46 protein-coding genes, 4 tRNA genes and 1 pseudogene (2 of these 51 only partly in view) are annotated in these 57,671 nt (G+C 52.9%); 47 read left to right on the forward strand and 4 right to left on the reverse strand.

The window, feature by feature from the left end; translation table 11 throughout:
* The 8 genes from hflX to D7Z26_RS19225 all read left to right on the forward strand — a co-directional run.
* Window positions 1-784 carry the 3' portion of a GTPase HflX gene (gene hflX, locus D7Z26_RS19185; protein ID WP_120978633.1) on the forward strand. Its footprint begins 494 nt before the window's first position, so 784 of the gene's 1,278 nt are visible here — the last part of the coding sequence; the start codon falls outside the window, past its left edge; its stop codon occupies window positions 782-784.
* Window positions 785-983: 199 nt separating this feature from the next.
* A complete protein-coding gene (locus D7Z26_RS19190; protein WP_120978634.1) occupies window positions 984-2,219 on the forward strand; it encodes an aminopeptidase in 1,236 nt (411 codons plus the stop codon).
* Between the two features lie 16 nt (window positions 2,220-2,235).
* The gene (locus D7Z26_RS19195) at window positions 2,236-2,751 is read left to right on the forward strand and encodes a GNAT family N-acetyltransferase (RefSeq protein ID WP_120978635.1); all 516 of its coding nucleotides are present in this window, start codon (window positions 2,236-2,238) and stop codon (window positions 2,749-2,751) included.
* 14 nt (window positions 2,752-2,765) lie between these two features.
* Complete coding sequence (locus tag D7Z26_RS19200) at window positions 2,766-3,386, forward strand: TetR/AcrR family transcriptional regulator (protein ID WP_120978636.1); 621 nt, start codon at window positions 2,766-2,768, stop codon at window positions 3,384-3,386.
* Window positions 3,383-4,273, forward strand: a complete 891-nt coding sequence (locus tag D7Z26_RS19205; protein ID WP_120978637.1) for a GNAT family N-acetyltransferase — start codon at window positions 3,383-3,385, stop codon at window positions 4,271-4,273. Before D7Z26_RS19200 ends, D7Z26_RS19205 begins: the two co-directional genes overlap by 4 nt.
* A gap of 572 nt (window positions 4,274-4,845) precedes the next feature.
* Window positions 4,846-6,678 carry a sensor histidine kinase gene (locus tag D7Z26_RS19215; protein WP_158602375.1) on the forward strand — a complete coding sequence of 611 codons (1,833 nt, stop codon included), beginning with the start codon at window positions 4,846-4,848 and terminating at the stop codon, window positions 6,676-6,678.
* On the forward strand, window positions 6,659-7,813 hold the full coding sequence (locus tag D7Z26_RS19220; protein ID WP_120978640.1) for a response regulator: 1,155 nt from the start codon (window positions 6,659-6,661) through the stop codon (window positions 7,811-7,813). Before D7Z26_RS19215 ends, D7Z26_RS19220 begins: the two co-directional genes overlap by 20 nt.
* Before the next feature lie 23 nt (window positions 7,814-7,836).
* Window positions 7,837-8,571, forward strand: coding sequence for a suppressor of fused domain protein (locus tag D7Z26_RS19225; protein WP_120978641.1), 735 nt, complete (start codon window positions 7,837-7,839; stop codon window positions 8,569-8,571).
* 1 nt (window position 8,572) lies between these two features.
* Here the strand turns inward: D7Z26_RS19225 and D7Z26_RS19230 are convergent, their stop codons facing one another.
* Window positions 8,573-9,376 (reverse strand): WYL domain-containing protein, encoded by an 804-nt coding sequence (locus D7Z26_RS19230; RefSeq protein ID WP_120978642.1) that lies wholly within the window; start codon window positions 9,374-9,376, stop codon window positions 8,573-8,575.
* Window positions 9,351-10,676 carry a helix-turn-helix transcriptional regulator gene (locus D7Z26_RS19235; RefSeq protein ID WP_120978643.1) on the reverse strand — a complete coding sequence of 442 codons (1,326 nt, stop codon included), beginning with the start codon at window positions 10,674-10,676 and terminating at the stop codon, window positions 9,351-9,353. The genes D7Z26_RS19230 and D7Z26_RS19235 overlap by 26 nt, the downstream gene beginning before the upstream one ends.
* Before the next feature lie 840 nt (window positions 10,677-11,516).
* Between D7Z26_RS19235 and D7Z26_RS19240 the strand changes: the two genes are divergently transcribed.
* The 20 genes and pseudogenes from D7Z26_RS19240 to D7Z26_RS19335 all read left to right on the forward strand — a co-directional run bounded on the left by D7Z26_RS19240 (window position 11,517) and on the right by D7Z26_RS19335 (window position 32,920).
* Window positions 11,517-11,591 (forward strand) — tRNA-His (locus D7Z26_RS19240).
* Between the two features lie 90 nt (window positions 11,592-11,681).
* A tRNA-Pro gene (locus D7Z26_RS19245) sits at window positions 11,682-11,759 on the forward strand.
* A gap of 3 nt (window positions 11,760-11,762) precedes the next feature.
* Window positions 11,763-11,839, forward strand: a tRNA-Glu gene (locus D7Z26_RS19250).
* A 3-nt stretch (window positions 11,840-11,842) separates the two neighbouring features.
* Window positions 11,843-11,918, forward strand: a tRNA-Ile gene (locus D7Z26_RS19255).
* 515 nt (window positions 11,919-12,433) lie between these two features.
* Complete coding sequence (locus D7Z26_RS19260; RefSeq protein ID WP_120978644.1) at window positions 12,434-13,939, forward strand: TROVE domain-containing protein; 1,506 nt, start codon at window positions 12,434-12,436, stop codon at window positions 13,937-13,939.
* A gap of 65 nt (window positions 13,940-14,004) precedes the next feature.
* Complete coding sequence (locus tag D7Z26_RS19265; protein ID WP_120978645.1) at window positions 14,005-14,790, forward strand: nucleotidyltransferase domain-containing protein; 786 nt, start codon at window positions 14,005-14,007, stop codon at window positions 14,788-14,790.
* 35 nt (window positions 14,791-14,825) lie between these two features.
* Window positions 14,826-16,091, forward strand: a pseudogene (locus D7Z26_RS19270) (methyltransferase domain-containing protein).
* 2 nt (window positions 16,092-16,093) lie between these two features.
* Complete coding sequence (locus D7Z26_RS19275; protein ID WP_120978646.1) at window positions 16,094-18,679, forward strand: metallophosphoesterase; 2,586 nt, start codon at window positions 16,094-16,096, stop codon at window positions 18,677-18,679.
* 24 nt (window positions 18,680-18,703) lie between these two features.
* On the forward strand, window positions 18,704-19,930 hold the full coding sequence (locus D7Z26_RS19280) for an RtcB family protein (protein ID WP_120978647.1): 1,227 nt from the start codon (window positions 18,704-18,706) through the stop codon (window positions 19,928-19,930).
* Between the two features lie 232 nt (window positions 19,931-20,162).
* Window positions 20,163-21,605 (forward strand): SWIM zinc finger family protein, encoded by a 1,443-nt coding sequence (locus tag D7Z26_RS19285; protein WP_120978648.1) that lies wholly within the window; start codon window positions 20,163-20,165, stop codon window positions 21,603-21,605.
* A 23-nt stretch (window positions 21,606-21,628) separates the two neighbouring features.
* Window positions 21,629-23,422 carry a HEAT repeat domain-containing protein gene (locus D7Z26_RS19290; RefSeq protein ID WP_120978649.1) on the forward strand — a complete coding sequence of 598 codons (1,794 nt, stop codon included), beginning with the start codon at window positions 21,629-21,631 and terminating at the stop codon, window positions 23,420-23,422.
* Complete coding sequence (locus D7Z26_RS19295) at window positions 23,398-24,489, forward strand: ATP-binding protein (protein WP_120978650.1); 1,092 nt, start codon at window positions 23,398-23,400, stop codon at window positions 24,487-24,489. Before D7Z26_RS19290 ends, D7Z26_RS19295 begins: the two co-directional genes overlap by 25 nt.
* Window positions 24,447-26,801, forward strand: coding sequence for a DUF5682 family protein (locus D7Z26_RS19300; protein ID WP_120978651.1), 2,355 nt, complete (start codon window positions 24,447-24,449; stop codon window positions 26,799-26,801). The genes D7Z26_RS19295 and D7Z26_RS19300 overlap by 43 nt, the downstream gene beginning before the upstream one ends.
* Before the next feature lie 3 nt (window positions 26,802-26,804).
* The gene (locus D7Z26_RS19305) at window positions 26,805-27,998 is read left to right on the forward strand and encodes a VWA domain-containing protein (RefSeq protein ID WP_120978652.1); all 1,194 of its coding nucleotides are present in this window, start codon (window positions 26,805-26,807) and stop codon (window positions 27,996-27,998) included.
* Window positions 27,999-28,180: 182 nt separating this feature from the next.
* Window positions 28,181-29,002, forward strand: coding sequence for a ribose-phosphate diphosphokinase (locus tag D7Z26_RS19310; protein ID WP_120978653.1), 822 nt, complete (start codon window positions 28,181-28,183; stop codon window positions 29,000-29,002).
* Window positions 28,992-30,479, forward strand: a complete 1,488-nt coding sequence (locus D7Z26_RS19315) for a nicotinate phosphoribosyltransferase (RefSeq protein ID WP_120978654.1) — start codon at window positions 28,992-28,994, stop codon at window positions 30,477-30,479. The genes D7Z26_RS19310 and D7Z26_RS19315 overlap by 11 nt, the downstream gene beginning before the upstream one ends.
* A 25-nt stretch (window positions 30,480-30,504) precedes the next feature.
* Complete coding sequence (locus D7Z26_RS19320; protein ID WP_120978655.1) at window positions 30,505-31,278, forward strand: NUDIX domain-containing protein; 774 nt, start codon at window positions 30,505-30,507, stop codon at window positions 31,276-31,278.
* Between the two features lie 19 nt (window positions 31,279-31,297).
* A complete protein-coding gene (locus D7Z26_RS19325; protein ID WP_199731740.1) occupies window positions 31,298-32,179 on the forward strand; it encodes an ADP-ribosylglycohydrolase family protein in 882 nt (293 codons plus the stop codon).
* 236 nt (window positions 32,180-32,415) lie between these two features.
* The gene (locus tag D7Z26_RS19330; protein WP_120978656.1) at window positions 32,416-32,616 is read left to right on the forward strand and encodes a cold-shock protein; all 201 of its coding nucleotides are present in this window, start codon (window positions 32,416-32,418) and stop codon (window positions 32,614-32,616) included.
* 91 nt (window positions 32,617-32,707) lie between these two features.
* A complete protein-coding gene (locus D7Z26_RS19335) occupies window positions 32,708-32,920 on the forward strand; it encodes a cold-shock protein (protein ID WP_120978657.1) in 213 nt (70 codons plus the stop codon).
* Between the two features lie 379 nt (window positions 32,921-33,299).
* Here the strand turns inward: D7Z26_RS19335 and D7Z26_RS19340 are convergent, their stop codons facing one another.
* A complete protein-coding gene (locus D7Z26_RS19340; RefSeq protein ID WP_120978844.1) occupies window positions 33,300-34,391 on the reverse strand; it encodes a M24 family metallopeptidase in 1,092 nt (363 codons plus the stop codon).
* Window positions 34,392-34,603: 212 nt separating this feature from the next.
* Between D7Z26_RS19340 and D7Z26_RS19345 the strand changes: the two genes are divergently transcribed.
* From D7Z26_RS19345 to D7Z26_RS19400, 11 genes are all read left to right on the forward strand, one after another.
* Window positions 34,604-35,923, forward strand: coding sequence for a family 43 glycosylhydrolase (locus D7Z26_RS19345; protein WP_120978658.1), 1,320 nt, complete (start codon window positions 34,604-34,606; stop codon window positions 35,921-35,923).
* A 167-nt stretch (window positions 35,924-36,090) separates the two neighbouring features.
* Complete coding sequence (locus D7Z26_RS19350; RefSeq protein ID WP_120978659.1) at window positions 36,091-36,804, forward strand: GntR family transcriptional regulator; 714 nt, start codon at window positions 36,091-36,093, stop codon at window positions 36,802-36,804.
* A gap of 172 nt (window positions 36,805-36,976) precedes the next feature.
* Window positions 36,977-38,101, forward strand: coding sequence for an ABC transporter substrate-binding protein (locus D7Z26_RS19355; RefSeq protein ID WP_158602376.1), 1,125 nt, complete (start codon window positions 36,977-36,979; stop codon window positions 38,099-38,101).
* A 117-nt stretch (window positions 38,102-38,218) separates the two neighbouring features.
* Window positions 38,219-39,829: an ABC transporter permease gene (locus D7Z26_RS19360; RefSeq protein WP_120978661.1), complete on the forward strand. Its 1,611-nt coding sequence runs from the start codon at window positions 38,219-38,221 to the stop codon at window positions 39,827-39,829.
* 30 nt (window positions 39,830-39,859) lie between these two features.
* Complete coding sequence (locus D7Z26_RS19365) at window positions 39,860-40,957, forward strand: ABC transporter ATP-binding protein (protein ID WP_158602377.1); 1,098 nt, start codon at window positions 39,860-39,862, stop codon at window positions 40,955-40,957.
* Complete coding sequence (locus D7Z26_RS19370; RefSeq protein ID WP_120978663.1) at window positions 40,954-41,892, forward strand: ComEC/Rec2 family competence protein; 939 nt, start codon at window positions 40,954-40,956, stop codon at window positions 41,890-41,892. The genes D7Z26_RS19365 and D7Z26_RS19370 overlap by 4 nt, the downstream gene beginning before the upstream one ends.
* A 2-nt stretch (window positions 41,893-41,894) precedes the next feature.
* Window positions 41,895-42,335 (forward strand): DMT family transporter, encoded by a 441-nt coding sequence (locus D7Z26_RS19375; protein ID WP_120978664.1) that lies wholly within the window; start codon window positions 41,895-41,897, stop codon window positions 42,333-42,335.
* A 10-nt stretch (window positions 42,336-42,345) separates the two neighbouring features.
* Entirely contained in the window at window positions 42,346-43,167 is an 822-nt protein-coding gene (locus tag D7Z26_RS19380) for an inositol monophosphatase family protein (protein ID WP_120978665.1), read from the forward strand.
* Window positions 43,168-43,292: 125 nt separating this feature from the next.
* A complete protein-coding gene (locus tag D7Z26_RS19385; protein ID WP_120978666.1) occupies window positions 43,293-44,207 on the forward strand; it encodes an aldo/keto reductase in 915 nt (304 codons plus the stop codon).
* Window positions 44,208-44,283: 76 nt separating this feature from the next.
* Window positions 44,284-45,135 carry a patatin-like phospholipase family protein gene (locus tag D7Z26_RS19390; RefSeq protein ID WP_120978667.1) on the forward strand — a complete coding sequence of 284 codons (852 nt, stop codon included), beginning with the start codon at window positions 44,284-44,286 and terminating at the stop codon, window positions 45,133-45,135.
* A 718-nt stretch (window positions 45,136-45,853) separates the two neighbouring features.
* Window positions 45,854-46,039, forward strand: coding sequence for a hypothetical protein (locus D7Z26_RS19400; RefSeq protein WP_120978669.1), 186 nt, complete (start codon window positions 45,854-45,856; stop codon window positions 46,037-46,039).
* A gap of 63 nt (window positions 46,040-46,102) precedes the next feature.
* Here the strand turns inward: D7Z26_RS19400 and udk are convergent, their stop codons facing one another.
* The gene (gene udk / locus D7Z26_RS19405; protein ID WP_120978670.1) at window positions 46,103-46,726 is read right to left on the reverse strand and encodes a uridine kinase; all 624 of its coding nucleotides are present in this window, start codon (window positions 46,724-46,726) and stop codon (window positions 46,103-46,105) included.
* Window positions 46,727-47,238: 512 nt separating this feature from the next.
* Here udk and D7Z26_RS19410 point away from each other — a divergent pair.
* The 8 genes from D7Z26_RS19410 to D7Z26_RS19445 form a co-directional block, all read left to right on the forward strand.
* Window positions 47,239-47,478, forward strand: a complete 240-nt coding sequence (locus D7Z26_RS19410) for a hypothetical protein (protein ID WP_233567056.1) — start codon at window positions 47,239-47,241, stop codon at window positions 47,476-47,478.
* Window positions 47,479-47,490: 12 nt separating this feature from the next.
* Window positions 47,491-48,006 (forward strand): TraR/DksA C4-type zinc finger protein, encoded by a 516-nt coding sequence (locus D7Z26_RS19415; RefSeq protein WP_120978671.1) that lies wholly within the window; start codon window positions 47,491-47,493, stop codon window positions 48,004-48,006.
* A gap of 175 nt (window positions 48,007-48,181) precedes the next feature.
* On the forward strand, window positions 48,182-51,040 hold the full coding sequence (locus tag D7Z26_RS19420; RefSeq protein ID WP_120978672.1) for a glycosyl hydrolase family 28-related protein: 2,859 nt from the start codon (window positions 48,182-48,184) through the stop codon (window positions 51,038-51,040).
* A 533-nt stretch (window positions 51,041-51,573) separates the two neighbouring features.
* On the forward strand, window positions 51,574-53,358 hold the full coding sequence (locus D7Z26_RS19425) for a sensor histidine kinase (RefSeq protein ID WP_120978673.1): 1,785 nt from the start codon (window positions 51,574-51,576) through the stop codon (window positions 53,356-53,358).
* The gene (locus D7Z26_RS19430; protein WP_120978674.1) at window positions 53,348-54,478 is read left to right on the forward strand and encodes a response regulator transcription factor; all 1,131 of its coding nucleotides are present in this window, start codon (window positions 53,348-53,350) and stop codon (window positions 54,476-54,478) included. The genes D7Z26_RS19425 and D7Z26_RS19430 overlap by 11 nt, the downstream gene beginning before the upstream one ends.
* A gap of 128 nt (window positions 54,479-54,606) precedes the next feature.
* Entirely contained in the window at window positions 54,607-55,953 is a 1,347-nt protein-coding gene (locus D7Z26_RS19435; RefSeq protein ID WP_120978675.1) for an ABC transporter substrate-binding protein, read from the forward strand.
* Between the two features lie 33 nt (window positions 55,954-55,986).
* Window positions 55,987-56,874: a carbohydrate ABC transporter permease gene (locus D7Z26_RS19440; RefSeq protein ID WP_120978676.1), complete on the forward strand. Its 888-nt coding sequence runs from the start codon at window positions 55,987-55,989 to the stop codon at window positions 56,872-56,874.
* Window positions 56,871-57,671, forward strand: the 5' portion of a protein-coding gene (locus D7Z26_RS19445) for a carbohydrate ABC transporter permease (protein ID WP_120978677.1). The gene runs 39 nt beyond the window's last position; the window shows 801 of its 840 coding nt (coding positions 1-801); it begins with the start codon at window positions 56,871-56,873; its stop codon lies off the right edge, out of view. Before D7Z26_RS19440 ends, D7Z26_RS19445 begins: the two co-directional genes overlap by 4 nt.

Below are 57,671 nucleotides of genomic sequence, written 5' to 3' on the forward strand. Positions count from 1 at the left end.
ACGCATCGAAGAGAAAATCACGGTCCTTCAGCACGAACTCGAGAAGCTGGTCGCCCAGCGACAAGTGCAGCGCAAGCAACGCCTGAAGACGGGCGTGCCGGTCGTCTGTCTCGTCGGATACACCAATGCCGGCAAATCCAGCGTCATGAACGCGCTGTTGAATCGCTACATGCCGGATTCGAACAAACAAGTGCTGGCCAAGGATATGCTCTTCGCCACGCTCGAGACGTCGGTCCGCAGCATCGAACTGCCCGATAACAAGTCGTTCCTGCTCACGGATACCGTCGGTTTCGTCAGCCAGCTTCCGCATTATTTGGTTAAGGCGTTCCGCTCGACTCTCGAAGAGGTCGCCGAAGCCGATCTGCTCGTTCAGGTCGTAGACTACTCCAATCCGGAGTACAAACGGCTCATCGAAGTAACCAACTCCACGCTCAAGGATCTCGGAGCCGATCATATTCCGATGGTCTATGCGTATAACAAGACCGATCTGACCGACGAGCGGTATCCGCAGGTCGATGAAGAAAAGGTATACCTCTCCGTCAAGCAAGCTGCGGGACTGGAAGAGCTGATGACGCTCGTCAAGGAACGGATTTTCCAAGACTATATTCAGTGCGAAGTCATCATCCCGTTCGAAGAAGGCCGTCTGGTCGCTTATTTCAACGCCAACGCGCATATTCAGGCAACCGACTACGAGCCGAACGGTACACGCCTCACGATGGAGTGCAGGAAAGCGGACTACGAGAAATTCAAGCATTTGTTCGCGGAGCCGATCGCAGTGGAATAAATAATCGACAAGTTAGGACACCAGTGCTCGACGCCTGCAAGCAAATCCACGATCTTAGGGTCGTGGATTTTTTTTTGATGCGGAGCAACTTCTTTGGAAAATTCTTGACAGCCAGCGCTCCATCCGCTACTTTTTAAATAAAACGACCGGTCAGTCATTTTTATTCGATCATCGTCGATCCGAGGAGGAGGATTTCAAAATGCATTCGTTCCAAGACAAGTTAAACCAATATGCATCCCTCGCAATTGAAGTCGGAATTAACTTACAGCCAGGGCAATCGCTAGTCATAACGGCTCCCCTGATCTCGGCGGAATTCGTGCGCGGGGCGGTCAAGCGAGCCTATGAAGTCGGCGCCAAGCATGTCTATGTGGAATGGTTCGACGATGAGGTTAACCGGCTGAGATACGAGTTGGCTCCTGCCGAAGCCTTGAACGAATACCCCATGTGGAGGGCTAGAGGTTATGAGGAATTAGCGGACGATAATGCTGCTTTCCTATATGTCGTGGCTAGCAATCCGGATCTGATGAACGGGATCGATCCGAACCGGATCCAGATCGCGAGCAAAGCGGCCAATGCCGCGTTGCGGAAATTGACTTCCGCACGGCTATCGCAAAAAGTCAGTTGGTCGATTGTCGCTGTGCCTTCTCCCGCCTGGGCGGATAAGGTGTTTCCGTCGCTCTCTGAAGAAAAGAGAGTCGACGCCCTATGGAACGCCATCTTCGAAGCCACGAGGGTCGGCCGGGATCGCCCGATCGAAGCTTGGAGGGAGCATTCCGCCGCGCTGGGGACGAGAGCCGACATGCTTAATCAACGGCAATACAAGGCGCTGCATTATCGTTCCAAAGCCGGAACGGATATTACGGTAGAACTCCCGCATAACCATATCTGGGTCTCGGCCGGCAGCGTCAACAAAGAAGGCGACGTATTCATCTCGAACATGCCGACCGAGGAGGTATTCACTTCACCCGTGAGAACAGGGGTCCACGGAACCGTGAGGAGCACCAAACCCCTCAGTTACCAGGGCAATCTTATCGAGAACTTCTCTCTCGATTTCCAAGAGGGAAGGATCACGGATTTCCACGCGGAGAAAGGTTATGAATCCCTGAAGAGTCTGATCGAGATCGACGAAGGCTCCCGGTACTTAGGAGAGGTTGCATTGGTGCCGTATCATTCGCCGATTTCCGATACGGGTCTTATTTTCTATAACACCCTCTTCGATGAGAATGCTTCCTGCCATTTTGCGATCGGAAGAGCTTTCCCTTTCTGCTTGCAAGGCGGTACGGAGATGACCCAACGGGAACTGCAGGACCATGGGTTAAACGATAGCTTGACGCACGTCGACTTCATGATGGGCTCGGAAGATATGGACATCGACGGGATAAGGGAGAACGGGGAAAAGGAACCCGTGTTCCGCAACGGAAATTGGGCGTTCTGACTAGGAGGTAGGTGGCATGAATGTGACTGATCTTGTTCGTCATGCTAGGCTCGTTCAGGTGACTCGGGAGACTTTACCCGAAGTCCATGCGATGTGGCTCGAGGCCGCGGACTGGATGAAATCCCAAGGAATAAACCAGTGGATTGCTTCTCAGCTCACGTTGGAAGCCGTCGACTACTGTTATTCGATTGGCTACATGTTTATTGCGAAGAGCGACGGAGAATCGATCGGGACGTTCTTTCTCGTGAAGGCCGAACCTGATCTATGGGGAGACGAAGGGAATCAAGCCGATTGCGCTTATTTGCATCGCTTGGTCGTAAAGCGGGCTTATGCCGGTCTTGGACTGGGATATAGGCTTCTAGATTTGGCAGCGGAGCGATTGAGAGAGCAGAACCTGCAAGTGTTCCGGCTCGATTGCATGGCGGATAGCCCCAAACTGAACGAATTGTACCGGAAGGCCGGATTTACTTTTCGACGCAGAGTAGACGGAGACGGATGGAGCGCGAATCTTTACGAGAAGCCTTTGAACTAAGAGGAGAATGAGAAATGTCACCCAAAGTATCGCAAGCGTATAAGGAAGGCAAAAGGGCGGCCATTCTCGAAGGGGCGTTGCATTGTTTTACGGAAAAAGGATTCCAGGCAACGACCGTCGACGATATCGTACGTCATCTGGGAATCAGCAAAGGGGCCATTTACAGCTACTTCTCCAGCAAAGAAGAGATGTATATCGAGATGGCCGAAGACAAGATGGGCGCCATGGTCGATAGTTTAAGCGAGCAATTCAAGAGCATGCCGAGCGCTAAGGAACGAATTCTTTATCTGTTTGGCCGATTTCGCGGGCAGTCGCTTGGGGAATTGCGTCAATGGCTTTCGTTTCATCTAGAGTTCATGCTGTACGCCGCGCGCCAACCGAGGCTGACCGAGCGATGGACGCAGTATGCCGGCAAAGCAATAGCGTTCGTGCAACGAATTATAGAGACGGGCATGCAGACGGGAGAGCTCCGCGCCGATCTGGACGCCGCTCAAGCATCGCGACTGTTCTGGTCCGTCAGGGACGGATTGGCTCTGCAATATTTGCTTGCCGGAGCGGATACCGAATACGGACAAGCGATCGACGAATCGGAAAAAATGGTATTCCGCTATATCCTCGGAGGTGACGGTTCATGATTTTCTACAAACGATTAAGCGAGTTGACGATGGAAGAAACGGTGGCGCTATGGAATAAGGGATTCGAAGGTTACTTCGTCAATATCGAATTGAGTATGGAGAAGTTCTTGGCCAGGTCCGTGGGCGAAGGTCTTTCCCTGGAACATTCCTTGGCGGCGTATGAGGAAGGGCATCCGCACCCGGTCGGAATCGTGATGAACGGCTTCCGTGTTCTCGAAGGAAAGAAAGTGGCCTGGAACGGCGGGACCGGCATTGCTCCCGATTATAGAGGCAAAGGAATCGGCAAGCTGCTCATGGAAAGGAACCTGCAGCTCTATCGCGAACAGGGAGTGGACATCGCGTTGCTGGAAGCGATCCTCCAGAATGAGCGCGCGATTAAGCTGTATCAGAGCATCGGTTATCGCGTAACGGAAAATCTCGTAGGCATGCAACATACGGGGATACTGGATGCAGGCCAATTGCAGCCGACCTTCCCTCACCGTTACGCGATGACAAGGGGGTTGCCGCCGGAGGTCAGAAACCTGCCTTTCTATCGGTATTTTTCAGCTTGGCAGACGCAGTGGGCCAGCATGAAGGACGGGGAGAGCCTCATCATATCCGATGGTAATGAAGCGGTGGGTTATGCGTTGTTCAAACGGGTCTTCGGAGAAGACGGGGGGCTGGCAACGATCGCGCTCTATCAATGCGAAGCGATGCCGGGACGAACGGATACGGCGGAAATCCTCAAAGCGGCCTTGCGCGAAGTCTATGCGCCATCCGCGCTTTCCATAAAGCGGTTAGCAGTCAATATTAGGGCCTCCAATAAGGAACTCATCGATTTGTTATCGGGTTTGGGATTTGCCTCGTACGTGGAGCAGGTTCATATGGAGCTGGTTGTTCAAATTTAAGGATAATCGGAATAAAGGCAGTCATGGACGAGAAACAAATGTTCTAGACTGCCTTTGATGTTTATTGAAAACTTAGTCCACGTCCTGTTTCTCGCACAATCTTATAGAAGACTCCGCTCTTTTATTTTCAAACTACTATCGTCGGCTTCATTTCACCTTAACTACCCACTCCGAATGGATGTAAATGTGCAGGCTTCGTCGCCCGGGTCAGGCGTGGTCTTGGAAAAGCCTGCAAGTATGCAGGTGCTGACCGAAGAAATCGCGATCTCCCTTAAGTTCGGGCTAGAAAGCTGCGCATTTGCAGGTATTTTGATCATACGGAATAGAAGGGGCGACAATTCCTGCTCATTAGCAGGAATTAATGAAATCGAGCGTACCGACTTCCGCAACTAAGCATTGTACGAACCCTTTTATCGAATCGTCATAACCGCTCTAACCCCCGTGCTTGTTGCGATAGCAACCAAACCGACTCTCCGCCCTACCGCTGAGAGTCTTTTCTTTGTTTTCCAAAGGAACTTTGGCGCTTCCTGTCGAACATGTTACGGATCGGATTCAAAAAGGAGGCGGCGGTCGTGGACATCAGAAACTCGATGTCGTTGTTGCTCTTTCTCGCGACGGCGCTGATGGGGTTCGTGTCTTACTTGTCATACCGGAAGCGTCACTTACGCGTTTCCCGGACGATGATCTTCGTGATGCTGGCGGCAGCATTTTACTCTTTCGGATACGCGTTCGAAATTCTGAGCACTACATTGCGGGGTACGAGAATCGCCCTCCAGATCGAATATATCGGCATTCCGTTCGTAACGGCGTTCTGGCTGCTGTTAGTCATTCAATTTACCGGCGGAGCGGCGGCTCGGCTCCGAAAAAGGTACCTGATCTTGCTTTTCGTCATACCGGTCATCACCTTTCTCTCCCACCTCACCAATGAGTGGCATCATCTCTTCTATAGAGAGTACGTGTTGAGCGAGAGCGACGGGGATCCGATCTATATGACGATTAAAGGTCCGCTGTACCGGTTGCACGGATTTTACAACTATCTCGTTCTGATCTTCGGCACCGTATTGTTCGTCCCCATGTACTTGCGTTCGTTGCCCGTGGTGCGCAAACAGATCCTCATCCTCATTCTGGGCGCGATGGCTCCCTTGCTCTTTAATTTTGCGTATCTGTTCGATCGGACCATCGATTATACGCCATTCGGCTTCGCGGTGTCGGGCCTCGCGTATGTATGGGGAATTTTCCGGTTCGACCTGCTCCGCTTGACGCCGCTTGCATTTGCCAAAGTATTCGAAACGATCGGAGACGGCGTCGTCCTGCTCGATTACGAAGGCAGGATCGTAAGCTACAACGGGGCTGCGGAGAAGGTGTTTCCAGAGCTTTCCTCGGCTCCGAGCCCCGCATACGGCAAGGATGTTCTGTCGGGTCACCCGGATTTGCTAAGACGGATCGATGTGTCGAACACTCGGGATGAACGCTTCCCGTTCAGTCGTTCACATGCCGACCGGGACAGGCATTACATTTGCAGTTTATCCTTTATTTACGAGAACGGAGGAATAACGCCTGTCGGTAAAATAATGATGTTCAACGAGATCACGGAGCTAAAGGAGAACGAGGAACGGTTACGCGAGAACGCCCGTCAACTATCCCAACTGAACGCGTTCAAGGATAAGCTGTTCACTGTCATGGCTCATGACATACGCGATCCGATCGCGCTCCTGGTCAGCTTGACCGAGCTGCTGGAAGAAGAGCCGACGGATACCGACATCGCGCAGGCTGAAGTGTTTCACGAAATCAAACGGCAAGTGAGCGGCACGTTCCATCTCGTCGACAATCTGCTGGACTGGTATCGCAGCCAGAACGGTAAAATCGCTTTTCGGCCATCGGCGTGGAATGTACAACAGGTCGTCAGGCAAGCTCTGTCCCTTGCGGGCGCCAGAGCGGGAATGAAGCAAATCCGCATGACGGAGCATATTGACGAGACGCTGGCGGTGAACGCGGACAAGGAGATGTTGGATCTTATTCTCCGCAACTTGCTTTCGAACGCCATTAAATATACGGACGTGGGAGGAATAATCGAGATCGGAGCATCCCGGGAAGGGAGTCTGGTCAAAGTATCCGTGAGAGACAACGGGAGAGGGATCGACGAGGAGACGGCCAAGGCACTGCGGCAAGAAGAAATGTTCTTCAAGGAGCCGCGCTTCGAGAATGGGGGGGACGGCGGCGAGATGAGGTTCGGACTGGTGCTGACCCGCGAGTTCCTCCGTATTCACGGGGGCGGTCTTCAATTCGAGAGCGAACCCGGACAGGGGACGACATTCTTATTCACGTTACCCGGCGCGCTAGGCGGCGGGGGAACGAACGAAAGCGAACGAACGGCGGTGAAAGTATATGAAAGTCATATTGGTTGACGATGAGCCGGTCATGCACTTGATCATGCGTAAAATGCTCGTCAAATATCCCGAACTGCAGATAGTGGGTACTTTCCCGGATACGCATGCCGCGGCGACGTTCCTGAGCGACAATGCCGACGTCGAGCTGGCGTTCGTGGACATCTCCATGCCGGGAGACAGCGGGCTGACGTTCGCGGCCAAGCTGGACAATGCGGGTAGCAAGACTCAGATCGTGTTCGTCACCTCTCACAAGGATTTCGCCTTGGAAGCGTACGAGCTGTCGGTGCTCGACTACTTGGTGAAGCCGGTGACGCAGGAACGACTGGAACGGACGATCCAACGCGCGTTGGCGAACCGCAAATCCGAGCGTTCGGCGCATGCGGAGAACTCGACTGCTCGGGAGACGAATGGCGGAATAAGCATTGCCACGTTAGGCGACTTTTTCGTGCGAAACGGCACGGGGCGCGTGAAATGGATCTCAAGCAAAAGCGCGGAGTTATTCGCCTATTTGCTCATAAATCGAGGCAGATGGATATCCCGTTCGCGACTTATCGCGGATATATTCGCGGGGATGATCGACATAAACGCGGACAAATACTTGAACACGACCGTCTATCAACTGCGCAAATCGTTGGAGCCTCTAGGGCTGCGGGAGTCGGTTCGCTCGGAGAACGACGGTTACGCGTTGGAACTGGACGGAGCCGTTATCGATTACGAGGAATTCGAGCTGCGATCTGGGAAACTAGGGAGCATCGAAGCCGACGACGTCGAAGAAGCGCTGGAAGTAGAAAGGCTGTATACCGGAGATTTGTTCGGCAGCAAGGCATACGTATGGGCCATCCATGAGACGGAACGCCTGGTCGAGCGGTATGTTTCTTTCGTCAAAAGATTAGCAGAGACCCTCCTGGCCCTTCGGAACGGACCCGCAGCGTCGAAGCTTCTGCTGAAGCTGCATGCCCGTTACCCACTCGACGAATCGGTCGTCGGCTTGCTCATGAAGCTGCGCGCGCAGGACGGCGACAAGAAAGGTTTAACTGCCCAGTATACAGACTATGTCAAACTCTTGAGCAGAGAACTTGGCATTCGTCCGTCTAAGGGGCTGCTTCTGCTCTATGATTCGCTAGTTAGCAGTCTTTCCGAAGAGGTTAAGTAACTTTTTATTGGAGATGAGCGAATATGACGAAAGAATACACCAAAGCGGGGGATCCCGTATATCGATACGACGCCAAGGATTCCGAGTGGACACCGCCGACTTATGGAGAAGAAGGCTGGAGCGAGAAAATCGAAGAGCATTTCGAGAAGCATTACGGAACCGTGGAGACCGTTCTTCATGAAATCATGTCGGACTTGATTCATGTCGATGTCCATCATATTAAACCGACGGAACGTCATCCCTACCATGTCTTGTTCACGACGGGGATGAGTTACCTGCCCATGAATGCGCCAGAGGGGAGGGAGGATTACAGATTTGCGGAGTTGATGGTATGTTTGCCATCGGATTGGCCGATATCGGATGCTGCTTTCGAGAATCCCGATCATTATTGGCCTGTCTATTGGTTGAAAATGCTGGCCAGACTTCCTCACGAACATGATACGTGGCTAGGGCAGGGACATACGATTCCTAACGGAGATCCAGCGGAACCCCTCTCCGGCGCAACGAATCTGAACGGAATCATTCTACTTCCTCCTATTCGTGTCAGCCAAGAATTCCATACGTTACAAATAGACGAAGAGCGTTGCGTTCATTTTTACTGCCTTGTTCCCCTTTTCGGCGAGGAAATGCAATTCAAGCTAGACGAAGGCTCCGACGCGCTTTTGGATAAGTTCGATAAATATCAATTGAATGAAGTAGTGGACTTGAAAAGAAAGAATACTTGCAAGCGCTCGTTCTTTTCGAGGTGGAGGAGTTAGTTTAATCCCCAACCCCATACCGACCAAGAGCCTTCGCCGCTGACTCCCGCATGCGACGCTTAAGATGCTCGCCTTCCACGATCTTCACCCGCAGCCCGAGAAACCGGACTTTGGACAATAAAAACTCGCTTTCGTCCGACTGGCAGGTCACATGGATTCGGTACAGGTTCGACTCTTCGTCGTAGCTTACGGTTTTCTCGAAGCAGGAGAAGGAGTACAGAATCCGCGACAGCTCGGCATTGTACGTCCGGTTAACCTCGATGACGGCCTGCTCCTTGCGCTTATCCAGCAAGTCCACAATTTCGTCCTTAATGACATTAGCTCGATCGGCGGCTATTTCTAACTCTTCAACAGCCACGACATTTTGCAGCTTCGTGGACATGAGCGCATGCTGTCGAGTGTTGTACCAGAGCAGGTACCATTCCCGCTTCACCATCGAGTATTCCAGCTTGTAGGGGAGGCCGGATTGGTTCGTCTTCACGCCGCCATGCTTGATGCGATAAGTTAGACGAATGCCTTCGCGGCGCATGATGATTCGGCGGAGCACGCGAAGAAGCGGATGGTACACTTGCCTTTCCCGGCTCTTGGCTTTCTCTACGATGATCTCGCGGATGTCGGTCGAAGCTTCGTCAACCAGCAATTGACGGAGCCTGTTCAGCGTCCCCGAATCAAAGGCTTCAGCCGAAGCCGAATGCTCGAGCATCGTTCTGAGCCACGATCGTTCCTGCGAAGTCAAAGCGAAGGATCCCGTTTCATCGAGGCGGGAGATGACTTGGTAGTTAAATATTTTCTCGAATGGATTCATAGTAACCCTGAATCTCCTTCCACTCCGCGATGAACTCCTTGCGAAGCCAAGCAGGCTCCAATACCTCGCAGCTAGAGCCGAAGCTTCGCAGCCACGGTTTGATTTCGTATATCCCGTTAACCGTGATCTCGAATAAGAAAGTCGTATCCGATTCCTCCGTGATCGTTCCCCATTGTCCCTGAGCCTCGACCCTCTCACGAACGAAATTCGCTCCGGATCGGTCCGGGTTATAGAAGCGAACGGCTACCTTCAAAGGCCTGAGCGTGTCCGTGACCCAGCTGTATTTCATCTGCTCTTCGATTTTATCGAGCTTCTGAACGAATTCTTCTTCCGGAACGGACTCTCCCTCTTCGATCTGAGTAAGGCCCTCCATGCGGAATTTCATCGTTCCTTGCCTCGCGTTATGCCCGACAAGATACCATCTCCCGTACTGATGGTCATACACGACGCGAAGAGGAAGCAGCGTCTCCGTAATGCCTTCCGTTTCCCGCTCGAACAAGGGATTCGTATTCTGCGAGGCATAGCTCTTGGCCCTCTTAGGGGACAAGTAGAGGAAGCGAAGCTTTTTCCGCTGGCGAATCGCCCTGAAAATCGTGTACAAATGCGCTTCGTCCAAAATGCGCGAATGGTAGTGGTACTTGTAGAGATGGGTGTCGGCGACATCCGGGTTATAGTCCCGTTTCCGCAACGCTTTCTTAAGCGTATCCCGGAGCAGATAACCCTGAACGGAAGGGACTTGCGTATTGGCCATAACGTCGACGTAGTCGTAGAGATCCATCAGCTCTTCGTCGGACAGTTGATCGATCAGATCGTTCGCGGCTTTGTACCGATAGGGACGTCCCCCGGCGCAACGGATAATTACGCCGACTTCTTCCAAGTACTTGAGGTCGCCGCGAACGGTTTTCTCGTCGGGACACGGATAATCCACTGGCATCGTCTCGTTGCACCTATCCAACGTTTCTTTCGCGGTTAACTCTTCACCTTGCAAGGCGCCCAATATGATGGATAGTCGCACGCTCTCGGACTCTTTAAGCGATTTCGCCCGGAAAAGGAAAAGCAACAACGGATCGGCCGACTCGTAGTGATTGTAACGAAGGCCTTCCGAAAGCTCGACGCCCTGTTCCAAGGGGAGGCGCTGCTGGTGGGTGCTCATCATTTCTTTAAGATATCGCAATGTTTTATCGTAAGTATGAACGGAGATTCCTAAGCGCGCGGCGAACTGTTGCCTGCTGTATGCTCCGCCGGCAAGCGATAGCAAACGCAGGAATTGAATTTCCTTATCAAAGCTTTCCCGAGCCACGCTTGTTCCCCCAACTCTGTCGCGAACTAGTATGCCTTCTATTGTAACAAGCTTGGATGTTGGAGAAAATGGTAATATTTTTAACCGTCGCCATACTTTCACCCTGTTCGCAAGCCGCATATTCGGCGAAAATCAGGTTGTGAAGATCACCGTTATTTATGGAAGTTAATGGTTGACGTTGTTGAGTAAACGGTGTTAGGATAAGCAACAATACATTCCAATGAAAAGAGGTGCAGGAGCATGCTAGAGATGAATCGAATCGAGAGAACGAGCAAACCGGCTCATGAAGAACATCCGATTAGCATTCAGCGTTTAGAGAAGCACGACTCCTGTATCCAATCTCATACCGGCATTCTTTGCAGACGCAGGTACCCTTCGGTCCGTCGGTTGTGTCATACAACTTGACCCGGCGATAGGTTCCAATAGAAGCGTACTCGCAAAGACTGCTGATGCTCAGCGGTCTTTTTCTATGGCTGATTAGCCGTGGGGAAGGACATGGGCAGAGGGAGTCTTTTTTGATCCCTTCCAAAGTACATATTGCAATATCCGTTTCAAGAATATAACCGAGAGAGGTGATTAGGATGACAAAAAATAAGCAGCGGCATATTCGGATGGCTCCGCGGGAGAAACATCGGGAGACGATTGTTCAGGATAGCCGATTCGCGAAAGAGAGGTTTGGTCTGCCGGAATACCGGAATGGACGTCCTTTACCACCCGATGGGTGAAGAGGAGTCGCCTCCTTACGTGAATCGAGCTATCCGGAGTCCGGAAATTTCCTTCCCTGCAATCGAGCAGGGGGAGACGCCGGCTGACGGATAGCTTTTATTATTTAATGGCATGGAGATCATGGCGAAAAGGCGAACGCGGCGGACTGTGAATCCGCAAGTACCAGTTCGAGTCTGGTTGGTCTCCCCAATACTTCTAACCATGGATGGGCGTTATCAAATAGGTTGCCTGAACGGGCGGCCGACAGATCGGCGGGACATTCCTGCTCCTATCCTCCATCGGGACGTAGCTCAGCTTGGCTAGAGCGCTTGCCTTGGAAGCAAGAGGCCGCAGGTTCGAATCCTGCCGTTCCGACCACCTGGCGTGGTGGTGAAACTGGAGAACACACGGGCCTTTCACGTCCGGATTTGCGGGTTCGAGCCCCGTCCACGTCGCCAAACAGGGACATAGTTCAGCAGGTAGAACACTCGACTGATATTCGAGAGGCGGCCGGTTCGATTCCGGCTGTCCCTACCAAAATTTGTTGAAATAATTGTCGCTCGTCATACTTCCGCCATGTTCGGAAGGCCGGGATTAAGCGAAGATAAGAGCAAGAAGCCGATGCCGCAAGGCAGGGCGCAAGATAACGAAATCGTTGAGGCGTATGGAAGGGTTACTTCGACTTCTAATCGGCTTGTCGTTGGTTCGAGTCCAACTCCCGACGTAATGCGGGATAGCTCAGTTGGTAGAGCAGCATGTACCTTTCCGACCTTTTCCTCAACGATTTATGTAATACCTTATTACAAGAGCGAGGCGAATGAGAGGGCTACTTCGCGGGGCGGCATATCCCGTTCGTCGGGGCGCCGGATGAACGCCTTTTCAAGATTGCTTTCCTCGCTCCATCGTTATAACGATTCGACCGGCGAGGCGCCGGGGAAGGTTACTTCGCTGACAAAGCTCCCGAGTTACCCTGGGCATTACGGCAGGTTCGAGTCCTGTAGATGACCTTCTCCACTCATTCTTCGCCGGTTCCATTAAAGGAGGCTATAAACATGAGTTTCGCGAAAAAATTATTTTCGGCCATTAGGCCGACCGCTATGAACAAAGACGGCTATCCCGCATATATCCGCTCTGCTGAGGAGCAGTATGCGCAGACGCTTTTAACCAATACATTCGGCAACACCTTCTACGCGGATCAGCATGAGCTTCTGACGGAAGCGGAACAGTTGCATCGCGAGATGGCGCAAAGCAATGCGCTGTTTATGGCTAAAGCCTTGGTGTATGCGAGGAACGAAGGGTATATGCGGCTTCAGCCCTTGTTCGGCTTGGCGATTTTGTCGGCCTATCGGCCGGACTTGTTCGCGAAGGTTTTCCATAAGGTCGTAAAGATTCCTTCCGACTTGACAGATTTTCTGACGATCCTGAAAGGAATGGGGCGCGGAGAAGGCGGCCGTGCGGTCAAACGGCAAGTGAACCGGTTTTTGGCGGGCGTGTCCGAGTACTGGGCGATCAAGTACAACGGCCGGGGCCGCGGATACAGTCTGGGCGACGCCATCGCCACGGCTCACCCGAAACCCGCGGATATGAAGCAGCAAGCGCTGTTCCGATATTTGCGCGGTCAAGAGGCGAATTTGTCCCTGTTGCCGCAAGTGGAGGCGCTGGAGCAATTGAAGCGCGCATCCACGGAAGACGAGAAACTGCATTGGATCGAGACGGGTAAGCTGCCGCATGAGGTCGTTACCGGAGCGGTTAAACCGTCCAAAGCGATCTGGGGAGCCTTGATCGACCAGATGCCGACGTTTGCGTTGCTTCGCCACTTGAGCACTCTCGAGAAATCGGGAGTTCTGGAGGATCGTTACAACCTGGACACAGTAATCGCCCGATTGACGGATACTCGTGCTCTACAGAAGGCGAAGATTTTGCCTTTTCGGTTCGCGAAAGCATTCCGTCAAGTCCAACATCCGGCGTTGCGCGACGCGCTTCGGGATGCGGTGGAATATACGTTCTCGAATCTGCCGGACTTGGAAGATCGCACGGCTATCTTCTTGGATATCTCGGGTTCGATGAACGGCGAATATTTGCAGATCGGTTCGGTGTTCGCGCTGGCTCTGTATAAGAAAACGGAAGGCAACTCCTTGTTCTGGTTGTTCGATACCGATGTGGAAGATGCCAGGCCGTCTCGTCGGGACAGCATCCTGTCGCAAGCCGAACGAATCGTTGCCCGCGGAGGTACGGACACGGGCGCGCCGGTAAGGAAATTGCTGGCCGAGCGGCGCAAGGTCGATCAAATCGTCATCATCACGGACGAACAGCAAAACAGCGGAAGTCCGTTCTACGAGGCGCTGGTGAAATACCGGGCCAAAGTCAATCCGAACGTCAAAGCGTTTATCATCGACATCGCACCTTACCGTAACGCCATGGTGCCGCCTCAGGACCGCAATACGTTTTACGTCTACGGATGGAGCGATACGGTTCTGAACTACATTGCGCAAACGGCAAAAGGATACGGCTCTATGGTAGAACGGATCGATGCGATCGAGTTGGATGCGGAGAAGTAAGAATGTCGGACGGTCATGGGAGAGAGTTCCTCCATGGCCGCTCGGCTTGATTGGAGGAGACTGAAATGTCCGATATACATACAGTCATAACGGAACAATTAGAGCGTTTGGAGCGGGAGGAGCAAATCCGCATCCTCTACGCCTGCGAATCGGGCAGCCGCGCATGGGGATTTCCTTCGCGGGACAGCGATTACGACGTACGGTTCGTCTATATCCGGCAACCGGAGTGGTATTTATCCATCTTCGATAAGCGGGATGTCATCGAGCGTCCGATCAATGATCGACTCGACATCAGCGGCTGGGATTTGCGCAAGGCGCTGAGTTTGTACCGCAAGTCGAACCCGCCGCTGCTCGAGTGGCTGCAATCGCCGATTCGCTATGCCGAACAATTCAGCGTAACCGAGCAACTCCGCGGAATTTCTCCGCTTGCGTTCTCGCCGAAATCTTGTTTATACCATTATCTGAACATGGCGCGCGGCAACTATCGGATGTATTTGCAGGGAGAGCGGGTTCGCATCAAGAAGTACTTCTATGTGCTGCGTCCGGTTCTAGCTTGCGAATGGATCGAGCGGTACGGCGAGATGCCTCCCATGGCCTTCGACCTACTGGTAGAGAAACTCATTCCGAAGTCCGGCGAACTGTGGCAGGTCATCCAACAGCTGCTTGCGCGCAAAAAGTCGGGCGAGGAGCTGGACTACGAGCCGCGGTTGAATCCGATCAACGATTACTTGGAACAAAGGTTGCAAGAGTTGGAGAAGATCGCCGCTGCCATGAAGTCCGCGGACGCGAAGCTGGACGATAGACTGGATGCCTTGTTTCGGGAGACTTTGCTGGAAGCTTGGGGATCTTGATCCCTTATTAGAAGATTTAAGAGAGGAAGATTCCGTTGGCAATCGTGCAGGTAAAATCCACTAATCCGCAATTCACGTTCTTGATCAAGAAAAATCCGGGTACGGGCATGCAGCTCCGACCCGTTCGCCAAGGGATGGCGTACGGCTGGTATTCCGACGAATCCACGTTTAACGTCTACTTCAAGGACGCGGAGAACGAGATATCCTTTAAGCAGCATGAAGACGAGAGCTTCGAATACTTGAACGTTTCCCGCTACAATACGCCTCTTTTCCCGCTAAACGCGATCGGCGAGTTTTTCTCCGCGCCGTTTAAGGCGCAGGACGATCGGGACGGTCAGGGTTACGAGAATTCTTTTTTCATCAATATGATTCATGTGGATCGGACTCGGTATATCGAGTTTTTCGAGAAACATATGAAAGATTACGTATTCTCCCTGGAGCATGGGGCGCACAAGAGTTACTCTCTGATGGTTACAACGCAGCAAAGCCTATTTCATCTGCTGCATGTCGTCGCCGTGCTATGCTTGTTCCTCACTATATTCGGCAATGAGTACATCGATATTTCGGACTCCATACTGGATAAATACATTCGGAGTCTGAACGTTATCGACGCGCCGTTCTACATCCGTAGTTTGTTCGCGAGAAACTTCCTATCCGGCCGGGAGCGATTCATGAAATACAAAGCGGACATCGAGCGTACCGATCGTTATGAGATCAAACTCGAATATGGCGGTACCGCGGGTCAACGTCGGAGTTATATCGCGAGATCGCTCCAGTTCGACAAACCGATTTTGGATATCGGTTGCGGCGAGGGTTTCTATGCAATCCCGTATGCCGGGAAAATCGATAGCGTCTATTACGCGGTCGACGTAAACGAGGAACTGCTCGAGATTGTAAAGCGTAAGGCCGAAGCGAAGCAAATCGATAACATCGCGACGTTCCCTTCTCTCGATCGTTTTCTGGAGTCGTACAACGGGGAAAAGGTCGACGTTATTTTGACGGAAGTCATCGAGCATATGAGCGAGGGAGAAGCCGGGGAGCTTATTCGCCAAATTTGCGAAGGAGTCGATTTCGATCGTTTGATCGTGACGACGCCGAACGCGGATTTTAACCCGTATTATGAATTGGACGGTTTCCGGCATGAGGATCACAAATAGGAAATGAGCCGGCAAGCGTTCCAAGCATGGTTCGCGGACATTATTGAAGGTCTAGGATTGAACTATGAATTCGTGGCGATCGGCGATGGCGTCGACGGAATACAAACGACGCAGGGCGCGATTGTCCGCAGGAAGGAGGAGTAGCCATGGAGATCGTAACGAGACTGCATACGATATTTCTGCTCGTGGGAGCGACGGAATGCGGCAAATCTACTTTTGCCAAGGAAGTGCTTATTCCTCAGTTGAAAATGGAGGACGCATCCAGGGCTTTGAGAACCAACGTTCAATATGTCTCCTCGGATGGAATGCGCCAGGAGCTGCTGGGTTATGATTACGATAAGTACGATCAAGCAATGATGGAAGCCAGCTCGCTCACCTTCCAATTGCTTTTTGAGAGAATCCGGCTTGTCACTTCTTTTCCGATCAATGCCGAATTCGTCGTCGTAGATACGATTGGATTGGCGGAGGATTTTCGCGGCAAAGTTCGCGAGATCGCCCAGGAGAACAACTATAACCTGGAGGTCATTTTGTTCGATTACCGTAAGCGGGAAGATTACTACTCTTCGGAACGGTCGAAGAAGCTGATCTCGAACCATCTGAACCGGTTGAGGAAAGACGTATTGCCGGTGCTGTCCCGGGAGGGCTACGGCAAGATTCATAAAGTCCGGGCCAAGGATTTCTACCGCCCGGCCGATGGTATGCCGAATCCGGACTACCGCGTAACGGTAGAAGATTGGGGGGACTACTTGTCGGCGGTTCTCCCGCAGAATCAGGATCACATCGTGGTTGGCGACGTGCACGAGTGCGTTGCGGAGCTGCAGGGACTGCTGCGAGATCATGGCTTCCGGATAGAAGAAGGAAGGCTAATCCCGACGGACAAGGTGCGGGACACGAAGGTTGTACTGGTTGGAGACTGGATCGATAAAGGAAAACAGACGCGCGGAATCATCGATTTCCTGTACGAGAATAAGGAGTATTTTCTGTTTGTACTCGGCAATCATGAGAACTTCGTCTATAAGTACTTAAAGGGGGAAATTCAAGGGGCGGATCCGGAGCTGCTTCGGACTTATTTCGATTCTACGCAGACTCTGGCGGACGATACGGCGCTGTTCGAGAAGTTCGCAAGTCTGGTCGAACTATCTCAACCGTTCTACCGTTTCGTCGGCGTTCATGGACCGTCGTTCTATGTCACGCATGCGCCTTGCCGCGATAAGTATATCGGCAAGTTGGATACGAATTCGACTCGACGTATGCGCAGCTTCCGGCTAGACCGCGAGGCTCCGATCGAAGAGCAATTGGAATTCCTCAAGCAGGAGGCGGTCGGCAATCACCCTTACCATCTGTTCGGGCACGTCGCGGCTAAACAAGCGTTCCGGATCAAGAACAAAATCCATCTCGACACGGGCAGCGCGCACGGCAATGCGTTGACCTCGGTCCGTATTTCGTTCAAGCCTTTCTTTAAGAGCCATAAGTCGCAAACTGCGGCGGTTCAAGAGGAGTTGCCGGTTTTGTTCCGCGAAGCGAGAAAAGTATCGCTGCAGGAGCTTGACGACGATTCGGTTCGGAGACTGAAATACAGCTCTCGCAATCGGATCAACTTCATCTCCGGGACGATGTCTCCGGCGGACAAAGACCCGGCGGCCGGACAATTGGAATCGTTGAGCAAAGGGCTCGATTACTTCGCCGACCGCGGCATAACGGAGGTCGTGCTGCAACCCAAATATATGGGATCACGTTGCAGCGTGTATTTGTCCCGAGAGGCCGACCAATGCTATTCGGTCAGCCGTAACGGCTATAAGATCAAGTCCGTCGACTTGGCTCCGGTGTACGAGAAGCTGCTTCGGAAATTCGGGACGTACATGGACGATCAAGGAATAGCCGTACTGATTCTGGACGGAGAGTTGTTACCGTGGAAAGCGCTCGGAGACGGGCTCATCGAACGGCAGTTTCGGCCGATCGGGAAGGCGCTCGAGACCGAAATCGATTTTCTGCGGCAGAATGGGTTCGAGGATGCTCTAGGAAAGCTTGTCCAGGATTACGAGGCCAGCGGCTTCGAGAAAGACCAGCACCACCTGACGAAGGCGGCGCTCGGCGACAAATACGGCAACCATCTGTACCAGAACTATAAACACGTTCGGGAGATCCGGGAAGCTTATGTACCGTTGCAAGGCCATGATGAGGCCTATCGCGTATACGCTAGGCAATTGGAGATTTACGCAGGGGATGCGGAATTGGAGTATAAGCCCTTCGCCATCTTGAAAGAAGTGCTCGAGAGCGGAGAAGAGCGTTTGCCGGAAGGCCGAACCTCGGACATCTATCGTTTCCTCTCGGACGACGAGTATTTATCTCTCGATCTGCGGGAGCCGGATGCCTATTCGCTGGCGGAACGTTACTTCTCTAGACTTACGGTGGAGAACCACATGGAGGGCATCGTTATTAAGCCGGAGCTGGAACACCCTAGCGCGGTCCCTTATCTGAAGGTTCGCAATTCCGGCTACCTGTCGATTATTTACGGGTACGATTATCGGTTCCCCCGCAAGTACGGCAAGTTGATGAAACAAAAGAGCATCATTTCTAAGCTGCGGACTTCCGCGAACGAGTACCGGCTTGGCCAACAAATGCTTTCTATTAAGTTGCAGGATATTACGCCGGACAACGAAGCTTATCGGCAGATCGCGGCGAACCTGCTGTTCGAGGTCGCCAAGGAGAAAGAGATCGATCCGCGGTTGTAGAATGGGATAAGGAGCATAACGAATATGGCATATCAAACCATAGATGGGGTACGCGTCTGGGGCAATCCTGATCCGGGCGCGATGTCCCAAGCCAAAACCTGCGCGGAACACGGCAATGTCGTTCAAGCGCTGCTCATGGCCGATCATCACAAGGGCTACAGCCAACCGATCGGCGGAGTTATGGTTTATGACGGGCAAATCTCCCCTTCGGGAGTAGGCTACGATATCGGATGCGGGAATAAAGCGGTTCGAACGAACCTGCTCGCGGCGGATATGAAGTCGCGGCTGCCTGAAATCATGGATCGGATTGCGCGCAAAGTTTCTTTTGGCGTGGGACGGGTCAACAGCGAGAAGGTGGATCATGAGTTGTTCGACGATCCGGACTGGAGCGTCTATGCATCGGTTGGGCGACAAGAACACGATAAGCTGAAGGCATTGGCCAGAGACCAACTGGGGACGGTCGGCAGCGGCAACCACTACGTGGACTTGTTCGAAGAGACGGGGACCGGTCGATTATGGATCGGCAACCATTTCGGAAGCCGGGGATTTGGCCATAAAACGGCAAGCGGATTCCTTAATCTTGCCGCAGGCAGGGACTTCTTAGCTAACGCTCCGGGAGAAAAGATGGACCAGCCGCCCGTATTGTTGGATTTGGATAGCGAGCTAGGGGACATGTATTACCGGGCAATGAGGCTAGCCGGACGCTACGCTTACGCGGGAAGGAACTACGTAATCGAGCAAGTGTTGACGATTATCGGAGCCGAATCGGAATTCGAGGTTCATAATCATCACAACTACGCATGGAGAGAATCTCACGGCGGGAAGGACACGATCGTCGTCCGTAAAGGAGCGACGCCTTCGGCACCTGGCCAAATCGGATTCATCGGGGGCAGCATGGGCGATATCTCGGTTATCGTAAGAGGCAAAGATACGGACGAGAACCGCGAGTCGTTCTATAGCACGGTTCATGGGGCGGGACGCGTCATGAGCCGTACGCAAGCCGCCGGCAAGATGAATTGGAAAACCCGCGAGCGCTCCGGAGGTCAGATTTCTAAGGAACAAATGGCTCAGGCCGTTCGCGATTTCGGAGTCGAACTTCGCGGGGCGGGGACGGATGAAAGTCCGTTCGTGTACCGCAAGCTTCAAGGCGTGCTCGATGCCCATTCCGAGACGATAGAGGTTCTGAACGTGTTGAAGCCTATCGGAGTGTGCATGGCCGGGGCGGATGAGTTCGATCCTTATAAGGACTAAGAATAGATGGAAAGCAATCGACAATTCGCAGGGCATACAGCTATGCGACCTTTAATATCGTTAGTCCATTGAACCGATATCCTCACGCCTTCTTCTTGTAAAAGAGGAAGGTGTTTTTTTGATATTTGACGAATACCTACTCTAGTAAAAAGATGGAAACTTGACGATTACCTGGAGAATCGCATACCTACGACGGTTTCTCCGTCCAACTCTTCTTTCAGCGAGGGATTGCATGATTACATTAACCGAAGCCTACGTGGATAGCGTTGCGTTGAATGCAGGCGCGATCAAGAACGGCCGAGATTTAGTCAAGAAGAACAGCTTCCCCCTGTTATGCCGTTCGGAAGACGATACGCTTCTGTTCGGCGAGTGCAAAGGAAGCGGAAGCGAACCCTACCGATGCTCGGTGGATTTCCTTAAGCCGGAAAGTCCGACTTTCCGATGCTCTTGTCCGAGCCGACAGTTTCCGTGCAAGCATTTGCTCGGTCTCATGTATGCTTACGTCTTGGGCAAACCGTTCGCTCCGGCGGCCATTCCCCAGGATATCGTCGATAAGAGGGGAAAAGCCGAGAAGCGGGAAGAGAAAAAGAAAGACGCAAGCGCGCAAGCATCGGATCAGCCTCGCAAACGCCAAACGAATAAATCAGCGCTCGTCAAGAAAATCGCGGCTCAACTAGAAGGCATCGAACTCGCGGATAAGCTGCTTGCCGGGTTAGTGCAATCCGGCCTCGGAGCCGCCGACAAGAAAACGGCCCAGACGCTTGGCGATCAAGCCCAACAATTAGGCAACTACTATATTCCCGGTATTCAAGCTTCCTTCTTCGCGTTGCTTCTGGAGCTGAACGCCGACCAGGAACGGGAGACGATGTATACCGGAGTTATTCCGCATCTGATCGCGATTTATTCGCTCGTGAAGAAGAGCCGAGACTATTTGAAATCCCGCATGGATAATCTCGAGGAAGTACCTATGGAAACGGGAACCGCGCTCGAGGAACGAATCGGTCATGCCTGGCAGTTAGCCGAGCTTCGGGAATACGGTTTAACCGAACGCGATGCCGAATTATTGCAGCTCTCTTTCCGCTCCTATGCGGAACCGTCGAGGGCGGAATTCGTAGATGAGGGGCATTGGATCCAGCTGAGCTCCGGGCATATTCACGTAACCCGAACGTATCGGCCTTACCGTGCGGCGAAGCACATACGGGAAGAGGATTCCTTTTTCCAGGTCGTTCGGTCCAAAGAGCTGTTCGTGTATCCCGGGGAGTTGAATACGAGGGTTCGTTGGGAAGAAGCGTCGTTCCGCGAGCCGCTTCCGGAAGACTTCCGCAGAGCGCAAGACCAGGCTCGCCGCTCTTACGCCGATGTCGTGAAGATCGTGAAGAATCAGATCAAGAACCCGTTGTCCGACAAGAACCCCGTAATGCTCGTGGCCTATCGCGAAGTCTTGCGCATCGATGGACAATATGCGTTGGTGGACGAGCAGAACAAACAAATTCCGCTTGTGGACATCCCTCGTTTAGGCCATGCCACGACGCAGCTTCTGTCGCTGCTAACGCAAAACGATTTGCGGAATGGGGCGATGCTAGTGATGTTTCGGCATGATTTCGAGACCAATCGGTTAACGGCTCAGCCGCTAAGCATCGTTTCGTCGCAAGGCGTTATTCGATTGATGTACTAAATCTTGCACGGGGAGACATTCGGATGAGCATTGAGCTGTTATATGAATTGAATCAGGAAGTGCGCAGGTTATTCATTGCGGGAGGCAAGCTGGCTCAAGGAGATATGCGGCTTGAGAGGCTGCAACCCTCTCTACGGAAGATGGGGGAGTCGGCTCCGGTATTCGCCCGGGTAGCGCAGGCCGTGGAGCAGACGACGAACCCCAAGGCGGAGAACCCGTCCGCGAAACTGCTCGAGCTGGCTACGTTGCTGCAGTCGATTTTATACACGCAAGGACAAACCGAGACTAACGGGGTGCAGGTTCCACTTCAGGGTGCTTCGAATTTCAAGAACTCCGCAATATCGTATCGAAAGTTAAGTCCGGTATTGGACGCGCTGACCGAGAAAGGCCAAGGTCGGCTCGAAATCATCCGGCAAGCCCATGAAGATGGACTCTTCTTGGATTATAGGTTACTGATTCCCGCCGTGAATTCCCTGGATGAGAGCTTTGCCGAAATTTCCGACTTCTTGGAGTCGAGAGTTATTCCGCTTTACGGCAAAGCTGCGCTTCCCGTACTCAAGGAGCGGTTAAGGTTGGACGGAGGAAAGGGAGATTCCAGAAGGCTTAGGCTCATTCACAGCCTTCAAGGCCAATCGGACATGATGCTTTACTTAGAGGCTGCCAAATCCGGATCCCAAGAGGTCCGCACGACTGCCATCGAACTGCTGGGAGATTATCCGATTCAAGAGCAGTTTCTGCTTGAGCAAGCCGATGATCGGCGTAAAGAGGTGCGCCGGGCGGCTTTATTGGCATTGACGCGAATCGGAACGCCGAAAGCTTCCGACCGAATGTACGAAGCCTTGATCTCGAAAGACAGACAGATCGCCATAGAACCGATCGCGCAAAGTCGCGACGAAAGCCTCATCATTCGGGTTATTCAATACGCCGCGATCGTATTCGATAAATTGAAGCAGACATCGAAAGATGAAGAAACGATAGAGCAGTTGCTGACCTCCTTGGAAGCTTTGCGCGGTCATCGTACCGAAGGGATATTCGAATTGCTCCGATCGCTTCTATCCGACAAGGCATTTGTCGGTTCGAATAATTCGCGGCTTCTTGATACCGCCGCTCAGCTTCTGGTCGGCCTGCACGTTCCCGAAGCTCAGGCTTTCGCTGTTTCCCTCAAAGATATGCATAAGAATAAGCTTCTCGACTATAGCTTTATTGCCGCTTTGCAAAGTCTGCCGCCGGAAGAGGCGTACGAGCAATTCGTCGATTACTTTACGGGAAACAACAAGGCTGCGGCCAAACTTCTTCTCGGGACGTTGCATCATTTCATTCCGACCGTCTATGCAAGGCTGACGGATGAGGGGCAATCGGATTCTCTTGCGATGGACCCGCGATGGCTGAACTTATTTATGAAGATGGATGAAGCGGAACTCGTGTCCAGGCTCGCCTATAAGCCGGATAGACAAACGGTAAATTATCTGAAAAGCAAATGCGAAGGAAGGTTCGGATACGGTAACGATCCCGCGATTCATGCCTTTCTCGCTTTATTCCGCATCGGTTACAAAGAAGCGCCGGAATTGCTCGCGAGAACGATTACTCCGGAAGCTTACAATTCCTATTATTACTTATACGAGCCGCATGTTTTATTGCTGAAAATGCTTCCGGGATCCTACTCGGAGTGGCTGGAACGGTTCGCGGTAGAGGAAATTCGATCCGATAGCATGCGCAGACAACTTCGGGAAGTCGCCGATTTTATTCGAACGAAGCCGATAGAGTTGCAGGAAGACCAGAAAGGATGGGTCCAATGGATGAGAAGCAAAATGTTCTGAGACTCCCCTCGGAACGGTTGTACGCGAACGAATTGGAAGCATTGAAAGCTTCCGACAAGGATTCGAAGCCTAACGGCTGGCAATTATCCCCCCGGGCGGTTCTTACTTTTATAACGGGAGGTAAGGCCGGAGGAACGGTAATAACGCCGAAGTATATCGGCAATCGTCGGCTGGTCGAAATGGCGATCGCGACACTTCTTACCGACCGGGCGCTGCTTTTGATCGGCGAACCGGGAACCGCCAAATCCTGGCTGTCGGAGAACTTGACCGCGGCCATCAATGGCGATTCTTCCAAAGTCATTCAGGGGACGGCAGGCACGAGCGAGGAACATGTCCGCTATGCTTGGAACTACGCGATGCTGTTAGCCCAAGGACCATCGGAACAAGCGCTGATCAAAAGCCCGATCTACAGGGCGATGGAGACGGGAGGGATTTCGAGATTCGAAGAGATTTCCCGTTGCGCATCCGAAGTTCAAGATGCTCTCATCTCCATTCTATCGGAGAAGACGATAGCGATCCCCGAGTTGGGAAGCGAGATTGCCGCAGCCAAGGGATTTTCCATCATAGCTACCGCGAATACCCGGGACAGGGGCGTCAACGAGATGTCCGCGGCTCTGAAGAGAAGGTTTAACATCATTATTCTTCCTTCTCCATCGGACGTTGAGACGGAAGTAGATATCGTTAAGAGGCGGGTAGCCGAGATCGCGGCAAGCTACGAATTGAAAGCTTCCCTCCCGGAGGAAGAGGCGGTTCGCCAAGTCGTGACCATCTTCCGCGAGCTTCGGAGCGGTGCGACTTTAGATAATAAAGAAAAGATTAAGCCGCCCTCCGGCGTCATTTCGACCGCGGAAGCGATTTCTCTGCTGACGGGCAGCATGGCGCTCGCGGGCAGCTTCGGAAGCGGCAAACTGACGGAAGAAGACCTGGCGGCGGGACTTCAAGGAGCTATCGTTAAGGATGAGGAGAAGGATCGAATCGTCTGGAAGGAGTATTTGGATAATGTCATGAAGAAGCGGGGATCGGAATGGCGGAGCCTCTACAACGCTTGCCGGGACATGAACGGTTGAAAGGCTTAACGGAGGGGGTTCGGATATTCGGAGTCCGGCATCTGTCGCCAAACGGCGCCCATCACCTGACGGCTTTCTTGAACGAGGCGCAACCAACCGCCGTTCTCGTGGAAGGACCAAGCGACGCGAGCGCGCTCATCGTCCAGATGGCTTCGAAGGGCGTTGTGCCTCCTATCGCGCTGCTTGCGTATACGGAGGACCTTCCCGTCCGTACTCTTCTGTACCCGTTGGCCGAGTACTCTCCCGAATACCAAGCCTTTTTGTGGGCGACCCGGCATGGGGCTTCGTGCGAATTCATGGATTTGCCTTCGGGAAGCGCTTTGGCCTTGCACGAACTCAAATCGGTAGAAGATGCAGGAGAGTCCGAAGAAGAGCGCGTATCCTTCCTGAATGATCAAAACGGGCTATACGAGCGAATTGCCGAGATTGCGGACGAACCCGATTATGAAGCTTATTGGGAACGTTATTTCGAGCATAACGGCAATCCGAATGCTTACCGGACGGCAATCGTCGAACTATCAAACCAAATGCGGGAACTGACCGAAAGGGACGAGATCGTTTATCGTCCGCAAGAGGCCGCATACAATGAAATTCGCGAAGCCTACATGAGAAAAAGAATTAAGGATACGATCGCGGCGGGTCATGCTCCCTCCCGAATCGTCGTCGTGACCGGAGCCTTCCACGTCTCGGCGCTTATCGGAGAAAGGCAGGCTATGACGGACGAAGAGTTTGCCGTTCTGCCGACTTCTTCGACAAGGCTAACCTTAATGCCCTACACCTACTATAAGCTCTCCTCCCGTTCCGGTTATGGAGCGGGCAATCGGACTCCCGCGTACTTTCAGCTATTCTGGGAGTGCCTCCAAAACGGTCGATTGCAGGAATTGCCCAAGATATACATGTCCAAGTTAGCCGCCTCTATGCGCGATAAAGGTACGTATCGTTCGACGGCTTCCGTTATCGAAGGCGTGAGGATGGCCGAAGCGCTAGCCGCTATGAAAAAAGGAAAACAACCGACCTGGAAAGACCTTCATGACGCTGCCGTCGTCTGTTTGGGGGGAGGCGAGGTATCCGTAATTGCCGACGCGCTCGCCCGCATAGACATCGGTACGTCAATCGGCCGGTTGCCCGAAGGGGTAAGTCAAACTCCGATTCAAGATGATTTGAATCGGGAGCTTCGAAGATTAAAGATGGAGAAGTACAAATCTCCCGTCGCCCAAAGCTTAGAGCTCGACTTAAGGGAAAACAGACGCGTCCAGTCGGAGGAAGCCGCTTATCTGGATTTGCATCGATCCGTCCTACTGCATCGACTGGAATTGCTGGACGTCGGTTTCGCCCGTAAGTTGCCGGTCAGACAGGATGCCGCTACCTGGGCGGAGCATTGGGCGATGCAATGGACGCCGGAGACGGAGATCCGCGCCGTGGAATCTACGCTCAAGGGCGAAACGATAGAGATAGCGGCGGCTTATGTCATTCATGAACGGTTGCAGTCCTGCGAGGACATCGTAAAAGCCGCTAAGTTGATTCGAGACGCTTGCCTGTGCAGGCTACTGGACGCAATGAGCGAAGCGCAAAGAATGTTGCAATCCTTGGCCGTCGACACGGGGAATTTCGAGCAGATTGCGTCGGCGGCATTCGAATTATCTGTGCTTATTCGTTTCAGTTCGATTCGCAGGCACGAGACGAAGTCGCTTCTTCCGTTGCTTCGGCAGCTCTTTCTTCGAGGCGCGTTGTCGTTGAACGAAGCGGCGAATTGCAACCATGATGCGGCCTCATCCGTCGTATCCGCGATCCAGATGATGCACGCCGTAGCGCAGGAGCATTATAACGAAGTGAACGAATCCTTATGGATACGCGAGTTGCGCCAGCTCGCCTCAAGGGATGATCGCAATCCGAAGCTTTCCGGGTTCAGCTTTGCTATTTTGCTGGATCGCGATGAGTACTCGGCAGAGCAAATCGAGAGCGAGGTTTCCAGACGACTGTCTCCAGGTATTCCTGCGGATTTGGGGGCAGGTTGGTTCGAAGGATTGTCGATGCGTAACCGATACGCTTTATTATCCAGGGCTACGCTATGGGAACAACTGGACGGATACATCGGATCGCTCGAGGATGAGCAGTTCCGCAGATCTCTCGTCTATTTGCGACGCGCCTTCGCGGTATTCGAGCCGAGAGAGAAGGCGAATGTCTCCGACATGTTGGGGGAACTATGGGGAGCGGGGGCGGAAGATGCAAGCATGATGCTGCAGCGGCCGCTGACCGAAGAGGAGAAGGAAAAGCTGGATGAGCTTAACGATTTTGATTTCGGAGACCTGTAGCCCATGAACGATATCGATCTGATGAAATTAAAGCGCTGGCGGATGATATTGGGAGCTGCCGCGGAAGAGAGTCTGTCATCGATGACCGCCGATAATGGCCCTTTGTTGGAGGATGAGGATGCCGCGATGGATGCCGCGCTTGCGGCCATTTACGACGAGACCTTCGAATCTTCTCTTCAAGGCGCGGCGGGAGCACGTACTGCCGGTTTAGGTAAGTCGTCTCCCCGCCTTGCGAAGTGGTTAGGCGACGTAAGATCGCTGTTCCCGACGGACATCGTGTCCGTGATTCAGGCGGATGCGATCGAGCGCAAGGGATTAAAGCAACTGCTCTTCGAGCCGGAGCTACTATCCCAAGTGAAGCCGGATATTCATATGGTCGCTACGCTTATGTCGTTACGAGGGCAAATTCCGGAGAAAGCCAAAGAAATGGCGCGACAGCTCGTTCGCGCCGTCGTCGATGAAATTCTCAAACGCATGGAGCAGGAGCTGCGTCGCGCGGTGACCGGAGCGCTTAACCGGCGGCAACATTCTCCTCTTCCATCGGCAAGCGGCTTGGATTGGAAGACGACGATTCGTCGGAACTTAAAAAACTATGACAGGGACAGAGGTTTGCTTATTCCGGACAAAGTCTATTTCTTCGACCGGGTCCGAAGGAGCAAAGAGTGGACTGTCATTCTGGATATCGATCAAAGCGGTTCGATGGCCGGCTCCGTCATATATGCGTCCATCGTCGGATCGATATTCGCGAGTATGCCCGCCTTGGATACCAAGGTGGTCGTATTCGACACGGAAGTCGTCGATTTAAGCGAGACGTGTGCCAACGATCCCGTGGATATGTTGTTCGGCATTCAACTCGGAGGCGGGACGGACATCAATAAGTCGATCTCCTACTGCGAGCAATTCGTCGCGGAGCCGAACAAAACGCTATTCATTCTCGTCTCCGACTTGTACGAAGGCGGCAATCAGGCCGAAATGATTCGTCGTCTTGGCGAGATGAAGCAAGCCGGAGTCAAGACGCTTTGTTTGCTTGCCTTATCCGACGAGGGGGTGCCCTCGTATGACGAGAATGTTGCCAAGAAGCTCGCGAATCTGGGAATTCCGTGCTTCGGATGTTCGCCCGATCGGCTCCCTGAACTAATTGAAGGCGCTCTGAAAGGGATGGATTTGCAAGCGTTGGCGGATCGATTAAAAACGTAGTTAATAAGGGCGGATGGCCATGGATGATAAATTCACGGTCATTCGCCCTTGACAGTTTTTATAATTGTCATTATGATAATATACAAATGACAATATAAAATTAATTCCCACCAAGGCGATCGAATGGATTTCTATCCGATAAAGGTTAGCGTTAGACATAGTGAAGCGAGGAGCGTGAGAGCGTGATCATCTTAAACGGAGAACAATTGGAGTTCAAAACGTTCCCCAACGGAGAAACGCTGGTGAACGGGGAGCAAATTCTAGAGTATGCAAGCGACAATAACACCGTCGAATTCAAATACGAGAACGACGGCGATTTGATCAAACTTTTATTCGTGAAGAACTTTTTAGCCGATCATCGGCACAAAGCCTCTCTCATCGTCTATTACATGCCTTATAGCCGAATGGATCGCGTGGAAGGATCGTCAGTCTTCACCCTGAAGTACGTCGCGAATTTTATAAATGGCATGAATTTCGACCGCGTAACGGTAATCGAACCCCATTCGGACGTTACGATGGCTCTCGTCGATCGAAGCAGCGCGAAGTATCTCTCGATAGAGTTGCTCGATCGGGTCATCCGGGAAACGGGCTTTAACCCGGCAGAGGACTACTTGTTCTTCCCGGATGCGGGAGCTCAGAAGCGCTATAGCAAGGTTAAAGGGTATAAGCAGTTAGTCGGCTTCAAGGTGCGGGATTTCCAAACCGGTGAGATCCGTAAGCTGGACGTCGTCGGAAGCGTCGATAAACCGGGCTTCAAAGCGATTATCGTGGACGATTTGTGCTCCTATGGCGGGACTTTTCTGTTGAGCGCGGAACGATTGAAGGAAATCGGAGCATCGGAAATCTACCTTCTGGTGGGGCATTGCGAGAAATCGATTTTCCAAGGTAAAATCCCGCAATCGAAAATATTGGATCGGGTTTTCACGACGGACACTCTGCTAGATGAAACGGACACCCCCAAAATCCATATTTATAAAATCGGAGGAATGCAACATGACGAATAAATTCATATATCCGGCTACGCTACTATGCGATTTCTATAAAGTAAGCCACAAAAACCAGTATCCGAAAGGGACAGAACTCGTTTATTCGACTTGGACGGCACGCACGAGCAGGATCGCCAATATCGATAAAGTCGTTGCTTTCGGCTTTCAGGCTTTCATTAAAGAGTATTTGATTCAGTATTTTAACGAGCATTTCTTCGGAAGAACGAAAGAGGAAGTGGCTGGCGAATATAAACGGGTGATCCAGTATGCCCTTGGAACGGCCGAACCGGATGCGTCCCATATCGAGGAATTGCATGATTTGGGTTATTTGCCGATCAAGATTAAGGCTATTAAGGAAGGCGCGCTAGTCCCTATCAAAGTGCCTATGCTGACGATCGAGAACACGAAACCCGAATTTTTCTGGCTGACGAATTATCTTGAGACGCTTATGTCTTGCCAGCTATGGATGCCTGCGACTAGCGCCACGTTGGCGTACGAATATCGCAAAATCCTCGAAGAGTACGCCCGTAAGACGAATGGCGACGTCTCGATCGTCCCGTTCCAAGGACATGATTTCTCGATGCGCGGCATGAGTTCGTTGGAAGCGGCCAAGAGCAGCGGGGCCGGACATTTGCTATCGTTCACGGGAACGGATACGATCCCTGCGATTCTCTATCTGGAAGACCATTATAACGCCGATATCGCCAAAGAATTGGTCGGCACGTCGATTCCCGCGACGGAGCACAGCGTCATGTGCGCGCATGGCCGGGATGAAATGGCGTCGTACCGGTACTTGATCACAGAAGTGTATCCGACCGGATTCGTGTCGATCGTATCGGATACGTGGGATTTGTGGAGCGTGCTCGATGTCGTTATCCGCGGACTAAAAGAAGACATTCTGAGCCGCGACGGAAAAGTGGTCATTAGACCTGATAGTGGCGATCCTGTCCTAATTATCTGCGGCGATCCGGAATCGGAGAACGAGTTCGAGCGAATGGGAGTCATCGAGATTTTGTGGGATATTTTCGGCGGAACGGTTACCGAGCGCGGCTACAAGCAGCTCGATAGCCACATCGGGGCGATCTACGGCGATGCCATTACGGTGGACCGTTGCCGAGAGATTTGCGAGAGGTTGGCGGCCAAAGGATTCGCTTCGACGAATATGGTGTACGGAATCGGCTCGTTTACGTACCAGTACAACACCCGCGATACGTTCGGGTTCGCGTTGAAGTCGACCTTTACGATCGTGAACGGGGAAGAACGCAAAATCTACAAAGATCCCAAAACGGACAGCAACCAGTTCAAGAAATCGCAGACCGGCTTGGTTCGGGTCGTCGTCAAAGACGGCAAGATGGAGTACGTCGACAATCTCAGCATGGAACAATTCGCTCAGGCTACCGATACGGATTTGCTTGAGGACGTTTTCGTAGACGGGATCATGGTTCGAGATCATACCTTGAGCGATATCCGCGGCGAGTTGTTGGGAAACCTGTAACAAAACGAGTAACGGGAGAATCATGATGAGCGACCAATTAGAAAATTCAAGCAATTATAGGGCGGATCAATTCCGCACGCCCGACGGGGCACCGACCGATATCGTGGTATTCACTATCACGTCCATGGAAAAGAAAGGCGCCCAAAAGTCGCTTCCGGTTCGCGAGCTTCAGGTTATGCTGATCAAACGCGAGAAGTGGCCTTTCGAAGGGAAGTGGGCTTTGCCCGGAGGATTCACGCGGGAAACGGAAACGGTACAGGATTGCGCGCGGCGGGAGTTGGCCGAAGAAACGGGAGTGTCCGAAGTTCACCTGGAGTATTTCAACGTATACAGCTCCCGCGGCCGCGATCCGCGCGGCTGGATGATCTCGCATGCGTTTTTCGCGCTCGTTCAGGAGACGTATCTGGCTACGCGCACGACATCGGACGAAGCGTCGGAAGTCAGACTATTCCCGGTAGAAGAGGCGTTGTCGACGGAATTGGCATTCGATCACCGAACCATCGTGCAGGAGGCGTTAGATCAGGTGCGTCGCAAAATGCTGACGACTACGATCGCGAAAGAGTTCCTTCCCGAACATTTTACGATAAGCGAACTTTACCAAGTCATCCGGACGGTCGTACCAGCGTTCGAGGAGAAAAACTTTATCCGGAAAGTGACATCGACTCAAAGCCGTAAAGGAATATTGGAGGAAGTCCTCGATCATAACGGGAAGCCGATGTCGTCGAACCGGTATTCTCAGCGGCCAGCACAACTTTATCGGTTTACTGACTACTTGCCGGAGTTATCAATATACGGGTAAGAGCTTGGGAGCGGGGGGAATGCTAGTGGACTTGATGAACCGCATCAAAGGCGGAATATATGGCGTAGCAGTCGGGGACGCATTGGGCGGTACGACGGAATTTATGTCCCAACGAGAGATTGCAAGCAAACATGGTTACCTCACGGAGATTATTGGGGGCGGTGTTTGGCGACTGGAGCCCGGCGAAGTAACGGATGATACGATGATGACGCTATGCGTTGCGGAAGGGATTCTTGAAAATCCGAAGGAACCCATGAATCCGATCGGGGAACGGTTTCTGCAATGGTTTCGCTCCAAACCCAAAGATGTCGGGAACATTATCATGCACGTGCTCAGTACTTATGAGGGAAATTGGTTCGAGGCCGCGTTGCTTGCCGACCTCGATATCGGACAAAGCGCCGGCAACGGCTCGTTAATGCGCTGCCTTCCGGCCGCTCTTTGCTACTCCAATCTTAACGACGTGCTGAGAGTGTCCCGGATGCAATCGAGAATGACTCATTATGACGAACGTTGCGATCAAGCGTGCGAAATTTATAATCGGATCGCATTTCGTATCTTGAACCATAATGTAGGCCTTGTCGAAGCGATCGAAAGCGAAATCAAAGGTACGGAGTACGAGACTATCGTTCATGAAGAACCGAAATGCGACCCGAGCGGATTTGTCGTGCATACTTTCCGCTGGGTATTGCATATACTAATTACCTCGAATTCATTTGCGGATGTTGTGCAGAGAGCAGCCAATCTAGGCGGGGACTCGGATACGATCGGAGCAATAGCAGGAGGATTGGCAGGCGTATATTACGGCTACGAGGGTATTCCAGCGTCCTATGCCGACAAAATTATCGTTAAAGATCGATTGGACGCCGCGATTACGGGTATAATAACCTTAAGAAACGGGTAATTTGAAGTTCGGTAGGTGCATCTCAAATAATTCCGCACTTGTCCAGATATTTGCAACTACTGTAAATATCTATTTCTTCCGAAGTGTGTTATAATGAATTTATTGAGATGCCGACCTACTGAATTCACATAACGTAGAGGGTTATTCTTTAATTAATAACCTTGTACGATATGTGAATTTTTATTTCTTAAAAGAATAAGAATGTCATGTAAATTAGATTAAGGTGGTCATTATTCATGGAAACAGGAACAGTGAAATGGTTTAACGCGGACAAAGGCTTTGGATTTATCGAAGTAGAAGGCGGCAACGACGTATTCGTACATTTCAGCGCAATCGTCGGCGACGGCTACAAATCTTTGGACGAAGGCCAACGCGTTGAATTTAATATCGTGCAAGGCAATCGCGGACCACAAGCCGAGAATGTCGTAAAACTCTAATATTTTTTAGAGCAACATGCCCCGAACTTACGGTTTGGGGCATTTTCTATAGCTTCGCTTCAATCAAATCGGGATAGAAAGTGGGATGCACATGTACAATTCGCGAAAAAAACCATTGGAAGACGTACCGATGGAATTAACCGTAATCTGGTCTTGTTCGGACGAGAACTGCAAGGGATGGATGCGGGATAACTTCGTTTTCTCCATGGTTCCCGTTTGCCCCCAATGTCAATCCAATATGATCAAGAGCGAGAGAATGCTGGCCGCGGTCGTTAATACAAGCCCCAACCAGCTCAAGAGATAATTTTCGATGCGCCGCTTTCGTGGCGTTGTCCTTGGATAGGGGTAAGATTCCCCTAGCCATCACCATGCACAACCGCAGCCGCGCGAGGTTGCGGTTTTTTGCTGCGCTCATTGCTTGCCCGATTGACCTATGGAACTTCCTCGGATTCGACGACACACCCACGTTCCTTCGCACCATAGCCCCTCCTGGGCTGAACCTTGAATAAGGACTTTCCTCTTCGGTGAATGAATAGGTAGAGGCATAAATAAAGGCTCCCAACCCTTCTCGTCTGCGAAGACAATGAGGATGGGAGCCTTTTTTGTACCATGGAACCTGCATATCCTACATTTTGTTTTCCTTAGTTGAGCAAAAGAGGCTTCAGCACCTGTATTCCTATGGACTAGCTGCCGATAACCGTCAGCCTTTTCGGATACGAAGTGAGCACTTCGACCCCGTCCGGCGTGACGAGCACGTCGTCCTCGATGCGGACGCCGCCAACGCCCGGGACATAGATGCCCGGCTCGACGGTAAACACCATGCCCGCAAGCAAGAGATCCTCGTTCCGTCCATGGATGGACGGATACTCGTGAATGTCCATTCCTAGGCCATGCCCGAGCCGATGATTGAAGTAGGGGCCGTAACCCGCGGATTCGATCGACTCGCGCGCGGCGCGGTCTAGACTGCCGAACGTAACGCCCGGGCGGATGGCCTCGATCGCCTTGAGATTCCCCTCAAGAACCGCTCCGTAAATTCGCTTCGTCTCGTCCGAAATCTCGCCCACGGCGAACGTCCGGGTAATGTCAGAGGCGTAGCCATCCGCATATACGCCCAGATCGAACAAGAGCAATTCCCCCTCGCGCACGACCGAATTATCCGGGTGACCGTGAGGAAGGGCCGACTTGACGCCGGTCAATACCATCGTATCGAACGAAGGCCCCTGCGCGCCGAGTTTCTTCATCTGATATTCCAACTCCGCGACCAACTCGATTTCCGTGACGCCGGGCTTCACTTTGGACACGCCGGCGCGCAGCACGTCCTCGACGATGCGAACGGCATGCTTCATTCGCGCGACCTCGTCCGGCGTCTTGATCGCGCGCATCTCGCGAAGCGGTAGCCCGATATCGGCGTAAGCCTGAGCACCGACCGCCGTACTAATCGCCTCGAAGCGGTGGACGGTGAGATCGTCTTTTTCCACTCCAAGCTTTCGGACCCCCGCAGGTACCAGCTTGCTCAGAATTTCATAGGCATTATCCGTGTCGGAGTGCGTATGGATGTTCGTGACCGTCGATGCCGCCTGCGCGGCTTCGAAGTCGAGCGCCGGCACGAGTAACAGGGCTTCCGCTCCCCGAGGCAACAATAAACCGAGGAATCTTTCGTGAGGTTCGGTTGCGAAGCCGGTCAAATAGTAGACATGCTTCGGCGAAGTGATCAGCATCGCATCTAAATCGTTATTGTCCATGTAAGCAAAGAGTTTGCGCATTCGTGAATTCATAGTCATATCTTCGACCGCCTTTCCTCTTTATTTTACTTAATCCGTCGTCGAGTATCCAGCTACGCAGTCTATGGGAGGTCCTTATCTAGCTTCCAATTGAGTATTTTAATCGCCTAGATTATTTAATATCGTCTCATGGCGAGTCGCGGAAGCGTCGGGGTATGCTGAAGGAAGCATTCATCCATTTCGATTGTAGTAGGAGGATTCCATTCATGAGCAATAAAGGCATTCCGGCGGATTTTATCAAGAAGACTTCCCAGAACCCCGCGATTACGACGATTTTCACGGCCGATCCGTCCGCCCACGCATGGGAAGACGGCAAGGTATATATTTACGCGTCCCACGACATGGATCCGGCAAGAGGCTGCGATCTGATGGACAGGTATCATGTGTATTCCTCCGAGGACATGGTAAATTGGGTCGACGAGGGCGAGATCCTGCGCTCGGACGACGTGGCTTGGGGCAGGCCGGAAGGCGGCTTCATGTGGGCTCCGGACGCCGCGTTCAAGAACGGAACTTATTATTTCTATTATCCACACCCAAGCGAGTCGGCCTGGAACGATACTTGGAAAATGGGAGTCGCGACAAGCAGCAAGCCTGCGAGCGACTTTACCGATCAGGGTTACATCGAAGGACTAGGCGGATTCGCCATGATCGATCCGTGCGTTCTGGTGGACGATGACGGTCGAGCGTATATGTATTACGGCGGGGGAAGCAGATGCGCGGGCGGAGAGTTGAACGAGGACATGATCTCCCTCAAGGGAGAGATGCGCGACATGGTAGGATTGGAGGATTTCCATGAGGCCGCATGGGTGTTCAAGCGCAACGGTCTGTACTACCTGACCTATTCGGACAATCTGGATAACCTGAACCGCATGAGGTATGCGACCAGCTCGAATCCGCTTGGACCGTGGACGTATCGCGGCATCTTCCTGGAGCCGACGGGTTGCTCCACTTCCCATGGTTCCGTGGCGGAATTCAAGGGGAAATGGTATATGTTCTACCATAACCAAGCGATCTCCGACCAAGGCAACTTAAGAAGCGTTTGCATCGACGAACTGTTCTTTAACGAGGACGGAACGATTCGGACCGTCGCGCAAACGACAGAAGGCGTCCGGCCGGTAGCACCTGCCCCGACTCCCAATCCGGATGATATTACTTACTTAGCGGTAGACGCGATTATGGGCGGAGGAGCTCGGTCGGGTACGATCGGGCAGGGTAAAAGCTTCGTAAACGTGACCGAAGCAGATGCTTTCGTCCAGTTCGATCAAGTCGACGGAGGCCAAGGCGGCAGAACCGCGCTCTACATTCGCTATGCGACGGCGGAGCGATGGGCGAAGTTACATCTGACGGTCAACGGAGAGGATCTTTCTTTGCTTAACGTCCTTTCGAGCGGCGGAGAGACGGAGTTGTCCGGCCGCGCCAGCATCACCGTACGGTTAAAGCCGGGGTGCGGCAACGTTATCCGGTTGACGGGAGGTAATGGCTCCGTAAACCTGGAAAGTATTACGGTAAGCCCGTTCGCGGATTAACGAGTAAGGTCCCTCCGGATAATCAAACCGCGGGGCCTTTTTTTACATCTTGCTTATCCGTTCCGGACTTTACAATAAACGCGATCATACTTGAACCCGCGTTAACAATTAAACGATATGATAACACTGTCTAGACATCCTATTAACAAATGAATGGAAGCCGAATAATGAAGCACAACTATTTGATCATCAAGGAAGAGCTTGAACGGCAAATCCGGACGGGCGAGCTGCCGATCGGCTCCATGCTGCCGTCCGAGCCGGAGATGGCGCGCCAATTCAACGTAAGCAGAGAGACGTTCCGGGCAGCCGTTAAGCAGATGGAGCGGGAAGGCAAGCTGAGGGTTCGTAGCGGAATCGGACGTTTCGTCGTTCGTCCTTTGGCTTCGATCCCGAGCAGTATCGATCATCTGAGCTCTACCTCGGAGATGATCAATTCGGCCTCCTTGCAGGAGGGAGAACGTCACGAGTCTATCCGAGTAGGTCCATGCGAAGAGGAATGGGCAGAGTTCTTGCAGATAAATCCCGGAGATCCCGTTACGGTTATCGAACGGATCCGCATGGCCGACGGAGAACCCGTTTCCTTTAATCTCAATATTATGCCGAATTCGTTGATCGGGGATGCATTCCAGAGGTCGAACTTGCAAGGCTCTCTTATGAAGTTTCTCGAAGACGAGTGCGGCATTCGCATCGTGGCCGCCAATACCGAGTTAATCGTGCCGCCAGCGTCCGACGCGAACGGCCGCAAGCTTCAGGTGAAGCCCGAGGCCACGGTGATCCTCTTAAAACAAACGCATTACGACGAGGAGCGGGTGCCGATTCTCTTCTCCTACGATTACTTTCGCAACGACGTGTTCAAATTCTGGGTTCGCCGCGAACGCTAACCCCCATACGGAATGTTAACCGCCCTACTTATTTCTAAGAAGGGCGGTTTGCTATTTAATCGGCGTTTTACATTTGCGTGATACGACGATGACAGTTGGCCCGGATAATGAAGTCAGAGGATGTCTAGACAACCTCTACATAAAAAGAAACTCATGGATCGGGAGGATTACAATGTTCAAGAAGAAGGGCTCCAGACTCGCAAGCTCAGTAATGGCGGTTTTACTTTTATCGGTTACGGTGTTAGCGGGGTGCGGCAAAGACAAGAACGAAGCTTCCGCTCCTGCGGAAAGCCCGTCCCCATCGAGCGCGGCGACTGAACCGGCAAGCTCGGAGCCGGCCGAATCGGCCTCGGCGGACTCCAAGAAGCTAGTCGTGTACGCCGCTTTGAACGAAGACGACATCATTCAGCTCTCGAAGAAATTCAAAGAAGATACCGGCATTGAAATCGAATACTTGCGGTTAGGAAACGCAGGCGAAACCAGTACGCGCATACAGGCCGAGAAAGCGAACCCCCAAGCCGATATTTTCGTAGGCGGATCGGTTGAATTTTACGAGCCTCTTGCCAAAGAGGGTATCCTCGAAAATTACGTTTCCCCGAATGCCAAGGATCTGGATGCGCAATTCAATGATCCGAACGGCTTCTGGCAAGGCTGGTACATGGGCGTGCTCGGAATCGTGCTCAACACGGAACGATTCGAGAAAGAGCTTGCGCCTAAGGGCGTTAAAGAGCCGACGACGTGGGACGATCTGCTCGATCCTAACTATAAAGGTCTGTTCGTTACTTCCAATCCGGCTACCGCAGGCGGCGGTTACATCTTCGTTGCCGATCAACTATTCCGCTTAGGGGAAGAAAAAGGCTGGGATTATCTGAAAAACCTGAACAAAAACGTCCATCACTATACGAAAGCGGCAGGCGACGGAATTAACCTTACCGCTACGGGCGAATTCGTGGCCGGGATGTCATGGGCGCACGATATCGTGAAGTCCGCTAAACAAGGTTATCCGATCAAAGTGATCATTCCGAAGCAAACCGCCTTCGAAATCGGCGGGGTCGGAATCATCAAGGGCGGCGGAAACACGGAGAATGCGAAGAAGTTCGAAGACTGGTTGTTGACGAAAGAGATCGGGGAACTGAATACCCAAATCTCCAATCGTTATTCCGTTCGTAAAGACGTAGCGCCGCCGGAAGGCATGGTCAAGATCGAAGACGTGGATCTTGTCGCTTATGACAGAACGAAAGCTGCCGAGATGAAACCTGCGACGGTAGAGAAATTCACGCAACTCATCGCCAAATAAACTAAATAAATTCAAGCACCTCCTCTTGCGCGCAATCGCGGGGGGAGGTGTACGGTTTACTCTTGAAAGGTGTGGAACGCTGTGCCTTCTCCTGCTGCTAGAGAAACTTGGCTGGAAATGAAAAGGTTAAGGAAAGAACCATTGCTCGCGATCGGTATAGCCGCCATTATTCTGGTTACCGTTTTTTTTATCTTGTGGCCGATTCTCAAGGTCGTTAGCTATTCGCATTTGGAAGATTATCTGAAGCTTTTTACGAATTCCCGTTGGAGTCATGCTGCGCTGAATAGCTTGTTTATAACGGCGATTTCCACGATTTCCTGTACATTTATTGCGTTTGTATTTTCCTATACGATAACAAGGTTAAATGTCCCTTTCAAAGGGCTATTTAAATTCATTACGATACTGCCCATCGTGTCTCCGCCGTTTATCGTTGCGCTGTCTTATATTTTGCTCTTCGGCAGGCAGGGGATGATTTCCAAGCATGTGCTGCATATGAATTTCGACGTTTACGGCTGGCATGGCCTGTGGATGGTTCAGACGATTACTTTCTTCCCCTACGCTTTTGCCGTCATTCACGGAGTCATGAAATCCATCTCCACGAATATGGAGTATGCGGCCTACAATTTAGGCGGAACGCACTGGCAAGTGTTCAAGAAGGTATTCTTTCCGTTATGTCGTCCGGGCGTCGCCGGCGGTGCTCTGATTGCGGCGATGAACGTGCTGGCCGACTTCGGGAATCCGGCCATCATAGCCGGGAACTTCAACGTATTGCCGACGGAAGCTTATATGCAGATGTCCGGACTATTCGACTTAAGATCGGCTACCGTTCTTTCCACCGCATTGCTCGTTCCCGCGCTTGGCTTATTCCTGTGGAATAGATTCTGGGTAGGCAAAAAATCGTACGTTACCATTACCGGCAAAGAAACGTCCTTGGAGCATTATCCGCTTCCGAGCGCAGTCAAATGGGGGCTGTTTGCCTTCTGCGCTTTCGTGACCCTCTTCATACTCGCCGTCTACGGGGTTCTGTTCTATGGCGCGTTCACGACGACGTGGGGGTATGATTGGTCGTTTACCTTCAAAAATATCGACTACGTCACGAATAAAGGAAGAGAAATCTACAACAGTCTGAAATTTGCCTTCATCTCGTCTATAGCTGCGGGATTGCTTGCGTTGCCGCTAGCTTATATCGTTCAGAAGAAACGCGTGGGCGTTAATGCCGCGCTTGATTTCCTGGCGATCCTGCCGGGGGCTGTGCCCGGGGTATTCCTTGGCCTAGGCTTCGCGATCGCTTTCAACCAAGAGCCTCTATTGCTTACCGGGACTTCCGCGATCATGGTGCTGGCATTGATGTTTTGGAATTTACCGACGTGCTACAGCGCCTGTTTGGCCGGTCTTCAACAGATCGGCGGAGCGCTGGAGGAAGCCTCTCAGAACTTGGGGGCGGGCAGCTTTACTACCTTCAGGAAAATCGTCCTCCCTTTACTGAAGGGACCGTTCATGACGGGAATCGTTACATCGTTCTTGAGGTCGATCACCTGTCTCAGCGTCATCGTCTTTATTTATTCGGCGAAAACATCGGTAGGTACCATATCCATTCTCAGTCTCGTGCAGGATGGGAATTGGGGGAGCGCGTCGGCCTTTACCGCCGTGTTGATCACGATTGCCTTCGTCGTGCTGCTCGCGATGAAGCTGTTGATCAGAAAAGACGGCAAATCAATCGAATTTTAACTGGTGCGAAAAATGGAGCTGGAGGTCATCATGAGCGTAACCGAGAGTGCAATTAAAATAGAGAACGTGACGAAAACCTTCGGACGGTTCGAAGCCATAAGCGATGTTTCCCTCGATATACCCAAGGGCAGCTTCACGACCCTGCTCGGGCCGAGCGGCTGCGGCAAAACAACGCTAATGCGACTGATCGCGGGATTCTACGAGCCGGATCAAGGTCAAATCTATATCCATGGACAACAAGTAAACGGAACGCCGGTATTCAAGAGAAACACTCCGCTCGTGTTCCAAGAGTATGCCCTTTTCCCGCACATGACCGTATACGATAACATCTCGTATGGATTAAAGCTGCAGAACCTTTCCAAACAGGAAACGAAAGCCAAAGTGGACGCCATGCTGGATATGTTCGGACTTCAAGGCCTGCAAGGAAGGCAGCCCAAGGAGCTGAGCGGAGGGCAACAGCAACGGGTGGCATTTGCCAGAGCGTTAATTACGGGACAGCAGATATTGCTTATGGACGAACCGCTGAGCAATCTCGACGCCAAGATGAGGGTCGAAGTAAGGAATGAGCTTAGAGAGCTGCAGCAGCGCTTAGGGATTACGGCTATTTTCGTTACGCACGATCAGGACGAGGCTCTGGCGATATCGGATACGATTGCGGTGTTTGAGCGCGGACGCATCGCTCAAGTAGGCACCCCTTGGGATATTTACTTTAAGCCGCAAAGTCCGTTCGTCGCCGACTTTGTCGGGACGGCTAACTTCGTGGAAGGTGAGGTTGCCGCTATAGAAGGAAACGACATCGTGGTCCGGAGCGGGTCGTCCTTGTTCAGGGTATGTCCAAGCGCCGGTCATTCTTGGCGGTCGGGAGACAAGGTAACCCTTGTTATACGGCCGGAATGTCTATCGATTATCGATGAGGCCGACATCGGCGGCATTCGCGACAATTTGTGGAGCGGCGTCATCGAGAAAAACAGCTTCCTTGGGCGCACGATTCGATATTGGGTGAACGGCGCGTCGCTGCAATGGATCGTCGACGATACGAGTCCGAGCGTGCGGGGGTATCTGCGGGGCGAAATTCATTTTACGCTGGATAAGCACCAGATTCATGTTCTCCCGGGGGCCGCGCGATGAAGAAGGTACAAGTGCAATTCCTGCATGTGGGCTGGGGAGACGCTCATCTGATCCGGTTGCCCTCCGGGAGCATAACTTTAATCGACGGAGGGGACGGCACCTTCTCCGCCGATCAGGATCACCCTCTATCTTGGATGGTCAGACAAGGGATCAGTCATCTCGATTGGCTGATTCTGACCCATATTCACGAGGATCATCTTAACGGGCTACTCGATATCGCCATAACGAAAACGGTGAGCAAAGCCGTTCTACCTTATCGGCCCTTCAAGCTGATGCCCGAGGCAAAGGTCCGGCAAGACGGAAGCGAGTTAGCAAGACGTGTATACGGGATGCTGAATGCCTATTTAACGCTGATTCATCTTTTGACGGAGCAAGGAACCGAGATCATCTGGCGAAGCGATTACGGAACGGAAGAGCAAGCGGTACTCTGGTCGGAAGACGGCGCATCGCTCGCCCAGCTTTATCCTTGGGACGGAGCGGGAGATCCGCTTCCGGCTTATGAAATCTTATTGCAAGCAATCGAAGAAGAAGACTTGGGGGTCTTGGAACGTTTCTTCGAGCTGTCCAACGACGACAGTTCGGTCTATCGACTGAGCTTCGAGCGGGAACCCGACAAGAGTATTTTATTCGGCGGCGATCTATTGGAGGCCGGTTGGGAACGCTTGGCCCAAAGGATGGACCTTCAAAGTTGGGTATGGAAGGTATCCCATCACGGACTTCCGGATGCCTTTAACGCCCGCGTTATGGAATGGATAAACCCTATCCATTGCGTTATTCCCATTAGCGCCGACCGTTGCGGGAATATGCGGCCGGGCTGGGAGAGCCTTCGTTCCGTCTCCGGAGCCTCAATCTGTCTCACGGGCCAAGCGGAAGACGGGATTCCCCGCCGGTTGGAGAGCGAGACGGCGATTATCGATATCGGATACGGAGACTAAACATGAAATCCTATGGTTTTAATTTGTTGCTCGCCCTCTCGGCAGGCATGCTGGGAGTAATTCAAGGGATGATCAACGCTCATGTCGGCAAAGGGCTCGGCCAATACGGGATGATCATAGGCGTGTCGGCCGTACAGGTTATCGTTGCTTCCTTGGCGGTGTGGCGTTTCAAGTCGGTTATTTTCCAACCCGGTCTTTGGCCGTGGATCATCGTCGCGGGAATACTGGGCGTGGCGATTATGTTCGGAGTCTCTTACGCGACGGGGTCGGTCGGGGCGTTGTCCGTCTTTATCCTTATGATCGCGGGACAGATCATCGCTTCGGCCGTTATCGATCATTTCGGATTGATGGGCTTGCCGCGCAATCCGTTTACCCTATCTAAGCTAGGCAGCATCCTGATCATTATGACAGGCGTGTGGTGCTTAATGAAATCATCCGGTTAAGGGAGAAAATATGAACGAAATCGAGAACGGGAGTTACGAGGAACGACTGCTGCAAGACGCAACCCGGTACGCGACGGAAGCCGGCGAGCGGATATTGAGCGTTATGAAGAAGCCATTGCATATTCAGGAAAAAAAGAACGCATCGGATCTGGTTACCGAGGTCGATCTGCTAAGCGAGCGAATCGTGCGCGAGCGGATTGCCGGCGATTATCCGGAACACTGGATTATGTCCGAGGAAACGGACGGCGGCTTAGGGAATGCCTATGACGCCTTCTTACAACCGAACGAAGGTTACGGATGGATTATAGACCCGATCGACGGGACGACGAATTTTATCCATGGATTATCCCATTTCGCGATCTCGATAGGCATTATGCGGGATGATGTACTCGTATGCGGAGTCGTATATAACCCAATAACCAGGGAGCTTTATTCCGCCCAAAGGGGTCATGGGGCTTTCTTGAACGGACAACCTATTCATGCGAGTACGGAGGCGCGATTGGAAAACGCCCTGCTGGCAACCGGCTTTCAAGCCGACGATTGGAAGCCGGACTCACCTGTCGTCGAGCAGATCGGCAATCTAACGGGAAAGTCTAGAAACGTGCGGATTCTCGGTTCCGCCAGCTTGGACTTGTGTTTTGTCGCGTCCGGCAAGCTTACCGGCTTCTGGCACGACGGTCTGTATCCTTGGGACGTAGCTGCCGGAGCGCTTATCATTCAAGAAGCCGGCGGCAGCGTCACCAACAAATCGGGAGAGCCGTTTCGATTAAGCGACAATACTTTGGTAGCGTCTAACGGCGGAGTTCATAGGGCGTTTCTATCCTTGTTATAGGCGTTCGTTCGATGGCCGTTGATCTTAGCAAGCAATACTCCGATCAAGCGAGTTGCGATAGAGGAAAGATATGCGTATCGTTGTATAGGAGTGTACGCGAGGATCATCGAAGGAGCTGAAGAACGATGAAAATAAACAAACTAGGCTCATCCGAGCTATGGGTTAGCGAGATCGGGCTGGGATGCATGTCGTTGGGGACGGAAGAAAGCAAGGCGATTTCCCTCGTGCATGAAGCATTGGATCGGGGCGTTAATTTGCTCGATACCGCGGATTTGTACGATGATGGCCTGAATGAAGAGTTTGTAGGCAAGGCTATTCAGGGACGGCGCGATCGCGTCGTGTTGGCGACGAAAGTGGGCAATCGGCGCACGCCCGGGCAAGAAGGTTGGTCTTGGGATGCTTCCAAGTCCTATATCAAGTCGGCGGTCAAGGGAAGCCTGAGCCGGCTTCGGACGGAGTATATCGACTTGTATCAGCTTCACGGAGGGACGCTTGACGATCCGATCGACGAAACGATCGAAGCCTTCGAGGAATTGAAACGGGAGGGGCATATCCGTTATTACGGCATTTCTTCCATTCGTCCGAACGTGATCCGGGAATACGTCGCGAGGTCGTCGATCGTAAGCGTCATGAATCCCTACAGCATCGTAGACCGCCGAGCGGAAGAGGAAGTGCTGCCCTTGCTTCAAGAGCATGGGATTAGCATTATCGCAAGGGGACCTTTGGCCAGCGGAGCGCTTGCGGCGAACCGGCAACTAACCAAGCCGCATTTGAACTATGGCATAGAGGAACTAAGCGACCTTCGCGAGCGATTGCAAGCTTTGACGTCGGAACAACGAAGCTTGTCCCAACTTGCGATCCGTTATTCGCTTAGCCAACCGTCCGTTGCCGCCGTCATCCCGGGAGCCAGTTCCCGCGAGCAGCTTATGCAAAATCTAGCGGCAGCTTGCGTCCCGGAGCTAACGGTTGAGGAAGTAGAGACCATACGGAGAGCGAGTAAAGCGAATCGCTACGAGGTTCACCGAATTCGACAAAATTGACTAGTCCGAGCGCCGATGGGTACAATGGCTATACTATAGCTGTGTTGGAAGTATCCGTAAGGTAAGGAGATTAGTCATGAATTCCATGGGTCTAGTATTGGAAGGCGGAGGCATGCGCGGGGTTTATACGGCCGGCGTGCTTGAGTTTTTCGCGGAGCAGGATCTTTATTTTCCTTATACAGTAGGCGTTTCTGCAGGGGCATGCATGGCGACGAGTTATCTGTCCAAGCAGAGAGGGCGGAACAAAGTCATTAATACGGACTGGGTAAAAGATCCGCGCTATATCTCATGGAGAAATTTTTGGAAAAGCGGGCAATTGTTCGGGATGGATTTTATTTTCGACGAGATCCCGAATTCCCTCGTCCCTTTCGATTATGAGACATTCGGACAAAGCCGCGAGGAGCTCGTCGTCGGAACGACGGATATCGAAACCGGGGAAACGGTGTTTTATCGGAAAAGCGAGCCGGGGTTCGACTTAGCTAAGGTGCTTCGGGCGTCGAGTTCCTTGCCTTTTATCGCGCCGATCGTCGAGTACGGGGGCAGGAAGCTGCTTGACGGGGGCATATCCGATCCGATACCGGTCCGTCAGGCGGAACAAGACGGTTACCGGCGCAACGTCGTCATCTTGACTCGTAACGACGAGTACCGCAAATCGCGGAATCGTTTTTCCTGGATCGTTCGGAGAGTTTTCGGCAAGTTTCCTAAGTTCGTAAAAATCATGCTGAGCAGGCACGAGATCTACAATGGTACGGTGGACTATGTCCGCAAGCAAGAGAAAAACGGTTCGTGTTTCGTCATCCGGCCCAAAGAGCCTTTAAAAGTAGGACGGATGGAAAAGGACCCCGTGAAGCTGGACGCGTTATACATGCAAGGCTACGAGGATGCGAAGCAGCTGTTGCCGGCCATGCTGGCTTGGGCGGAGAAGTGATTCTTTAGCGCTGGACCCCGGACCCTCCTTTTGACGCTCGCTTTCCGTGAGAATCTTACTGTTACGATGTTTTTCATCGCATGGTGGTTAAAATAGGGGATTTCCCTTCAGAATTGCCCCCCTTATGATGTTTTTCATCGTAAGACGCGCGGTTTCCCACCAAAATCGAACTGTTACGATGTTTTTCATCGCATGTTGGCCAAAATAGGGGGTTTCCCTTCAGAATCGACGCCCTTACGATGTTGTTCATCGTAAGAAGCGCGGTTTCCCACCAAAATTGTGCTCTTACGATGTTTTTCATCGTATGAGGAGCGATTGCGAAGGAATTTCGTGCAGTTAAGATCACGGTTACGCGAATAGGATGCTCGGTCCGCATTTTAAACTTACTCGACAAATCGGCACTCCTCTTAAGGGAGTGTTTTTTTACGTCTGGACGCTTAGTGATAAAAAGCATTGAACTCGACCAGGAGCAAACGAAGACGGCGCTCCATACATAGGCGAACAAAGGTATAGGCTTGGAAACAGCCAGGCAGTTCGAGCGTTGGAACATACGATCATCGTCGGGGATGTTAAAATTATTGCATCCCATTCGCCGGAGAAGGGCCGCGAAATGGACAAATAGCCTTCCATCTTAATTGACAATGATAATCATTATCAATTAAGATGAGGAAGAAATCAGAACTATTCTCATCCGACAGGACATAGGAGGTTCGTGTGAATGGGCTTATTATATACGATCTATCAATCCGTACAGGAAAGCAGGGAGTTGGAGGAAGAGGCGGATCTTCTGGACGATCCATTAGCTTCGGAATATCCGGAGTCTTTGCTCACTTTGTTGAATCGGCCTATCGGGGGGCATAGGCGCGAAGGGGCGTCGAACGAGGAGCCTTCCGCGGAATCGTAGAGAGTATGCCGAACGATGCTTGCATACTCCTCGCGTTTCCACTCTTAAACATGTTCCGATAGACTAAATTCGTTTCCCGAACAAATATTTCTCCGTCAAAATCGACAGCACTTGAATGCCGACTTCATTTTGCCCGCCTTCGGGGATAATGAGGTCCGCGTATTTTTTGGATGGCTCGATGAATGCTTCGTGCATAGGCTTAACGGTTTTCATGTACTGGTCGTGAACCGATTGAATCGTCCGTCCGCGTTCCTCGATGTCCCGAAGTACCCGTCGCAATATGCGTACGTCGGGATCGGTATCGACGAACACTTTAATGTCGAGCATTTCCCGGAGATTCTCGTCCGATAAGACGTGCAGGCCTTCGATGATGACGATGTTGTATGGCCTGAGTTCAACGGTCTCCGAGGGCGAGCGGGAATCCGTAGTGAAGTCGTACACCGGAGCCAATGCGGTTTGTCCCGCTTTCAGCAATTTTAAGTGCGTAACCAACAATTCGTTGTCGAAGACGAGAGGATGATCGTAATTAATCGCCCTTCGATCTGCCGCGGAGAGATGGGAATGGTCTTTGTAATAATTATCTTGGGAGATAAAAGTAACTTTATCCGACCCAAGGCGGTCGATGACGGAACGGGCTACGGTTGTTTTACCTGAGCCGGTTCCTCCCGCGATTCCAATAATGAGCATGGTCGTTCGATGTTCCTCCCTAGGCGTGCTTGCCGATCTAATCACCGTATTGTAGCACAGCAAGTCCGCGATTTCACGTTGCCGATCCGCTCCTGCGACAAGGTGTTTCAGGGAAATATGCCTTATTATGAGAAATCTATCAGGTTATGATCCGACTTGTTACGATAAACGAAGAGCCAAATCCGCATGAACCCGTGCCCCACAACGAGAAGAAGACCGTCCTGGGGACGGTCTTCTTTCTACCCGAAAGGCGCTTGGTCATTTCTTAACCGTATCCCGCGCCTCCAGCCGGAAGTCGTTACTGGCTGGATCGGGTAAGGGATACGTTCAACATGTGACTCTGAATGTTGACGCACCTCCTTTCCTATAGGGTTATCTTATCAAACCTGAATCTAGAAGTCTAGTTAAAATTCTGAATTGTCAGATAATAAACTTTTCCAACCGTCTAACAAGAGCCCGAAAGGTTGTTTTCCGCGCTAGGAGTTTAATAGATAGCATGGAGGTGGCGAACGATGGGAACAGACCAACGGCTAAGGAAACCGTTCAAGGAAAAACCGCCGATACCGCAAAGCAACGACCGGGACCACCCCGAGCAGTACCCGACGGAGAACGAAAGCTTATTCGATCGCTGGGAGAGCGAGAGGAACGTGGACGCGATTCCTGTCGAAGAGTTGAACCTGTCCGCGCAAGACGAGAAACAGCCGACCAAAACCAAAAGCTCGTCATCCAGCGAGAAGAAGTACAAGCCCTGAGGAGGGATGAAAATGAAGCTCTTAAACGAAGATCGGTTAGCCAAGCTGCAAGGTAGGCTCGTGGAAGAGAAACGGGAAATCGAACGGCATTTCGACCTGGAGGAAAAAGAAAACGCGTTGTCCGGGGCTACGGGGGAATTGTCTTCTTACGACAACCATCCCGCGGATCTGGGGACGGAAACGTTCGAACGCGAACGGGACCAAGCGGTCGACGACGCGTTCGGCGAGCGGTTAGATGAAATCGAAGGAGCGCTGGATCGGATGGCTAAAGGAACGTACGGCCGATGCGTAGTATGCGGAGAACAAATTCCATACGAACGTCTCGAAGCCATTCCATCCGCTCCGACTTGCTTGAAGGATACTCCGCAAGTAGGAGATCCGGCGGGGCGTCCCGTAGAGGAACAGACGATGCAGCAGACCGTGGATAAGTTCGACGACGCGGGTTCCTGGGAATCCGTCGAGCGGTACGGAAGCTCCGATTCTCCGGTCGAAAGCAATCAGCCTGACGTAGACGCTCGCGCGCTGTAGACCGTGCTTTCGAATGAACATACGCTATTCGAATTGATCTGAAGCGGATCGGTTCGGTAGCGTCTTTTTCATGCAAACAAGCCAAGAATGAGGTACATAATTTATATTCGCCTCATGGGGAAGAGACTGGAAGTTCGATACAATTATAGGCATTCGCACGAGGAGGTCTATCCCCATGATCCGGAAGCTGTCGCGGCTTATCGTAGCCGTTCTGTTATTCACCTCTATAAGCACGTTGGCACCCATTCCAGGCAGATCTGCTTCCGCGGCAGATGCCCCACCGAAATGGCAGCTCGTCCAGACGAAATATGAAACCGCGGACACGTTCGTCGCCGCTTACTCCGTCAAGGACTTCGGGGCGACAGGCGACGGCGTCACGGACGTCACCGCCGTTTTCCAAGAGCTGCTCGATTCGCTCGGTCGCCTCGGAGGAGGGACATTGTTCGTGCCGGAAGGCAAATACGTTATCAAAGGCACGCTCGAAATTCCGAAAGGAGTTACTTTGCGCGGGGAATGGAGCAAACCCGTCAGAGGGCAGCCGATTCAAGGAACGATTCTGATGGCTTACTCCGGTCGCGGGGACGAGGAAGCGACGCCTTTCATCCGAATGGTGACGTCCGGAGCCGTTCGGGACCTGTCGATCTGGTACCCGGAGCAACTCCCCGACAGCATAACGCCCTACCCGCCCGCCATCGAATTCGGCAAGCCGAATTACTTTGGCAACGAATTTAACAATGCCAAGAACGTTACGTTCGTAAATGCGTATTCCGGCCTCGTTTTCTCCCGAAAGAACGGCGGAACGGGTCCTACGCTGAACGGCATCTACGGCACGCCGCTGTCGCGCGGAGTGGAGATCGACAACATCGTCGACGTCGGTCGCATCGAATGGATCGACTTCTCGCCGGACTACTGGTCCGGCTCCGGCTTGCCGAACGCTCCCGCGAAGGGGAGCGCTTTCGAGCAATGGATTCGCGACAATGGGACCGGCATCGTCATGAGGAGAAACGATTGGTCGTACACCGGATACATTACGGTCGACGGATACAACAAAGGCTTCCATCTCGCGCCGTCCATTACGAGCGAGGGGGCCGCTCCAAACGGCCACAACTACGAGCTGACTTTTACGCGGAATCGGACGGCGATCGACTTCGAAGTCGCGGCGGACGTCGGCGTCATGTTCACGAACGTTCATATTCGGGACGGCGAGACCGGCATCTCCGTCGGACCGTCCGCGAACGGCGTTATCCAATTAAGCGGCATCGACGTGGACGCCGATACCGCCTTGCAGGTGAACGCGGCGTCGAAAGCCAAAGTGCTGCTTCGGCAGAGTAAGATCGAACGCGGAGAAGTGGCGATCTCAGGCGGAACGTTCATGCCGTCCGATTCGGACTTTGATAACGCCGCGCCGCAAATTCGGCTGTTGGACAACGCGCGCGGCATCGTGACCGGTAACCGCTTCAAGGAGAAGGCGGACATCGAGAACGCGTCCAAGTTTCTGACGACGATCGATCACGAACCCGTAGGGATGGCGAAGTTGCCGACGTTCCCGACGATCGCGGCCGAGACGCATAAGCCCGCCCGAATGGCGCTATACGTCGTAACAGATGCCCCTTTCGGCGCGAAGAACGATGGGACGACCGACAATACGTCAGCCATCCAGAAGGCGCTCGACCGAGCTGCGTCGGACGGGGGAGGCGTCGTGTTCCTACCTCCAGGCAAGTACAAGGTCGCAGGGCACTTGACCGTACCAACCGGCGTCGAACTGAAGGGCTCCGTCGACAACAGCACCGTGCCGACCGGTCCGGGAAGCATACTCGAAGCTTACGCCGATCGAGGCAATCCTAACGGCGAGCCTTTCGTGAAGTTGTCCGAAGGAAGCGGCTTGCGCGGCATTACTTTCAATTACCCCGAGCAGCTTGCGACGCAATTACCGAACGTCGCCGCTTACCCGTACGCGATCAGAGCGACGGGCAAGGACGTCTATATCGTGAACGTAGGCCTGAGGGCCGTGTATAGCGGGATCGATTTATATACGAACAAGACCGACGGCCACTTCGTCGACTTCGTGACCGGCCACGTGTTCAAGACCGGCATACGGGTCGGCGGAGGAACCGAAGGCGGGCTGATCAGCAACTTGCAATTCAACCAGCTCGTCTACGCCGCGGGCAGGGAATCCAAGTTCGGCACTTGGCCGAACTCGCCGGCGGGAGATAGCAAAGCCGTGTACGATTACGGCTTTAACAACCTTGCGTTTATGATTCTCGGAGACGTGAAAGACGAGACGCTGTACAACAACTTCCACTATGGTTCCGCCAAAGGGCTCGTGCTGACCGCCGAGAACGGCCGCGGCCCGACCGGCGTCAGCGTCGGCCTCGGCGTCGACGGCTCGCGGAAAAGCATCCTGCTCGAAGCGACGGGCGAGGAAGGCTTCGATTTTGTGGACACGCAGATCGTATCGATCGGGGGCGGCGAGGACACGCGCTATGTGGAAGCGAGTCCGGCGTTCGCCGGTGAAGTCCGGCTTTTCGGCGCGGACTTCTGGGGAAACCCCGGAACGGGCATCCTTCTGGACGGCGGAACGGTAAGCTTGCAACTGGCGAACTTTGCCAACCCCGGCGAATACGGCTTCGCCAAGCTGACGAACGCCAGCCGTCTTCGTCTGGACAGTTCCGTCGTCTCGTCCGCGCGATCGCTGCTGAACGTCGGCGGCGAATCCCGGCTGTTCGCCCGGTCGTCGATCATCGACGCGGGCAGCGCGTACTTGAAGAAGATGGGGGAATGGCGGAACAATCAGAGCAATCTCGCTTTCGCCAAACCGCCTGGCGGCGAGACCGTTTCGCCGTCTCCGGGGCCGAGCGCCGCCCAAGCGTCACCGCCGCCATCGACGATTGTCGCAGACCCGGCCGTCAGTAGCCACGGGAATTCGGACCGCGCGTTATGGCTAGTCGCAGGAGGAATCGTCCTGCTGCTGGCTGCCGGAGCGTTAGCGGTATACGTCTATCGCCGGAAATCCCGATCGACGCCGTCTTCCTAAGCCTCCAAAACCAGACTTATTCCTGCATCCGCTTTTCCCGCTTGTTGCGCAGCTTGACACGACAACAACCCGGAATGGCGGATGCTTTTTCGTTTCAACGGGGCAAGCGACATCGAGAGGCAATCGGCTTCTCATTATTCGAAGAGGGAGGGATGAACGCCCACGCTACCGTAACGAGGAAGGATCAAATCAGAGGAGGAATCGTAGCGTTCGTTATTTGAAGTTGAATTTCACGGCCAATACGGGCGCGAACGGCGGCCAAGTGTCGGAGTTCGAGGTATACGGATAACCGCTTCTTCATGTCGAAAAACTCGCTCCGGACGATAAATACCCGGAGCGGGTTTTTCGGTTTTGATTTTGTTTGTCTGCCGACGATTCCCAGTGCCCGATTGCGAGATCAATATTGTACAATAACCGTAGATCAATCTATTGCAATGAACGGCCGCGGCGTCGGATGTATGATAGAAATATTCGAAAGCGGTTACATCCGAGCCGGGAGCGCCGACCTATCGACGAGAGAGGAACGGTTATAGATGAGAAGAATCAGCATTCGGCTGCGGCTAATGGTCCTGATGATCGGCTTGACCGCGCTTCCGGTCGTTACGATGACTTGGATCGGCACGACGAATACGCGCCAATCCGTCGAGAAGGAGCTGATCGGCGCGAACGAATCGCGCATGATGTGGGCGGATCAATACTTGAACGAGTTGATCGAGCAGATCGACATGATGTTCGTCACGCTGCAAATCAACGAACAGTTGATGGAAAACTGGGGCATCGATACGTCCGGAGGCTCCGACCTGGGAACACAGGTCCAGTCCCATAACGTCATTCGGGACGCGGTCACTTCGGTTTTCTACGCGAACACGCGAAAAATAGACTTTCTGACGCTGTACAGCCATTCCAGCAAACGGACGTTTTCCGTCAGTTACGCGGACAGCGGCTCGATCTCCAAGCTCGACATCCGCGCGGGCGCCTGGAGCCGGATGGAGAAGGGGCCGATCGGCATGTACTTCAAGCAAGAGGACGACGGCATCTATGCGTTTCACGGCATTAACCGTTTCTCCGACCGGCGATTGCAAGGCGGCATCTCGTTGCGAATCAAGAAGGACGTATGGAAAGAAGTCAGCAATATTTTGCAGTCGGAGGCCGAGAGCTCCGTCTTCCTGCTGAACGACGAGGGAGAATTGTTGTCCGGATCCACGAAGACGATCGCTTCGGCGGAAGTCGTAGATCGGTTGAACCGTCTGGATTTGAAGGATTCGCGACTCGATTTCAGACGAACGGACGAGTATTTCTACTTCGCGAAGAAAATCGGGGACGGCCAGCTGACGGTCGTCAAAGTCATTCCGGTCCGCAACGTCACCCAGAGCGCCAAGCCGACGATCCGGGCGGGTTTCCTGACGGGAAGCCTGTTCGCGGCCGCTTCGATCCTGCTTTCCGTGCTCGTGTCGCTGCGGATCAGCAGACCGATCGTAAGCTTGGCGCGTACGATGCGCATGGCGCCGATCCAGAGCTTCGAGACGAAATCGGTGAATAGTCACGACGAGATCGGGTTGCTGCAGCATGGTTATAACTCGATGATCCAGCGGATCAAGGAATTGATCGAGAACGGATACCAACGAGAAATTCAAGTGAAGAACGCGCAGCTCAAGGCGCTCCAAGCGCAGATCAATCCCCATTTTCTGAACAATACGCTCCACTTGATCGGGGGAATGGCTCTGGCAAAGGACGCGCCGGAGATTTACCGGATTACGCGGGTCATCGGGGATTTGCTGCGCTACTCGATCAGCACGGACGACGACGTTGTCCCCCTCCAGCAAGAGCTGACCCATATGCGGAATTATTTGTTTATCCAAGAATTGAGATTTACGGGGCGTTGCACGGCGAACGTTACGATAGACGAGTCCGCGCTTGCTTGCAAACTTCCGAAGTTCACCCTTCAGCCGATCGTGGAGAACGCGTTCGAGCATGGACTTCAGCGCAAGGAAGGAAAATGGGCGCTCGAAGTCCGGGTGAAGCGCATCGGCGGACGTATCGCGCTGCTGGTTAAGGACGAAGGCGTGGGCATGACCGCGGAGAGGCTTAACGCGTTAAGGGAAGAGATGAACGGGGGCGTCTCGCGGGCTTCCGGAGACGAAGCGAGGAACGGACCGAAATCGCGCAAAGGCATCGGGCTTCTGAACGTCGATTCGAGGCTGAAGCTACAATTCGGCGAGCGATACGGGGTTCGGCTTTTCAGCAATGCAGGCACGGGGACGCTGGTCGTTATCCTGCTGCCCAGCGAATCGGTAGGAGGGAACGGGAATGGCATATAACGTACTCATTATCGACGACGAACCCTGGTCCAGGCAGGTCGTCAAGTCGCTCGGGCAGTGGGACAGTTTAGGGCTGAAGGTCGTCGGGGAAGCCGAGGACGGCAATGAAGGCATTCGAAAAATGGGGAAGCTTGCGGCGGACATCGTCGTTACGGATATGAGGATGCCGGGTTTGGAGGGCGTGGAGTTGCTTCAAGAGATGAACGAACGTTACCCGGCGGCCAAAATCATCGTCATGAGCGGATACGACGACTTCGTTTATCTGAAGCAGGCGATCAGATCGCGAGCGGTCAACTACCTCCTCAAGCCGATCGATCCGGAGGAGCTCGGGGTTTCCTTGGCTCAATGCATCCGGGAGTTGGATGAATCCGTCGCGCGGGCGCGAGAGGCTGAACCGGAACGGCAGGCGATGCCCCCGGCGATTTTCCAGGACACGGTCGTCCTTGAACACTACGCCTCTTACCGCAAAATGATCTACGGGTACTTGCTGGAGCTGAAGGCGGACGCCGTGCGCGATTCTTTTCGCAAGCTCGGAGCCTATCTGGAAACGAACCTGCAAGACGCCGCGATGCCGGACGCCGGGTTGCCGACCAAGATCGCGCACGACTTCACGACGATGCTGGAGGAGTTCGCTTCCGGACACGAGCTTCGGCTGGATCTGTTGCAGAACGGAACGAGAACGGAAACGGAGGGGGAGTCCGATTCGCAATCCGAGAATCGGTCCCCGATCGCCGAAGCGACGCGGAAAGCCGGATTGTTGTACGAAGCGGCGATCTTAGCCATCGTAGGCGAGCGCAAAAGCAAGGCGAAGCTGAACATCGACGACGTCCAAGCGCATATCGAACGGTTTTATCCGGAGGCGATTTCGCTCGAGACGATCGCGCAGCGTTTTTTCGTCAGCAAAGAACATCTTAGCAGAGCCTACAAGGCGGCCACCGGGGAGAACGTGACCGACGCGATCGTCCGCAAACGGATGGAAGCGGCCAAATCGTATATTCTGGACGAAGGCTTGTCGATCAAACACGCGGCGCAACTGACGGGGTATGCGGATATCGCGTATTTCTACAGGGTGTTCAAGAAGCATTACGGCGTCACCCCGGGAGATCTGCGAAAAGAATAAGTGGGATTCCTTCCGCATGAAGCGTTCGTATCAATATGATGCAATGCCGAATGCTAATGGCGTCGAATGATCGTTGCAATCGCTTTCTTTATACTGAGGGTGCAGTCAAACCTAAGGGGGAAAAAACAATGAAGAAAGCGTCCTATTTGGTTCTCGTCCTGGCCATGCTGTTGTCCGTGCTGTCGGCCTGCTCTTCCGGAAACAAAAACAATAACGGCGATCCGTCGAACGAAGCGTCTCCGGGCGCGTCTTCCGCCGAACCGAGCAAGAGCGCGGAGCCGGCTTCGCAGGAACCGGCCAAACAAGTCAAACTGAAAGTATTTCTCACCCTTCCGCGTTTCAAAGATCAATTCGATGCCTACTTCGAGCAATTCAAGGCGAAGGAATTGAAAGAGAAAAACATCGACGTCACGATCGACCTCGAGATGCCGAACTCCGATCAGGCGAAGCAAATCTTGCAAACCCGTCTCGCCTCGAACGATGCTCCCGACGTTTTCGCCATTCACGCGAACGATATCCCGGCGTATTACGACGCGGGATACTTGGAAGATTTGTCTTCCCAACCCGCGGTAGGCAAGCTGTTCGATAGCGTGAAGCAAACGGTCGCATACGACGGCAAAGTACCGGCGCTTCCGCTTGAAAGCTTGTCATGGGGTTATCTATACAACAAAAAAATATTCGCGGACAACGGCATTACGCCTCCGCAGACGTTGGACGAAATGAAAGCGGCCACCGAGAAGCTCAAAGCCGCCGGAATTCCCGCGTTCGAGCTGGCTTTCCAAGAATCGTGGGTACCGCAGCTGATGACGGCGCTCTCGCTTGGCGGCATCGTCAATTCCCAACAAACGGATTGGATCGACCGAATGAACAAAGGCGAAGGCTCTTATGCCGACGTGTCCGGTATTTTCGACATCATCGACCTGATCAACGCGAACGGATCGGCTAAGCCGTTCGAAGTGAGTAGCGCCGCCGGCGCCACGGACTTCGCGAACGGCAAGGCGGCCATGTGGGTGCAAGGCCCGTGGATGGCGGAATCGATCCAGAAGGCTAACCCGAGCATGGAGTTCGGCGTCGCTCCGCTTCCCGTCAGCAACGATCCGAAGGGAACGATGATCAACTTGAGCTCCTCGACTTCGATCGCCGTGTCTCCGACGAGCAAGAACAAGGACGTCGCGTTCGACTTGCTTAACTACTTGCTCGACGATCAAGCGTCTTCGGCCTTCTTCGAGGAACTGAAGTTCAATCCGATCTCGTCCATCCATACGTACAAATCGTTCCCTTGGGTCGACGAAGCGATGACGTACGTCTCGCAAGGAAAGGCATACCAAGACTTGAAGCTGCCGAACGGCGTCACCGACGAACAAGCGAAGCTGCTGCAAGGGTACTATACGAAGAAAGTGACGAAAGAGCAGTTCATCAAAGATATGGATAAAACTTGGGCGAACGCGATCAAAGCGGCCGCAGGCGGCAAGTAATGGCCTGCAAAGGCGACCGGGAGTGATAACCTGATGACATGGACGAAAAAAACGAAACAAACGGTCATCCTGCTCGCCTTCGCGTTCCCCGCATTGCTCTTCTATGCCGTATTCGTCCTCGCCCCCGCTTTCGGGGGCGTCGGATACAGCATGACGGATTGGAACGGGCTGAATCCCGCCTACTCGAGGGTGGGATTCGCCAATTACGTCGAAGCGCTGACGGATGATTCTTACTTCATCGACGCGATCCTGTTCACGCTCAAATACGTCGTTTGCATGGTCGTTCTGCAGAACGCGATCGCCATCGGACTCGCGGTCTTGATCGAATCGCGCCGGCGCACGAAATCGCTGTTCCGGACGATCTTCTTCATGCCGAACATGATCAGCTTGATCATCGGCGGGTTTATGTGGTTGTTTATTTTCACGAAGGTGCTGCCGGACATCGCGGCGCATACGGGGCTTCGGTTCCTGGATCAATCGTGGATCGGCGACCCGACGTATTCTTTTATCGCAATACTAATTTTGTCGCTGTGGGGCGGCGTAGGCTATTTGATGGTTATATACGTTGCCGCTCTTCAGGGCATTCCGTCCCATCTCAAGGAATCGGCCGCCATCGACGGCGCGAATGCATGGCAGTCGTTCCGTTACGTAACGCTCCCGATGATCTATCCGGCGGTAACGATCGGCATTTTCCTCACGCTCAACAGCTCGTTCAAAGTGTTCGAAGCCGTTTACTCGTTGACGGGAGGCGGACCGGGACGGGCGACGCAGGTTATCGCGCTCAATATTTTCGAGGAAGCGTTCGCGAACAGCAACCGGTACGGCTACGCTAGCGCGAAGGCGATCATTCTTTTCCTTATCGTCATGTTGATTACGGTCGTTCAACTTCGGGTCATGAAAAACCGGGAGGTGGAGGCATGATCTTGGGCAAAGGAGGAAGGGCCGGTTCGGTCGTCATCGTCCTGTTTTTAGGCATCGCCGCGGTGTTCACCCTGTTCCCGATTTACATGGGCCTGTTGAATTCGCTCAAGACGGAAGGGGACATGCTGAACGGCATTCTGTCGATTCCGTCGCGACTCGAATTCGGCAATTACGCTGACGCGTTCCGCAAAATCCATTACTGGCGCAGTCTCGGCAATACGGCCGAAGTGGCGGCAATCGGCTTGGCCGGCATCATCCTGTTCGCTTCTATGGCGGGCTACAAGCTGTCCCGTTCAACCGGGCGCTTGAGCAACGCGATTTTCCTCGTATTCGTGTTATCCATGCTTATTCCGTTCCATTCGATCATGATCACGCTGACGCGGATCTCCCGATCGTTGGACGTTCAAGGCTCGACGTGGGGGTTGGGCTTCATCTACATCGGTTTGGGCGTATCGTTCGCGATTTTTCTCTATCACGGATTCGTGAAGTCGATTCCCAGGGAGCTCGACGAGGCGGCGGTCATCGACGGATGCGGGGATTTCCGCCTGTTCTTCGTCGTCATCTTCCCGCTGCTGTTGCCCGTAACGGCGACTACGGCGATCCTGAATTTGCTCTGGATGTGGAACGATTTCCTGCTGCCGCTGCTCATGCTTACGAACAGCAAGTCTTATACGCTGCTCATCTCGACGAACATGCTGTTCGGGGAGTACGGCAACAACGACTGGTCGGCGATCTTGGCTTCGCTCGTACTGGCCATGCTGCCGGTTATCGTTTTCTATCTGCTGCTGCAAAAATAC

The sequence above is a fragment of the Cohnella endophytica genome (assembly GCF_003628305.1).
In the GTDB taxonomy this organism is placed as follows: domain Bacteria; phylum Bacillota; class Bacilli; order Paenibacillales; family Paenibacillaceae; genus Cohnella; species Cohnella endophytica.

Excerpts from the sequence above, each read along its gene's own strand:
- D7Z26_RS19375 (WP_120978664.1), top strand. The coding sequence starts at position 41,895 with ATGAAATCCTATGGTTTTAATTTGTTGCTCGCCCTCTCGGCAGGCATG.
- D7Z26_RS19205 (WP_120978637.1), top strand. The coding sequence starts at position 3,383 with ATGATTTTCTACAAACGATTAAGCGAGTTGACGATGGAAGAAACGGTG.
- D7Z26_RS19370 (WP_120978663.1), top strand. The coding sequence starts at position 40,954 with ATGAAGAAGGTACAAGTGCAATTCCTGCATGTGGGCTGGGGAGACGCT.
- D7Z26_RS19430 (WP_120978674.1), top strand. The coding sequence starts at position 53,348 with ATGGCATATAACGTACTCATTATCGACGACGAACCCTGGTCCAGGCAG.
- D7Z26_RS19435 (WP_120978675.1), top strand. The coding sequence starts at position 54,607 with ATGAAGAAAGCGTCCTATTTGGTTCTCGTCCTGGCCATGCTGTTGTCC.
- D7Z26_RS19415 (WP_120978671.1), top strand. The coding sequence starts at position 47,491 with ATGAAGCTCTTAAACGAAGATCGGTTAGCCAAGCTGCAAGGTAGGCTC.
- D7Z26_RS19330 (WP_120978656.1), top strand. The coding sequence starts at position 32,416 with ATGGAAACAGGAACAGTGAAATGGTTTAACGCGGACAAAGGCTTTGGA.
- D7Z26_RS19340 (WP_120978844.1), bottom strand. The coding sequence starts at position 34,391 with ATGAATTCACGAATGCGCAAACTCTTTGCTTACATGGACAATAACGAT.
- D7Z26_RS19200 (WP_120978636.1), top strand. The coding sequence starts at position 2,766 with ATGTCACCCAAAGTATCGCAAGCGTATAAGGAAGGCAAAAGGGCGGCC.
- D7Z26_RS19350 (WP_120978659.1), top strand. The coding sequence starts at position 36,091 with ATGAAGCACAACTATTTGATCATCAAGGAAGAGCTTGAACGGCAAATC.
- D7Z26_RS19305 (WP_120978652.1), top strand. The coding sequence starts at position 26,805 with ATGAACGATATCGATCTGATGAAATTAAAGCGCTGGCGGATGATATTG.
- D7Z26_RS19295 (WP_120978650.1), top strand. The coding sequence starts at position 23,398 with ATGGATGAGAAGCAAAATGTTCTGAGACTCCCCTCGGAACGGTTGTAC.
- D7Z26_RS19190 (WP_120978634.1), top strand. The coding sequence starts at position 984 with ATGCATTCGTTCCAAGACAAGTTAAACCAATATGCATCCCTCGCAATT.
- D7Z26_RS19365 (WP_158602377.1), top strand. The coding sequence starts at position 39,860 with ATGAGCGTAACCGAGAGTGCAATTAAAATAGAGAACGTGACGAAAACC.
- D7Z26_RS19420 (WP_120978672.1), top strand. The coding sequence starts at position 48,182 with ATGATCCGGAAGCTGTCGCGGCTTATCGTAGCCGTTCTGTTATTCACC.
- D7Z26_RS19285 (WP_120978648.1), top strand. The coding sequence starts at position 20,163 with ATGATTACATTAACCGAAGCCTACGTGGATAGCGTTGCGTTGAATGCA.
- D7Z26_RS19360 (WP_120978661.1), top strand. The coding sequence starts at position 38,219 with ATGAAAAGGTTAAGGAAAGAACCATTGCTCGCGATCGGTATAGCCGCC.
- D7Z26_RS19275 (WP_120978646.1), top strand. The coding sequence starts at position 16,094 with ATGGAGATCGTAACGAGACTGCATACGATATTTCTGCTCGTGGGAGCG.
- D7Z26_RS19355 (WP_158602376.1), top strand. The coding sequence starts at position 36,977 with ATGTTCAAGAAGAAGGGCTCCAGACTCGCAAGCTCAGTAATGGCGGTT.
- udk (WP_120978670.1), bottom strand. The coding sequence starts at position 46,726 with ATGCTCATTATTGGAATCGCGGGAGGAACCGGCTCAGGTAAAACAACC.
- D7Z26_RS19260 (WP_120978644.1), top strand. The coding sequence starts at position 12,434 with ATGAGTTTCGCGAAAAAATTATTTTCGGCCATTAGGCCGACCGCTATG.
- D7Z26_RS19390 (WP_120978667.1), top strand. The coding sequence starts at position 44,284 with ATGAATTCCATGGGTCTAGTATTGGAAGGCGGAGGCATGCGCGGGGTT.
- D7Z26_RS19380 (WP_120978665.1), top strand. The coding sequence starts at position 42,346 with ATGAACGAAATCGAGAACGGGAGTTACGAGGAACGACTGCTGCAAGAC.
- D7Z26_RS19400 (WP_120978669.1), top strand. The coding sequence starts at position 45,854 with ATGGGCTTATTATATACGATCTATCAATCCGTACAGGAAAGCAGGGAG.
- D7Z26_RS19195 (WP_120978635.1), top strand. The coding sequence starts at position 2,236 with ATGAATGTGACTGATCTTGTTCGTCATGCTAGGCTCGTTCAGGTGACT.
- D7Z26_RS19290 (WP_120978649.1), top strand. The coding sequence starts at position 21,629 with ATGAGCATTGAGCTGTTATATGAATTGAATCAGGAAGTGCGCAGGTTA.
- D7Z26_RS19440 (WP_120978676.1), top strand. The coding sequence starts at position 55,987 with ATGACATGGACGAAAAAAACGAAACAAACGGTCATCCTGCTCGCCTTC.
- D7Z26_RS19335 (WP_120978657.1), top strand. The coding sequence starts at position 32,708 with ATGTACAATTCGCGAAAAAAACCATTGGAAGACGTACCGATGGAATTA.
- D7Z26_RS19265 (WP_120978645.1), top strand. The coding sequence starts at position 14,005 with ATGTCCGATATACATACAGTCATAACGGAACAATTAGAGCGTTTGGAG.
- D7Z26_RS19425 (WP_120978673.1), top strand. The coding sequence starts at position 51,574 with ATGAGAAGAATCAGCATTCGGCTGCGGCTAATGGTCCTGATGATCGGC.
- D7Z26_RS19220 (WP_120978640.1), top strand. The coding sequence starts at position 6,659 with ATGAAAGTCATATTGGTTGACGATGAGCCGGTCATGCACTTGATCATG.
- D7Z26_RS19410 (WP_233567056.1), top strand. The coding sequence starts at position 47,239 with ATGGGAACAGACCAACGGCTAAGGAAACCGTTCAAGGAAAAACCGCCG.
- D7Z26_RS19345 (WP_120978658.1), top strand. The coding sequence starts at position 34,604 with ATGAGCAATAAAGGCATTCCGGCGGATTTTATCAAGAAGACTTCCCAG.
- D7Z26_RS19315 (WP_120978654.1), top strand. The coding sequence starts at position 28,992 with ATGACGAATAAATTCATATATCCGGCTACGCTACTATGCGATTTCTAT.
- D7Z26_RS19325 (WP_199731740.1), top strand. The coding sequence starts at position 31,298 with ATGCTAGTGGACTTGATGAACCGCATCAAAGGCGGAATATATGGCGTA.
- D7Z26_RS19320 (WP_120978655.1), top strand. The coding sequence starts at position 30,505 with ATGAGCGACCAATTAGAAAATTCAAGCAATTATAGGGCGGATCAATTC.
- D7Z26_RS19280 (WP_120978647.1), top strand. The coding sequence starts at position 18,704 with ATGGCATATCAAACCATAGATGGGGTACGCGTCTGGGGCAATCCTGAT.
- D7Z26_RS19225 (WP_120978641.1), top strand. The coding sequence starts at position 7,837 with ATGACGAAAGAATACACCAAAGCGGGGGATCCCGTATATCGATACGAC.
- D7Z26_RS19230 (WP_120978642.1), bottom strand. The coding sequence starts at position 9,376 with ATGAATCCATTCGAGAAAATATTTAACTACCAAGTCATCTCCCGCCTC.
- D7Z26_RS19300 (WP_120978651.1), top strand. The coding sequence starts at position 24,447 with ATGGCGGAGCCTCTACAACGCTTGCCGGGACATGAACGGTTGAAAGGC.
- D7Z26_RS19385 (WP_120978666.1), top strand. The coding sequence starts at position 43,293 with ATGAAAATAAACAAACTAGGCTCATCCGAGCTATGGGTTAGCGAGATC.